This is a genomic window from Vibrio sp. NFR, from assembly GCF_027587095.1.
GTDB lineage: Bacteria > Pseudomonadota > Gammaproteobacteria > Enterobacterales > Vibrionaceae > Vibrio > Vibrio harveyi.
The window spans coordinates 1-52,959 of sequence record NZ_JAPPTN010000021.1; the positions used below are offsets into that span (position 1 = coordinate 1).

General features: G+C 45.2%; 47 protein-coding genes and 1 pseudogene. 36 read left to right on the top strand and 12 right to left on the bottom strand.

Going from position 1 to position 52,959, the window contains the following annotated elements; all coding sequences use genetic code 11:
• From OH463_RS24850 to OH463_RS24865, 4 genes and pseudogenes are all read left to right on the top strand, one after another.
• A pseudogene (locus tag OH463_RS24850) lies at positions 1 to 124 on the top strand (elongation factor Tu); the annotation flags it as partial.
• A gap of 336 nt (positions 125 to 460) precedes the next feature.
• Entirely contained in the window at positions 461 to 649 is a 189-nt protein-coding gene (locus tag OH463_RS24855; RefSeq protein WP_005451472.1) for a (2Fe-2S)-binding protein, read from the top strand.
• 74 nt (positions 650 to 723) lie between these two features.
• Positions 724 to 1,200: a bacterioferritin gene (gene bfr / locus OH463_RS24860; protein WP_005381359.1), complete on the top strand. Its 477-nt coding sequence runs from the start codon at positions 724 to 726 to the stop codon at positions 1,198 to 1,200.
• 209 nt (positions 1,201 to 1,409) lie between these two features.
• Positions 1,410 to 2,687, top strand: a complete 1,278-nt coding sequence (locus OH463_RS24865; protein WP_269992996.1) for a malic enzyme-like NAD(P)-binding protein — start codon at positions 1,410 to 1,412, stop codon at positions 2,685 to 2,687.
• 110 nt (positions 2,688 to 2,797) lie between these two features.
• On the opposite strand, the gene metJ is transcribed toward OH463_RS24865, so the two are convergent.
• Positions 2,798 to 3,118, bottom strand: a complete 321-nt coding sequence (gene metJ, locus OH463_RS24870; protein WP_005432736.1) for a met regulon transcriptional regulator MetJ — start codon at positions 3,116 to 3,118, stop codon at positions 2,798 to 2,800.
• A 229-nt stretch (positions 3,119 to 3,347) separates the two neighbouring features.
• On the opposite strand from metJ, the gene OH463_RS24875 reads away from it, so the two are divergent.
• The 3 genes from OH463_RS24875 to metF all read left to right on the top strand — a co-directional run bounded on the left by OH463_RS24875 (position 3,348) and on the right by metF (position 8,109).
• Positions 3,348 to 4,508 (top strand): O-succinylhomoserine (thiol)-lyase, encoded by a 1,161-nt coding sequence (locus OH463_RS24875; RefSeq protein ID WP_005451475.1) that lies wholly within the window; start codon positions 3,348 to 3,350, stop codon positions 4,506 to 4,508.
• A gap of 17 nt (positions 4,509 to 4,525) precedes the next feature.
• Positions 4,526 to 6,934 carry a bifunctional aspartate kinase/homoserine dehydrogenase II gene (locus OH463_RS24880; protein ID WP_017190926.1) on the top strand — a complete coding sequence of 803 codons (2,409 nt, stop codon included), beginning with the start codon at positions 4,526 to 4,528 and terminating at the stop codon, positions 6,932 to 6,934.
• 272 nt (positions 6,935 to 7,206) lie between these two features.
• The gene (gene metF / locus OH463_RS24885; protein WP_005432740.1) at positions 7,207 to 8,109 is read left to right on the top strand and encodes a methylenetetrahydrofolate reductase; all 903 of its coding nucleotides are present in this window, start codon (positions 7,207 to 7,209) and stop codon (positions 8,107 to 8,109) included.
• 70 nt (positions 8,110 to 8,179) lie between these two features.
• Here metF and OH463_RS24890 read toward each other — a convergent pair whose 3' ends face one another.
• The 3 genes from OH463_RS24890 to argE form a co-directional block, all read right to left on the bottom strand.
• Complete coding sequence (locus tag OH463_RS24890) at positions 8,180 to 8,719, bottom strand: PadR family transcriptional regulator (RefSeq protein WP_005451477.1); 540 nt, start codon at positions 8,717 to 8,719, stop codon at positions 8,180 to 8,182.
• Between the two features lie 438 nt (positions 8,720 to 9,157).
• Positions 9,158 to 11,791 (bottom strand): phosphoenolpyruvate carboxylase, encoded by a 2,634-nt coding sequence (ppc, locus tag OH463_RS24895; protein ID WP_005451479.1) that lies wholly within the window; start codon positions 11,789 to 11,791, stop codon positions 9,158 to 9,160.
• Positions 11,792 to 12,069: 278 nt separating this feature from the next.
• Entirely contained in the window at positions 12,070 to 13,206 is a 1,137-nt protein-coding gene (argE, locus tag OH463_RS24900) for an acetylornithine deacetylase (protein WP_050932883.1), read from the bottom strand.
• 144 nt (positions 13,207 to 13,350) lie between these two features.
• Here argE and argC point away from each other — a divergent pair, with 144 nt between their 5' ends.
• The 4 genes from argC (at position 13,351) to argH (ending at position 18,598) form a co-directional block, all read left to right on the top strand.
• Positions 13,351 to 14,355 (top strand): N-acetyl-gamma-glutamyl-phosphate reductase, encoded by a 1,005-nt coding sequence (gene argC, locus OH463_RS24905; RefSeq protein ID WP_009701791.1) that lies wholly within the window; start codon positions 13,351 to 13,353, stop codon positions 14,353 to 14,355.
• 21 nt (positions 14,356 to 14,376) lie between these two features.
• Positions 14,377 to 15,168 carry an acetylglutamate kinase gene (gene argB / locus OH463_RS24910; RefSeq protein ID WP_039842514.1) on the top strand — a complete coding sequence of 264 codons (792 nt, stop codon included), beginning with the start codon at positions 14,377 to 14,379 and terminating at the stop codon, positions 15,166 to 15,168.
• A 90-nt stretch (positions 15,169 to 15,258) separates the two neighbouring features.
• Positions 15,259 to 16,473, top strand: a complete 1,215-nt coding sequence (locus OH463_RS24915) for an argininosuccinate synthase (protein ID WP_005451488.1) — start codon at positions 15,259 to 15,261, stop codon at positions 16,471 to 16,473.
• Between the two features lie 250 nt (positions 16,474 to 16,723).
• A complete protein-coding gene (gene argH, locus OH463_RS24920) occupies positions 16,724 to 18,598 on the top strand; it encodes an argininosuccinate lyase (protein ID WP_005432701.1) in 1,875 nt (624 codons plus the stop codon).
• Between the two features lie 153 nt (positions 18,599 to 18,751).
• Here the strand turns inward: argH and OH463_RS24925 are convergent, their stop codons facing one another.
• The 3 genes from OH463_RS24925 to OH463_RS24935 form a co-directional block, all read right to left on the bottom strand.
• A complete protein-coding gene (locus tag OH463_RS24925) occupies positions 18,752 to 19,033 on the bottom strand; it encodes a DUF3624 domain-containing protein (protein WP_026000384.1) in 282 nt (93 codons plus the stop codon).
• 386 nt (positions 19,034 to 19,419) lie between these two features.
• Positions 19,420 to 20,892 carry a dihydrolipoyl dehydrogenase gene (locus tag OH463_RS24930; RefSeq protein ID WP_269993002.1) on the bottom strand — a complete coding sequence of 491 codons (1,473 nt, stop codon included), beginning with the start codon at positions 20,890 to 20,892 and terminating at the stop codon, positions 19,420 to 19,422.
• 216 nt (positions 20,893 to 21,108) lie between these two features.
• The gene (locus OH463_RS24935) at positions 21,109 to 21,837 is read right to left on the bottom strand and encodes a redoxin family protein (RefSeq protein WP_005451494.1); all 729 of its coding nucleotides are present in this window, start codon (positions 21,835 to 21,837) and stop codon (positions 21,109 to 21,111) included.
• Positions 21,838 to 22,011: 174 nt separating this feature from the next.
• Here OH463_RS24935 and oxyR point away from each other — a divergent pair, with 174 nt between their 5' ends.
• Positions 22,012 to 22,920 (top strand): DNA-binding transcriptional regulator OxyR, encoded by a 909-nt coding sequence (gene oxyR, locus OH463_RS24940; RefSeq protein WP_005451495.1) that lies wholly within the window; start codon positions 22,012 to 22,014, stop codon positions 22,918 to 22,920.
• Between the two features lie 66 nt (positions 22,921 to 22,986).
• Here oxyR and OH463_RS24945 read toward each other — a convergent pair whose 3' ends face one another.
• Complete coding sequence (locus OH463_RS24945; RefSeq protein ID WP_050935720.1) at positions 22,987 to 25,557, bottom strand: penicillin-binding protein 1A; 2,571 nt, start codon at positions 25,555 to 25,557, stop codon at positions 22,987 to 22,989.
• A 178-nt stretch (positions 25,558 to 25,735) separates the two neighbouring features.
• Between OH463_RS24945 and pilM the strand changes: the two genes are divergently transcribed.
• The 13 genes from pilM to rplI all read left to right on the top strand — a co-directional run bounded on the left by pilM (position 25,736) and on the right by rplI (position 36,903).
• Positions 25,736 to 26,752: a type IV pilus assembly protein PilM gene (pilM, locus tag OH463_RS24950; protein ID WP_269993007.1), complete on the top strand. Its 1,017-nt coding sequence runs from the start codon at positions 25,736 to 25,738 to the stop codon at positions 26,750 to 26,752.
• Complete coding sequence (locus OH463_RS24955; RefSeq protein ID WP_005451499.1) at positions 26,736 to 27,311, top strand: PilN domain-containing protein; 576 nt, start codon at positions 26,736 to 26,738, stop codon at positions 27,309 to 27,311. The genes pilM and OH463_RS24955 overlap by 17 nt, the downstream gene beginning before the upstream one ends.
• A complete protein-coding gene (locus OH463_RS24960) occupies positions 27,304 to 27,897 on the top strand; it encodes a type 4a pilus biogenesis protein PilO (protein ID WP_005451500.1) in 594 nt (197 codons plus the stop codon). Before OH463_RS24955 ends, OH463_RS24960 begins: the two co-directional genes overlap by 8 nt.
• Positions 27,887 to 28,402, top strand: coding sequence for a pilus assembly protein PilP (locus OH463_RS24965; protein WP_005451501.1), 516 nt, complete (start codon positions 27,887 to 27,889; stop codon positions 28,400 to 28,402). The genes OH463_RS24960 and OH463_RS24965 overlap by 11 nt, the downstream gene beginning before the upstream one ends.
• Positions 28,403 to 28,436: 34 nt before the next feature.
• Entirely contained in the window at positions 28,437 to 30,188 is a 1,752-nt protein-coding gene (locus OH463_RS24970) for a type IV pilus secretin PilQ (RefSeq protein WP_005451505.1), read from the top strand.
• Between the two features lie 189 nt (positions 30,189 to 30,377).
• Positions 30,378 to 30,896 (top strand): shikimate kinase AroK, encoded by a 519-nt coding sequence (gene aroK / locus OH463_RS24975; RefSeq protein ID WP_005451507.1) that lies wholly within the window; start codon positions 30,378 to 30,380, stop codon positions 30,894 to 30,896.
• A gap of 31 nt (positions 30,897 to 30,927) precedes the next feature.
• Positions 30,928 to 32,028: a 3-dehydroquinate synthase gene (gene aroB, locus OH463_RS24980; RefSeq protein ID WP_038898114.1), complete on the top strand. Its 1,101-nt coding sequence runs from the start codon at positions 30,928 to 30,930 to the stop codon at positions 32,026 to 32,028.
• Between the two features lie 53 nt (positions 32,029 to 32,081).
• Positions 32,082 to 33,584 (top strand): AAA family ATPase, encoded by a 1,503-nt coding sequence (locus OH463_RS24985; RefSeq protein WP_017819669.1) that lies wholly within the window; start codon positions 32,082 to 32,084, stop codon positions 33,582 to 33,584.
• A 69-nt stretch (positions 33,585 to 33,653) separates the two neighbouring features.
• On the top strand, positions 33,654 to 34,493 hold the full coding sequence (locus OH463_RS24990) for a Dam family site-specific DNA-(adenine-N6)-methyltransferase (protein WP_005451513.1): 840 nt from the start codon (positions 33,654 to 33,656) through the stop codon (positions 34,491 to 34,493).
• Between the two features lie 99 nt (positions 34,494 to 34,592).
• The gene (rpe, locus tag OH463_RS24995) at positions 34,593 to 35,264 is read left to right on the top strand and encodes a ribulose-phosphate 3-epimerase (RefSeq protein WP_005451514.1); all 672 of its coding nucleotides are present in this window, start codon (positions 34,593 to 34,595) and stop codon (positions 35,262 to 35,264) included.
• Positions 35,265 to 35,521: 257 nt separating this feature from the next.
• Positions 35,522 to 35,902: a 30S ribosomal protein S6 gene (gene rpsF / locus OH463_RS25000; protein WP_005451516.1), complete on the top strand. Its 381-nt coding sequence runs from the start codon at positions 35,522 to 35,524 to the stop codon at positions 35,900 to 35,902.
• 288 nt (positions 35,903 to 36,190) lie between these two features.
• Positions 36,191 to 36,418, top strand: a complete 228-nt coding sequence (gene rpsR, locus OH463_RS25005; RefSeq protein ID WP_000090472.1) for a 30S ribosomal protein S18 — start codon at positions 36,191 to 36,193, stop codon at positions 36,416 to 36,418.
• A gap of 32 nt (positions 36,419 to 36,450) precedes the next feature.
• Positions 36,451 to 36,903, top strand: coding sequence for a 50S ribosomal protein L9 (gene rplI, locus OH463_RS25010; protein ID WP_005451518.1), 453 nt, complete (start codon positions 36,451 to 36,453; stop codon positions 36,901 to 36,903).
• Positions 36,904 to 36,981: 78 nt separating this feature from the next.
• On the opposite strand, the gene OH463_RS25015 is transcribed toward rplI, so the two are convergent.
• Complete coding sequence (locus OH463_RS25015; protein WP_009697565.1) at positions 36,982 to 37,746, bottom strand: DUF481 domain-containing protein; 765 nt, start codon at positions 37,744 to 37,746, stop codon at positions 36,982 to 36,984.
• 320 nt (positions 37,747 to 38,066) lie between these two features.
• On the opposite strand from OH463_RS25015, the gene OH463_RS25020 reads away from it, so the two are divergent.
• The 3 genes from OH463_RS25020 to OH463_RS25030 are packed head-to-tail and all read left to right on the top strand — an operon-like array spanning position 38,067 to position 41,757.
• Entirely contained in the window at positions 38,067 to 39,467 is a 1,401-nt protein-coding gene (locus tag OH463_RS25020) for a replicative DNA helicase (protein WP_005451521.1), read from the top strand.
• A 13-nt stretch (positions 39,468 to 39,480) separates the two neighbouring features.
• The gene (gene alr / locus OH463_RS25025) at positions 39,481 to 40,557 is read left to right on the top strand and encodes an alanine racemase (RefSeq protein ID WP_269993018.1); all 1,077 of its coding nucleotides are present in this window, start codon (positions 39,481 to 39,483) and stop codon (positions 40,555 to 40,557) included.
• 3 nt (positions 40,558 to 40,560) lie between these two features.
• A complete protein-coding gene (locus OH463_RS25030) occupies positions 40,561 to 41,757 on the top strand; it encodes a BamA/TamA family outer membrane protein (RefSeq protein WP_005451523.1) in 1,197 nt (398 codons plus the stop codon).
• Between the two features lie 51 nt (positions 41,758 to 41,808).
• On the opposite strand, the gene OH463_RS25035 is transcribed toward OH463_RS25030, so the two are convergent.
• The gene (locus tag OH463_RS25035) at positions 41,809 to 42,228 is read right to left on the bottom strand and encodes a secondary thiamine-phosphate synthase enzyme YjbQ (RefSeq protein ID WP_005451524.1); all 420 of its coding nucleotides are present in this window, start codon (positions 42,226 to 42,228) and stop codon (positions 41,809 to 41,811) included.
• 306 nt (positions 42,229 to 42,534) lie between these two features.
• Between OH463_RS25035 and pgi the strand changes: the two genes are divergently transcribed.
• Positions 42,535 to 44,187: a glucose-6-phosphate isomerase gene (gene pgi, locus OH463_RS25040; RefSeq protein ID WP_017190915.1), complete on the top strand. Its 1,653-nt coding sequence runs from the start codon at positions 42,535 to 42,537 to the stop codon at positions 44,185 to 44,187.
• A gap of 100 nt (positions 44,188 to 44,287) precedes the next feature.
• Here pgi and OH463_RS25045 read toward each other — a convergent pair whose 3' ends face one another.
• Together OH463_RS25045 and zur are read right to left on the bottom strand one after the other, a co-directional pair.
• Complete coding sequence (locus OH463_RS25045) at positions 44,288 to 44,749, bottom strand: chemotaxis protein CheX (protein ID WP_005381269.1); 462 nt, start codon at positions 44,747 to 44,749, stop codon at positions 44,288 to 44,290.
• A gap of 18 nt (positions 44,750 to 44,767) precedes the next feature.
• Positions 44,768 to 45,223, bottom strand: a complete 456-nt coding sequence (gene zur, locus OH463_RS25050) for a zinc uptake transcriptional repressor Zur (protein WP_009697566.1) — start codon at positions 45,221 to 45,223, stop codon at positions 44,768 to 44,770.
• Positions 45,224 to 45,508: 285 nt separating this feature from the next.
• Between zur and dusA the strand changes: the two genes are divergently transcribed.
• The 7 genes from dusA (at position 45,509) to OH463_RS25085 (ending at position 52,515) form a co-directional block, all read left to right on the top strand.
• Complete coding sequence (dusA, locus tag OH463_RS25055; RefSeq protein WP_005451527.1) at positions 45,509 to 46,489, top strand: tRNA dihydrouridine(20/20a) synthase DusA; 981 nt, start codon at positions 45,509 to 45,511, stop codon at positions 46,487 to 46,489.
• Between the two features lie 163 nt (positions 46,490 to 46,652).
• Positions 46,653 to 46,868 carry an envelope stress response protein PspG gene (pspG, locus tag OH463_RS25060; RefSeq protein ID WP_005451528.1) on the top strand — a complete coding sequence of 72 codons (216 nt, stop codon included), beginning with the start codon at positions 46,653 to 46,655 and terminating at the stop codon, positions 46,866 to 46,868.
• Positions 46,869 to 46,968: 100 nt separating this feature from the next.
• Complete coding sequence (locus tag OH463_RS25065; RefSeq protein WP_009697568.1) at positions 46,969 to 47,634, top strand: TIGR04219 family outer membrane beta-barrel protein; 666 nt, start codon at positions 46,969 to 46,971, stop codon at positions 47,632 to 47,634.
• A gap of 150 nt (positions 47,635 to 47,784) precedes the next feature.
• Positions 47,785 to 48,015 (top strand): hypothetical protein, encoded by a 231-nt coding sequence (locus OH463_RS25070; RefSeq protein WP_005451530.1) that lies wholly within the window; start codon positions 47,785 to 47,787, stop codon positions 48,013 to 48,015.
• A gap of 117 nt (positions 48,016 to 48,132) precedes the next feature.
• On the top strand, positions 48,133 to 50,007 hold the full coding sequence (locus OH463_RS25075) for an assimilatory sulfite reductase (NADPH) flavoprotein subunit (protein WP_269993013.1): 1,875 nt from the start codon (positions 48,133 to 48,135) through the stop codon (positions 50,005 to 50,007).
• Positions 50,007 to 51,743, top strand: coding sequence for an assimilatory sulfite reductase (NADPH) hemoprotein subunit (gene cysI / locus OH463_RS25080; protein WP_017190913.1), 1,737 nt, complete (start codon positions 50,007 to 50,009; stop codon positions 51,741 to 51,743). The genes OH463_RS25075 and cysI overlap by 1 nt, the downstream gene beginning before the upstream one ends.
• Positions 51,736 to 52,515 (top strand): phosphoadenylyl-sulfate reductase, encoded by a 780-nt coding sequence (locus OH463_RS25085; protein WP_005451533.1) that lies wholly within the window; start codon positions 51,736 to 51,738, stop codon positions 52,513 to 52,515. The genes cysI and OH463_RS25085 overlap by 8 nt, the downstream gene beginning before the upstream one ends.
• The last annotated feature ends 444 nt before the right edge of the window (positions 52,516 to 52,959 follow it).

Consider the following 52,959-nt stretch of genomic DNA (forward strand, 5'->3'; position numbering starts at 1 on the left):
CGACAACATCCAAATGCAAGTTGAGCTAATCGCTCCAATCGCTATGGACGAAGGTCTACGTTTCGCTATCCGTGAAGGTGGCCGTACTGTAGGTGCTGGTGTTGTTGCTAAGATCTTCGACTAATTCTTACTGAATTAATCGTAATCTTGCACTCTTCTTCTTTTTGAAGAAAGCGCTAGAAATAGGGAAGCTGAGGCTTCCCTTTTTTATATCTACAATTCTTCTTTTCAATATGGTTATAAGCCCATCACTCTTAGTCATGCTTTTTGTTTTTTAAAAACATGATCTTAGTTCTGCTCGATTTTCTCTTCTTTTTAGCTATCCGCTAAGTCACTGAAAAATGCCAAAGCGGTCCAGACCGTTATAACAAAACGTTCTGTAATTCATCTTAATACAACTGGTAACAAGAACGATTCTTGTTTATATTTCATTTCAAAGTGAAATTTAAAGGTTTTGAATATGTACGTTTGTCTTTGCCATGGTGTCTCTGACAAGAAAATTAGGAAGTTGGCGATAGATGAAGGCGTAACAGACATAAAAGGAATTAAACGATGTACTGCTTTGGGCAGCCAATGTGGTAAGTGCATTAAACAAGCCAAAGAGATTTTAGCGGAAACAGAATACCTAACACTGAAACAAGCTAGCTAATTATTAGCTAAGCCTTTTTGACACCTTCTCATTTGCTTCTACATTTAAATGAAGCCAAAGAGGAGGGCTTTGTCATGAAAGGCGATCCAATCATAATCCAACATCTCAATAAAGTGCTCGGCAATGAGCTCGTCGCTATCAATCAATATTTTCTGCATGCTCGTATGTACAAGGACTGGGGCTTAAAACACCTCGCCGACAAGGAGTACCACGAGTCGATCGATGAAATGAAGCACGCTGATCATCTAATCGAACGTATCCTGTTTCTAGAAGGCTTACCTAATTTGCAAGATCTCGGTAAATTGATGATCGGGGAAGATACCAAAGAAATGCTTGAGTGCGATTTGAAGCTCGAAATGGCAGCAATCCCAGATCTAAAAGATGCGATCGCTTATGCGGAGGATATCCGTGATTATGTATCACGCGACCTCTTCCAAGATATTCTTGAAGACGAAGAAGAGCACGTCGATTGGCTTGAAACGCAGCTGGGCTTGATCGAAATGTCTGGTATCGAAAACTACCTACAAGCGCAATACGTTGATGAAGAATGAGATTATATTTCGCTGTTTTCTCGCTGAAAGAAAGTGATTAAAAGTGCACCTGATCTGTCTATCAGGTGCCAATCATAGATATCTGGTCTAATCTCTTACATTATTACCTTTTTTAAGGATATCGCTCGCAATCTTGCCTATGAAGATTGACTTCTATCCTTTAGAATTTATTCCCCCTTACCGAAAAAATAACAAAAGAGAAACGATCCATGTCTGAAGACAATCGCCAAGAAGTCACCCCAGAAGAAGAACGCCGCCAACAAGCACTGGACTACCATGCGTACCCAACCCCAGGCAAAATCGCAGTAGAGCTGACTAAGCCAGCTGAAACTGTTAACGATCTTGCTCTGGCATACAGCCCTGGTGTTGCAGAGCCTGTACGCGAAATCGCACAAAATGCCGACAACGTGTACAAGTACACGGCGAAAGGCAACATGGTTGCGGTTATCTCTAACGGCACGGCTATTCTTGGTCTTGGTAACCTTGGTCCGCTAGCTTCTAAACCAGTAATGGAAGGTAAAGCGCTGTTGTTCAAACGCTTTGCTGGTCTAGATTCAATTGATATCGAAGTGAAACACCGCACGATCGACGAATTTGTCGACACAGTAGCAAACATTGCAGATACTTTCGGTGGTATTAACCTAGAAGATATCAAAGCGCCTGATTGTTTTGAGATTGAAAAGCGCCTTATCGAACGCTGTGATGTACCTGTATTCCACGATGACCAACACGGCACTGCAATCGTAACGGCTGCGGGTATGCTGAACGCAATTGAGCTGCAAGGTAAGAAGCTAGAAGAATCAACCATCGTTTGTCTTGGTGCTGGTGCTGCGGCAGTGGCATGTATGGAGCTGTTGATCAAATGTGGCGCAATGCGTGAGAAGATCTACATGCTGGATCGTAAAGGGGTGATCCATACACGTCGTGACGACCTAAACGAATACAAACAGTTATTCGCAAACAACACAGATAAGCGTACGCTGGAAGACGTGATTGAAGGTGCGGATCTGTTCTTGGGTGTATCAGGTCCAAATTTACTACCTGCAGAAGCATTGAAGCTGATGGCAGATAAGCCTGTTGTGTTCGCATGTTCAAACCCAGATCCAGAAATCAAACCAGAATTGGCTCACGAAGTGCGTGATGACTTGATCATGGGCACTGGTCGTAGCGACTACCCGAACCAAGTAAACAACGTTCTGTGTTTCCCATTCATCTTCCGTGGTGCATTGGATGTTCGTGCGAGTGAAATTAATGATGAAATGAAGCTTGCGGCAGTCGATGCGATTCGTGAATTGGCAAAAGAGCCAGTACCAGAAGCTGTATTGAAGGCAGCTGGCGTAGACAAGCTAGAGTTTGGCTCTGATTACATCATTCCAAAACCAATGGATCCACGTCTACTACCACGCGTAGCAAAAGCGGTTGCTCAAGCTGCGGTTAATTCAGGTGTAGCGCGTATTGAGATGCCAGAAAACTACATGGCGGAGTAAGCCAAAGTCATTTCTGACAGCAAAGAAAAGGGACGCGATGGCGTCCCTTTTTAGTTTGGTTTGAAACTGTCCCCGGTGCAGCCTCATCGTGTTGACGAATTTGTAAGCAATTATTCTTCGTCAAACGCTTCGAATTCGATGCCCATTGCCGTCATCAGCGCTTTCGCTTCTGTAGGAATATCATCTGGGCGGTCTTTACGAAGGTCTTCATCAGTTGGCAGTGGTTGCCCTGTGTAAGCATGTAGGAATGCTTCACATAGTAGTTCACTGTTAGTCGCATGGCGTAAGTTGTTGATCTGGCGGCGAGTTCGCTCATCAGTCAGCACTTTTAAAACTTTTAGCGGGATAGAGACGGTAATTTTTTTTACTTGTTCGCTTTTTTTACCGTGCTCAGCATACGGGCTAATGTATTCGCCATTCCAGTCAGCCATTGCGCACCTTCATTAATGTAATAAGTTAGAAAAATAAATATAGGTGCTGATTTTAGCTGCATTTACCGCCATAAGCAAAGACATATAGACGTCTAGAAGTGTTGACGTCTTATTTTTAGACAAGTAAAGTGAGGTTAATAGTTAGGGAAGAGTGTTAATCAATTGAGCAATACAAGCTAGATATAGCGCATTCCCATTTAGATGTCACCACCCGTGAAAGGATACACCCATGAGCACCCGTAAGCCTGCGACCATTGCTGTACGCACTGGTATCGAGTCAGACAGTCAATATCACGCTGTTGTACCACCAATCTACCTTTCTACTAACTACGGCTTCCCCGCGTTTGGTGAAGTTCCACAATACGATTACACACGTTCTGGTAACCCAAACCGAGGCTTGTTAGAAAAAGCATTGTACGAACTTGAGTCAGGTAAAGGAGCGGTTGTCACTAACTGCGGCACATCGGCACTAAACCTTTGGGTATCGGCGTTTCTTGGACCTGATGACTTAATTGTTGCACCGCATGATTGCTACGGCGGTACGTATCGTCTGTTCAATACTCGCGCCAACAAAGGCGACTTTAAAGTGCAGTTTGTTGACCAGTCGGATCAGCAAGCGTTGGCTGCGGCGATTGCGAAAAAGCCAAAGCTTATCTTGTTAGAAACTCCGTCAAACCCACTCGTACGTGTTGTTGATATTGCGGCTGTGTGTGAGAAGGCAAAACAAGTTGGCGCTTTAGTTGCAGTGGACAATACCTTTTTGACACCTGTGTACCAAAAGCCTTTGGAGCTTGGTGCGGATTTTGTTATCCACTCAACAACGAAATACATTAATGGTCACTCTGACGTGATTGGTGGTGTGGTGATCACTAAGAGCGAAGAGCATGCTGAAGAGTTAGCATGGTGGGGTAACTGCATTGGTGCAACGGGTACGCCATTCGACAGTTACATGACTCTTCGAGGAATTCGTACGCTGGGTGCGCGAATGCGAGTTCATGAAGAAAGCTCTCAGCAAGTGTTGGCGTATTTGCAAACGCAATCTTTGGTAGCGAAGATTTATCATCCAAGTTTGCCAGAGCATCCAGGCCATGACATCGCGAAGAAGCAACAATCGGGTTTTGGTTCTATGCTGAGCTTTGAGTTTGCTGGCTCATTTGAGCAGCTAAAAGTGTTTGTTAAAGAACTTGAACTCTTCTCTCTTGCTGAGTCGCTAGGTGGTGTAGAAAGCTTGATTTGTCACCCTGCGTCAATGACGCATCGTGCGATGGGTGAAGAAGCTCTGGCTGAAGCTGGTGTTTCTCAACAGTTACTGCGCTTATCTGTTGGCTTAGAAGATGCCCAAGATCTGATTGCTGATCTTGAGCAAGCATTTGTGAAAGCTACACAGTAATTGGGAGAGGTAAGGTCATGACTGTACAACGTCAGCTGCATAAATTTGGTGGTAGCAGCTTAGCGAACCCAGAATGTTACCAACGTGTGGTGGGTATTCTTAAAGAGTATTCAGCAGAAAATGATTTGGTGGTGGTATCGGCTGCAGGGAAAACCACTAACCGCTTGATCGAGTTTTTAGAAGGGCTAGATAAAGACGGTCGCATCGCACACGAAGCGCTACAAAACTTGCGACTGTTCCAGACGGAGTTAGTTGAAGCTTTATTAGAAGGAGAAGCGCAAACGCAAGTGCTTGCTTCTCTTCAAGATGAATTCAGTACCTTAGCTGAGTTAACTGCGCCACTTACAGAAGCGCAAAAAGCAGCAGTGCTTGGGCATGGTGAAGTATGGTCGTCACGCTTACTGGCTGCACTGTTATCACAACAGGATCTTCCAGCGGTAGCGCAAGATTCTCGCGCCTTTTTACGCGCAGAAGCTGGAACGCAGCCAGAAGTCGACCGAGCTCGCTCTTATGCACTCATCAAAGAGGCGTTAACTCAACATAGCCACAAGCGTGTCATCATTACAGGCTTTATGGCGCAAAATGAAGTGGGTGAAACAGTACTGTTGGGGCGTAACGGCTCAGACTATTCAGCAACGGTGATTGGTGCATTGGCTGAGGTAAACACAGTGACCATCTGGAGTGATGTTGCTGGCGTTTACAGTGCAGACCCACGTTTAGTGTCGGATGCTTGCTTGTTGCCGCTGCTGCGTTTAGATGAGGCGAGTGAACTTGCGCGTTTGGCTGCGCCAGTGCTGCACAGTCGTACGCTACAGCCAGTTGCTCAAAGCACGATGGATTTGAACCTCAAATGCAGCTATCAACCTGAATCAGGCTCAACGCGTATTGAGCGCGTATTGGCTTCAGGTCGCGGTGCTAAAATCATTACGTCTCTTGATGAAGTGTTGTTGGTTCAACTGTCTTTTATCCATGGTCATGATTTTGAGCGAGCGCAGAAAGAAGTTCTGCAAGCTTTAAAGCGTGCTCAATTGGAACCATTAGCATTTGAAGCACAACAAGATCAGCAAACTTTGCGTTTGGCGTATACCGCAGAGATTGCTGGCGGTGCATTAACTTATCTACAAGAGTTAGCCGTTGAAGCAGAAATCAAGCTTAAAGAGGGTTACTCACTTTTAGCGGCTGTTGGTGCCGGTGTGACGAAAAATGCAAATCACTGTTTTGGCTTCTATCAACAACTTAAGCATGCGCCTGTTGAGTTTATTTCAGAGACGGAATCAGGTTTGAGCTTGGTAGCAGTACTACGCCGTGCAGAAGTCGAAGAGTTGGTACAATGCATTCATAGTCAGTTGTTTCAAGCCCAAAAGCGTGTAGCGGTTGCGTTGTGTGGTAAAGGTAACATTGGCTCAAGTTGGTTATCGCTGTTTGCAGAGCAAAAAGAAGAGCTCGAAAAACGCCATGGTATGAGCTTTGATTTAGTAGCGGTTGTTGATAGTCAAACGTATTGGTTTGATGAAAACGGGATTGATGCAGCAACAGTTGCTCAGCGCTTTGATGATGAAAGCATCGAGAATGATGGCAACTGGTTGACGAAGCTCGGCGCGATACAAAACTTCGATGAAGCAGTCGTACTTGATGTCACGGCGAGTAAAGAGTTGGCGACACGTTATGTGGAAATTGCGCAGCAAGGTATTCACTTGATTTCAGCGAACAAAGTGGCAGGCTCGGCGGACAGTCAATATTACCACCAAGTACAAGACGCCTTTGCTAAAATTGGTCGTCATTGGCTTTATAACGCTACGGTTGGTGCAGGGTTACCGATCAACCATACTGTTCGAGACTTGCGTGAAAGCGGTGATGATGTCGTCGCACTATCGGGTATTTTCTCCGGTACGCTATCTTGGTTATTCCAGCAGTTTGATGGCTCAGTGCCGTTTGCTGAACTGGTCGATTTGGCATGGCAACAAGGTTTGACAGAGCCTGACCCTCGCTCTGATTTAGATGGCTCTGACGTGATGCGTAAGTTGGTTATCTTGGCTCGTGAATCTGGTTTGAGTATTGAACCAGAGAGTGTGAAAGTGGAATCACTTGTACCAGAAGAGTTGCGAGAACTGAGTCTAGACGCATTCTTTGACCAAGGTGATATTCTAAGTGAGATTCTACAAGAGCGTCTAACCAAGGCTCAGAAAAATGACCAAGTGTTGCGTTATGTCGCGCGTTTAGAGCGTAATGGCAAAGCAACGGTGGGTGTTGAAGCATTATCACGTGAACATGCACTGGCAAACTTACTACCGTGTGACAATATCTTTGCTATTGAGAGTAAGTGGTACAAAGACAATCCATTGGTTATTCGAGGTCCAGGTGCTGGTCGTGAAGTCACGGCTGGTGCGATTCAATCTGACCTTAATCGCCTAGCTGGTTTGTTTTAAATTTCACCGAACCAATTTTTGCGAACGACAACAAAACCTCGGACTATCTCCGGGGTTTTTTATTATTTAGATAATGCCATACTGAATTGGGAAGTTCGGCTAGGGATTGGTCATAAAGGAACTTGAACTATCCTCATTATGAACTTGAGAAAAATTCATAATCACAAGGTTGACATTAAATCGCATTCAATACATTCTGTAGACATATAGACGTCTAAACGTCGATTTGAGGAATTTTGATTTCGTGGTGGAGTTACCATAGGGAGAGTAAGATGGGATACACGCATGCAGGGCACATCGATGCCTTAAACCAGAATATCGCTGAACTATCAGACAACATCAACGTCTCATTTGAGTTTTTTCCACCAAGCAGTGAGAAGATGGAAGAAACACTGTGGAACTCAGTGCATCGTCTTAAAACTCTTCAACCAAAATTCGTTTCTGTCACATACGGCGCAAACTCAGGCGAGCGTGACAGAACCCACTCGATCATTAAAGAAATCAAAGCGGCAACAGGTCTTGTGGCTGCGCCTCACCTAACGTGTATCGACGCAACTCGTGATGAATTGATCGACATTGCTGACGATTACTGGAATAACGGTATCAAAAACATCGTAGCGCTACGTGGTGATATTCCACCGGGTGGTGGTGCGCCAGATATGTACGCATCGGATTTGGTAGAACTGCTTAAAGCGCGTCACGATTTCGATATCTCAGTAGCGGCATTCCCAGAAGTTCACCCTGAAGCGAAAAGTGCTCAATCGGATCTGCTGAATCTAAAGCGTAAAGTTGACGCAGGTGCAAACCGCGCGATTACTCAGTTCTTCTTTGATGTTGAGTCTTACCTGCGCTTCCGTGACCGTTGTGTAGCGGCTGGTATTGATGTCGAAATTGTGCCGGGTATCTTGCCAGTATCGAACTTCAAACAAGCATCTCGCTTTGCGGCGCAGAATAATGTGAAAGTACCAGGTTGGATGAGCAAGCAGTTTGAAGGTTTGGATGATGATCCCGTGACGCGTCAGCTGGTTGGTGCAAGCCAAGCAATTGATATGGTTCGTGTATTAAGCCGTGAAGGTGTAAAAGATTTTCACTTCTACACATTGAACCGTGCAGAGATGACTTATGCACTTTGCCACACTCTAGGTGTTCGTCCACAAGTTGCAGTAGGGGCTTAATGCCCCTTCCCCAGATAAACAAAAGGCTTGCCCATCGGCAAGCCTTTTTCGTTTCATTTAAAGTGACGAATTAGCCGATCACTTCAAGTTCTGTTAGTACTTCTTCTGCCCAGTTAATCCAAGCTTCACGTAGCATTAGGTTACGACGAAGTGTTAGACGCTCTAGACGTGCTTGCTTGTCTAGTGTTGATGGCGTTGCGTAGTACGCTGCTTCGATTTCTTTGTAGTGAGAAACGAGCTTACGAGACTCTTCTACAAGTTCAGAAAGCTGGTCACGGTACGGTGCTGCTGGCTGCACGGCACAAGCCATTAGCTTAGCAGAGAATTCGTCACGTACAGTTGGGTGTGCAGTTGGTTGATCGAACCACTCGCCCAATGCGCTACGACCTGCGTCAGTGATTGAGTAAACCTTACGATCTGGTTTGCCTTCTTGAGGTTCTAGTACGCAAGTAACCAGCTCTTTCTCAGCCATCTTGTTAAGTTCACGATAAACTTGTTGATGGCTTGCTTTCCAGAAGTAACCGATACTAGCTGAGAATTCTTTAGTGATGTCGTAACCGGTAGCGTCGCGAGTGCTAAGTACAGTTAGAATTACGTGTGGTAATGACATGTCTTCAATCCAAATGGTCAATAAACTTGTAAACAAGCTAGCTACACTTTCATTTGCGTTCTTAATGACGCTTGAGTTTTTTATGTGTAGATAGCACCAACAATGTTGGTCCTGTCACCTTAAAGCCGTTTATCACCTAGAGTGATGGTGTTTCCACCGAGCTGGAGCCTATTTGATTGGACTTGTGAGCTTCCAGCAGGCAAGTAGTATATAAATAATAAGCATGAAGTGGAATAGTAGGACAAAATTACCCAAAAAAACTAATAAAATACTCAATAGTGTTTTTTGGTAGTGAAATATCTTGTTGTGTAGAGACTTTTTGTTTTCTATTTGGATTAATAATCTAGGTCGGTATTGTTCGAATAGTGGAAGTGATTAGTAAATAACAATAAAGGCTGAGATTTCGCTCAGCCTTTTAGTCAACTTTATGTAATCAGATTAACCTGTATTACGCATGCCTGCTGCAATACCTGCAATCGTCACCATCAATGCTTCTTCTAAATTGGCAGAAGCTTCTTCAGTTTGACGAGTTCGGTATAGCAACTCGGCTTGAAGCATGTTCAATGGCTCAACGTAGATGTTACGTAGGCGAATAGATTCTAGACCCCAAGGGTCGCTTTGCATTAGGTTCTCGTTGTTCTCTACGTTTAGTACCGACTTGATATCACGCTGGAGTTGCTCACGTAGTCGATCACCTAATGGTAGAAGTTGATTCTCCACTAGGCGTTGATCATAGTAGCGAGAGATTTCCATGTTGCACTTGGTGTACACCATCTCAAGCATGCCTAGACGAGTAGAGAAGAACGGCCATTCACGACACATCTCTTCCAGTAGCGCCTGGTGACCTTTGTCGACAGAGTACTGAATAGCCTCACCTGCGCCTAACCATGCTGGCAGAACCAAGCGGTTTTGGCTCCAAGAGAAGATCCATGGAATCGCACGCAAGCTTTCTACGCCACCGTTTGGATTACGTTTCGCTGGTCGTGAACCAAGTGGCAGCTTACCTAGCTCAAGCTCCGGTGTTGCTTGGCGGAAGTAAGGCACGAAATCTGGCTCGCCACGAACGACACTACGGTATGCTTCGCAGCTTACTTCTGACAAGACGTCCATTAGGTCACGCCACTCTTGCTTAGGCTCTGGTGGCGGCAGTAGGTTTGCTTCAAGGATTGCACTCGCGTACAGGTTGAAGCTATTGACTGCTACATCAGGTAGACCCAACTTAAAGCGGATCATTTCGCCTTGCTCTGTTACGCGCAGGCCGCCTTTCAGACTCTTAGGTGGCTGAGATAGTAGTGCAGCATGTGCTGGCGCACCACCACGACCAATTGTACCGCCACGACCGTGGAATAGTGTGAGTTCTACACCTTCTTCTTCTGCAACCTTAACCAGTGAGTCCATCGCATGGTATTGCGCCCAACCTGCTGACATTACGCCTGCGTCTTTTGCAGAGTCAGAGTAGCCGATCATCACCATTTGGTGGTTTTGGATAAAGCCGCGGTATAGGTCGATACCCATCAGCTGCTTGATTACCGCTTCTGCGTTGTTCAAATCGTCTAGCGTTTCGAACAGAGGACACACGTCCATGCGGTAAGGGCAACCTGCTTCTTGAAGTAGTAGGTGTACGGCAAGTACGTCAGAAGCGGTACGCGCCATTGAGATAACGTAAGCACCGAATGCTTCGCGAGGTTGTGCTGCAACAATCTTACAGGTATCCAAAACCTCTTTAACTGGTTCCGATGGTTCCCAGTCACGAGGCAGAAGAGGGCGCTTAGATGCGAGCTCGTTAGTTAGGAAAGCTACCTTATCTTGCTCGCTCCACTGTTCGTAGTCACCAATACCTAAGTAACGAGTCAGTTCAGATAGAACGTCGGCATGACGCGTACTTTCTTGACGGATATCGAGACGAACTAGGTGGATACCGAATGCTTTAACACGGCGTAGCGTATCCAGCAGTGAGCCGTTAGCAATCACGCCCATGCCACATTCGTTTAGTGATTGGTAACACGCGTAAAGTGGTTCCCAAAGCTGCTCTACTTTTTGTAGCGGCGCTTTGACTGCCAGTTTCTGACCGTGAACTTTTGCGTCGAGAATGTCTTTTGTTTCGTTCAGTAGCGAACGTAGCTGTTTAAGGATCGCACGGTATGGTTCGTGTTGATCTTCACCCGCAAGCTCTCGAACTTTGTCGTTACACACTGTCATTGACAGTTCGCTGATCAGTTCGTTGATGTCGTTGAGGTATAGGTCTGCCGCTTTCCAGCGAGACAGAAGCAGTACTTCACGAGTTACGCTGTGAGTTACAAATGGGTTACCGTCGCGGTCACCACCCATCCAAGATGAGAAGTGCACAGGGCGAGCATCAATCGGTAGACCTTCGCCAAGGTATGATTTTAGACGGTCGTTCATTTCACGTAAGAAGTCAGGTACGGCTTCCCATAGTGAGTTTTCTACTACAGCAAAGCCCCATTTGGCTTCATCAAGCGGTGTCGGGCGCTGTTGACGAATAACGTCAGAGTGCCAGCTTTGAACGATAAGTTGCTCAAGACGGCGTTCAGTTTTCTTACGCTCTTTGAAAGAGAGGTCGCTCAGCTCTAGCTTAGATAGACACTCGTTGATCTTTACAAGCTTGTTGATCATAGTGCGACGAGTGATTTCGGTTGGGTGCGCTGTCAGAACTAATTCAATATTTAGATCGCGAACCGCTTGTGCCGTGTCTAGCTTACTCACATCATTTTGCACTAGTTTTGAGAACAGCGAGTTAATTGCGTCAGGTTCGCAGATATGCTCCTCACAATGGCGTGAAATGGTGTGGTATTGCTCAGCAATATTGGTCAGGTTTAGAAATTGGTTGAACGCGCGGGTCACGGGCGTCAATTGCTCATCTGGTAAGCTTTTAATTTCTTCTATTAAGCTTTCTCTGTCAGCGTTATTTCCAGCTTGAGCCGATTTGGATAATTTACGAATGGTTTCCACTTTCTCGAAGATTTCTTCGCCATGAGCATCACGAATCGTGTTACCCAGAAGGTGGCCCAACATGCGCACATTGCTTTTAAGTGCGGCGTATTTCTCGTTCATTGTCATCCTGCCTCGTAAAAAAACTACATCCATTGTCCTTGTTAAGACTCCAATCTAGCGAAAATAACCAGTTCTAGTCAAATAAAGCAGAGTAAGTTTGCAATTATTCCGCTGCTGACCTGATTTAGAGCAAAATTAGGTCAGCTTATGCCACTCGAAGTGAAAATTAATTACAAAATTGCCGCTTAAAGAAGGATATAGCGTGCTAGAAGAATAGTGGCGAAGATAACAAAATGCAGCTCAATCGAGCTGCATTGTGAGGAAAGTACAGAATGCGACTAACAACAATATTTCACCATCGCACGTGATAACACGTCGATGGTTGGGTCGATAAAGTCGAAAGAGAGGAACTCATCTGGTTGATGAGCTTGATCAATTGAACCGGGACCTAGAACTAAGGTTGGACACAGTTGCTGCAGAAATGGCGCTTCAGTACAGTAGTTGACGGTTTCTGAGCTGGTTTGACAGATCTCTTCAACACCACCAATAAATGAGTGATCGTGTTGACATTCGTAACCCGGAATTGGCTCGTGCAAGGGAATAATTTCTAATCGCCCTGGCCATTTCGCCTCGACTTCTTTCAATGCTCCGCGCAGCATGTTCTCTAAACCATCAAGGCTAATACCAGGAAGAGGACGAACGTCATAATGCAGTTCACAGCAACCGCAAATACGGTTTGCGCTGTCACCACCATGGATATGACCAAGGTTTAGGGTAGGGCTTGGAATCGCAAAACCCGGATGGTGATACTCTTTAACCAATTTGTCGCGCAGTTGCATCATGGCAAACATGACTTCATGCATTATTTCAATTGCGTTGACGCCGAGCGCAGGATCAGACGAATGACCGGACTTGCCTGTTACGCGAATGGCATTTGCCACATGCCCTTTATGACCTCGAATTGGTACGAGGCTGGTGGGTTCGCCAATGATGCAGTAATCCGGCTTAAAAGGCGCATTCTCAGTGAAATGACGGGCACCTAGCATGGTGGTTTCTTCATCACAGGTCGCCAATACATAAAGCGGCTTGGTTTGCTTACTCCAGTCGATTTTCTTTACCGCTTCATAAATAAAGGCAAAGAAGCCTTTCATATCAGCAGTACCCAAACCGTAAAAGCGGTTGTCTTTTTCGGTCAGCTTATGTGGGTCAAAACTCCAACGTCCTTCATCAAATGGCACTGTGTCGCTGTGACCTGCGAGAAGTAGACCGCCTTCACCTTCACCCATACGTGCAATCATATTGTGTTTGCCTGGCTCCACTTCGATCACTTCAACACTGAAGCCAAGATCTTTAAACCAAGAAGCTAGCTTCTCGATCACTTTGGCATTGCCTTGATCCCAACTTGGATCGGTTGAGCTGATCGAAGAGGTACTGATCAGTCCTTCATAGACCTCTAGAAAACTTGGTAATTGCATGGATTCTTCAATTCTCCTATTGACAGACAGAGCACAAAAATGTAAAACACATATTAAATCATATTTAATGAATAAAAAATCAAAATAAAGCAAAAATTAAATATGAATAGTCATTTTGATCCTTAAGTATATGGATGTCATGTAATGCTAAAAACCACGATTATCGGAGCCAGCGGCTACACCGGCGCAGAGTTGGCTTTAATGGTCAACAAACACCCTGAACTCACGCTATCAGGTTTATACGTTTCCGCCAATAGCGTAGATGCAGGAAAGAATATTGCTCAATTGCACGGCAAGCTAGCGGGTGTGATTGATATGCCAGTTTCACCACTGACTGACCCTGAGCAAGTTGCTCAAGTGTCTGATGTGGTCTTTCTGGCAACGGCACATGAAGTGAGCCATGACTTAGCTCCTATCTTCTTAGAGGCGGGATGTCAGGTATTCGATTTATCTGGTGCATTTCGTGTGAAAAGCGAAGGCTTCTACGACACCTTTTATGGCTTCGAACATCAATATAACAACTGGCTAGATAAAGCAGCATACGGCTTAGCAGAGTGGAACCAAGAATCAATAAAAACCACTCCTTTGATTGCAGTGGCAGGTTGCTACCCAACCGCTTCACAGCTTGCAATCAAACCTTTATTAGAACACGCATTACTGGATACCAACCAATGGCCTGTGATTAATGCAACCAGTGGTGTATCAGGTGCAGGGCGTAAAGCTTCCATGGTTAACAGCTTCTGCGAAGTGAGCTTGCAACCTTACGGTGTCTTTAACCATCGTCATCAACCAGAGATTGCTCAGCATTTAGGTTGCGATGTGATTTTTACTCCACACCTAGGCAACTTCAAACGCGGCATTCTTGCCACTATCACGATGAAATTGGCACAAGGTGTGACGGAAGCACAAGTGGTACAAGCGTTTGAACAAGCTTACCAAGGCAAGCCAGCGGTTCGCCTTAAAGGTGACGGTATTCCACGTATTCAGGATGTCGAAAATACGCCTTTTTGTGATATCGGCTGGAAGGTACAAGGCGAACACATCATTGTGATTTCGGCGATCGACAACCTACTTAAAGGTGCATCGAGTCAAGCGATGCAATGTCTCAATATTCATTACGGTTACCCAGAACTGACAGCGTTGCTGTAGTCGTTGAAAGAGGGAAATGCGATGACGCAAACCAATCAAGCTCCTTTAGTCATTAAGCTCGGTGGTGCAGCCCTATCTTGCACTCAAACCTTAAGCCAACTGTTTGGTGCCATTGCGGCTTACCAAAAGTCGGCACAGCGACAAATCGCCATCGTTCATGGCGGTGGCTACCTAGTTGATGAATTGATGGCAAAGCTTCAGCTTGAAACCGTAAAGAAAAACGGTCTTCGCGTAACGCCTTATGAGCAAATTCCTGTGATTGCAGGCGCGCTTGCAGGCACAGCAAACAAATTGCTTCAAGGTCAAGCGATTGCGGATGGTCTGAATGCAGTGGGTCTTAGTCTCGCTGATGGTGGGTTATGTCATGTTGAAGAACTTGACCCAGAGCTAGGCGCTGTAGGCAAAGCATCACCGGGTGATTCAACCCTATTACAAGCGGTGCTAAACGCAGGTGCACTGCCGATCATCAGCTCAATTGGTCTGACTGAAAAAGGTCAGATGATGAATGTGAATGCTGACCAAGCTGCGGTTGCTGTGGCCGGAGCATTGGATGCGGAGTTAGTGCTTCTGTCTGATGTGAGCGGTGTACTCGATGGCAAAGGGCATTTGATCAAAACGCTATCTGAGCAAGAAGCCGATGCATTGATCAAAGGGCAAGTGATCACCGACGGCATGATCGTCAAAGTTAAAGCCGCTTTGGAGGCCGCCAATGATCTTGGTCGTCCTATCGAAGTCGCGACATGGCGTTACCCAGAGAAACTGACCCAGCTATTCGCGGGTGAAAGTATCGGAACGCAGTTTCTGCCGCAATAGAGCAGAAGCAAACCAGTTAAAGAATTGAACATTAGGAAGTGGTTGGCACTGACCGCCGAGAGCAGCGCCAGTTAAGTTTGGAGAAAAAACATGAGCAAAGTGAACGTAAATAAAGTGGTAGTCGCATACTCAGGCGGTCTAGATACTTCAGTAATCATCCCGTGGCTAAAAGAGAACTACGACTGTGAAGTAGTAGCTTTCGTTGCCGATGTTGGTCAAGGTGCAGAGGAGCTAGAAGGTATTGAAGCGAAAGCAAAAGCTTCTGGTGCTTCTGAATGTTACATCGCTGATCTGAAAGAAGAAATGGTAGCGGATTACATTTACCCTACGCTAAAAACCGGTGCTTACTACGAAGGTAAATACTTACTAGGTACATCAATGGCGCGTCCAATCATTGCCAAAGCGCAGGTTGAAGTTGCACGTAAAGTGGGCGCAGACGCTCTGTGCCATGGTTGTACAGGTAAAGGTAATGACCAAGTACGTTTTGAAGGTGCATTTGCAGCACTAGCACCAGATCTGCATGTTATTGCGCCTTGGCGTGAATGGGATCTCGTGAGCCGTGAAGAGTGCTTAGATTACCTAGCAGAGCGTAACATTCCTTGTTCAGCATCTCTTACTAAGATTTACTCGCGTGATGCGAACGCATGGCACATTTCTACTGAAGGTGGCGTTCTAGAAGATACATGGAACGCGCCAAATGAAGATTGCTGGGCTTGGACTGTAGACCCAGAGCAAGCACCGAATGAAGCAGAAACCGTGACGCTGAAAGTAGCGAAAGGTGAAGTTGTTGAGGTAGACGGTGAAGCGATGACACCATATAACGCGTTGGTTTACCTAAACGAAAAAGGTGCGAAGCACGGTGTTGGTCGTATCGATATCGTCGAAAACCGTCTAGTGGGAATGAAGTCTCGTGGTTGTTACGAAACTCCGGGGGGCACCATCATGATGGAAGCACTGCGTGCGGTAGAGCAACTGGTGCTGGATAAAGCGTCATTTGAATTCCGCGAGGAGCTTGGTCTGAAAGCATCACACCTTGTTTATGATGGTCGTTGGTTCACGCCGCTATGCAAGTCTATTCTTGCGGCTTCTGAAGAGCTCGCGCAAGACGTGAATGGCGAAGTGGTTGTGAAGCTTTACAAAGGTCACGCAACGGTAACGCAAAAACGTTCGGATAACAGTTTGTACTCTGAAGAGTTTGCTACTTTTGGTGAAGATGAAGTTTATGACCAAAGCCATGCTGAAGGCTTTATCCGTCTTTACTCACTATCAAGCCGTATCCGTGCGCTGAACAGCCAGAAAAAATAAGCCAATTTAACGTCTTATAAGATAAGAGACCTGCCACTATTGGCAGGTCTTTTTGGTTTTTGCTGACCTTATTGGCATAAAGATAAAACAGTTATGAATAAATATGTAGAAATATTGAATTTCTACTTTATTTTTGTCTACGATTATCGTAACGTTGAGGCATAAGAAAAAGTGAGCAAATGACCACCGATTTGGTCAACACTTAATGAATAACACGTTAGCGTAAGCAATAGTCATCAGGAGAGACGCAATGGCATTATGGGGCGGAAGATTTACCCAAGCGGCAGATACCAGATTTAAAGACTTCAACGATTCGTTGCGTTTCGATTACCGATTGGCTGAGCAAGACATCGTAGGCTCAATTGCGTGGTCTAAAGCATTGCTGTCTGTTGACGTGTTATCTGCAGATGAACAACAAAAGCTTGAGCTAGCACTAAATGAACTCAAGCTTGAAGTGATGGAAGACCCACATCAAATCTTACGGTCAGACGCTGAAGATATCCACTCTTGGGTCGAGCAGCAGCTGATCAATAAAGTTGGTGACCTAGGTAAAAAGCTACACACGGGACGTTCTCGTAACGACCAAGTTGCAACCGATCTCAAGCTTTGGTGTCGTCAGCAAGGTCAACAACTGTTGATTGCACTTGATCGCCTACAAACTCAAATGGTTGGCGTTGCTAAGCAGCATCAAGGTACTGTTCTTCCTGGTTATACGCACTTACAACGTGCTCAGCCTGTGACGTTTGCTCACTGGTGCTTGGCTTATGTTGAAATGTTTGAGCGTGATTACTCACGTCTGAACGATGCGCTAAAGCGTTTGGATACGTGTCCACTCGGCTCGGGTGCGCTTGCGGGGACCGCTTACCCTATCGACCGTGAAGAGCTGGCTCACAACCTTGGTTTCCACCGTGCGACACGTAACTCGCTAGACTCGGTTTCTGACCGTGACCATGTGATGGAACTGATGTCTGTGGCATCTATTTCAATGTTGCACCTATCTCGCTTGGCAGAAGACATGATCTTCTACAACTCGGGTGAGTCTAACTTTATTGAACTAGCCGATACCGTGACGTCAGGTTCTTCGTTGATGCCGCAAAAGAAAAACCCAGATGCATTAGAGCTTATTCGAGGCAAGACAGGTCGTGTATACGGCGCGCTTGCTGGCATGATGATGACGGTGAAAGCGCTGCCACTGGCTTACAACAAAGACATGCAAGAAGACAAAGAAGGTCTGTTCGATGCGCTTGATACATGGAATGACTGTATGGAAATGGCAGCATTGTGTTTCGATGGCATTAAAGTTAATGGCGAGCGTACGTTAGAAGCGGCGAAGCAAGGTTACGCAAACTCAACTGAGCTGGCGGATTACCTAGTGGCGAAAGGCATCCCATTCCGTGAAGCGCACCATATCGTCGGTGTTGCTGTGGTTGGTGCAATTGCCAAAGGCTGTGCGTTAGAAGAGTTGTCGATTGAAGAATTGAAATCTTTCTCTGAAGTGATTGAGGCGGATGTGTATGACATCTTGACCATCGATTCATGCCTTGAGAAACGTTGTGCGCTTGGTGGCGTGTCGCCGCAGCAAGTGGCTTATGCTGTCGACCAAGCAGACAAGCGTCTATCTCAACGTGACACTTCAGCAGTCAAAGTACGTCCAGCACGTCTGACAGATATTGAGACACTGGAAGGCATGGTGGCGTACTGGGCAAATATGGGTGAGAATCTACCACGCTCACGTAATGAGTTGGTACGTGACATTGGTTCTTTCGCGGTTGCAGAGCACCACGGAGAAGTCACTGGTTGTGCGTCTTTGTATGTCTATGACTCAGGCTTAGCAGAGATTCGCTCTTTAGGTATTGAAGCGGGTTGGCAAGGTCAAGGGCAGGGCAGTGCGATTGTGAACTATCTGGTTGAGAAGGCGCGCCAGATGGCTATTAAGAAAGTCTTTGTGCTGACACGTACGCCAGAGTTCTTTATGAAGCAAAGCTTCTTGCCAACGTCGAAGTCATTGCTGCCAGAGAAAGTACTGAAAGATTGCGATCAGTGCCCACGTCAGCATGCATGTGATGAAGTTGCACTGGAGATCAACTTGTTCGAACAATTGATCCAGAAAAGTAACGTAGCCTAGGTTAATGATTCTACTAGTATTTAAGAAAATACTAAAAAAATCAGAAAAAATTTGGAACCTTTGAGAGGAAGCCCGGTCTATTAAAGTACCACTGCTTTTTCTTAGAAGAATCTAAGAGAGCCCCAAGACCGGTATTGGTTTTGGGGCTTTTTTCTATCTGTCATCTGGATGATGATCATCTTTATTTTGTTTTCTATGGCGGCGCTGCCACGGCAGAATAACGAAGCGCATCCAGAGGTGTAAAAACAGCAGACCATTAAACGCAAAGCCCGCAAAGATCAGTGCGATCGACTCGATGCTTTGTGGATCATCTTTAAATGCAAACCACCATACGATCCAACATAAGACAGAGAGCACGGTAAGTTGATCCATGCATCGCTGGCAACGCCCGATTTTTTTCCAAAACCAATGCTCTTGGCAACTTCGACAAGTCATTGTTCTACCCAAACTATCTATTTGCTTCTGATTATAACCTCAACTCCTGCTTGGTAGTGTTTTTGCTTGGTTTCTTAGTCTCGCTTATCAAACCAAAAATGAAAAATTAGCTTGGTCAAAATTGTGTAGCACGTAATTGATGTATGGTGCGCTGTCAGCCTGACAATAGGAAAAATAATAATGTCGACAGAACTTAAAGTAGCACTTGGTTTAGCGGGTAGCTTTTTCACGATTGGATTAACAGCCATTGTGTTGGTGAGTCGCTATGCAATGATGACTGCATAACCACAGCTCTATTGATTCTTGAATTGATAAAGCTGAAAGAAGAAAGCCTCGTCTATGACGAGGCTTTTTGTTTATCGATGTTAAGGAAAATGAGGGCAGGATTAGCAACCAGGACCACAGTCTAGGCAGTGCTTGATTGTCTCTGGACCTAAGTGAAGTTTTGCATTCAAATCTCGCAGTGCGGTGCGAACGCCTTCTTCAATTACTGGGTGGTAAAACGGCATATCCAACATTGCTGAAACTGTCATTTTATTTTGATGTGCCCAAGCGAGCAGGTGGGCTAAGTGCTCGGCGTTTGGTCCCATCATTTCTGCGCCCAAGAAGCGTCCGGTGCCTTGTTCTCCGTACACATGCAATATGCCTTTATTGCGTAGCATCACTCGTGAGCGACCTTGGCTTTCAAACGAGACTTCTCCGGTTGCGAAACAGCCGCAGGTGCCTAAACGTGCTTCCAATTGCTTAAAGGTTTCACCAACCATGGCAAGTTGTGGATCAGAGAATACAGCAGAAATAGGCGAGCGGCGCAAACCTGCACGAATATCAGGAAAGCGGCCCGCGTTATCACCAGCAATACGACCTTGGTCTGCCGCTTCGTGAAGCAGTGGAATTTGGTTACTTGCATCGCCTGCGATGAAGATGCTCTCTACCGAAGTTTGCAATGTATAGTGATCCGCGGTTGGTACACCACGCTCATCCAGTGCGACACTGGTGTTTTCAATCGCGAGCTTATCCACATTCGGGCGACGACCTGTTGCTGCCAATACGTAATCGACAATAAAGGTTTCTAGTTCACCATCGTGGTTGATGAACTGAATTTCGACCTTATCTTCACCGTTATTTTCTGGCGAAGCAATACGTTTCATGCTTTCGACTTTTACATCGGCATCAAGGTAAAACTCTTCTTTGAATGCTTTATCGGCGTACGCCATCACTTCAGGGTCCGTCAATGGTCCTACTTGACCACCAAGACCAAATAGCTTCACATTTACTCCTAAACGATGCAGCGCTTGACCCAATTCAAGACCAATGACACCTGGACCAAATACTGCAACGGATTCTGGCAAGTCATCCCAATCGAATACATCATCGTTAATGACTAGGCGATCGCCGAGCTCATTCCATACCGCTGGGTATGCTGGACGTGAGCCTGTTGCGATCACAATGCGTTTTGCAGTGATCTGAGTGTGGTCATTAACGACTAGCGTATCGTCATCAATAAACTTGGCATAGCCTGAAACTTTATCTTCAGCAGGGATCTCATCGACGCCTTCCAACACAAAGCCAACAAAGCGGTCACGTTCACGCTTTACTCGATCCATTACTTCACTACCGTTAATGTAAATCTCGCCTTGTGGGTGCACGCCGAAACCTGGTGCTTTCTCGATTTGATGTACGCTTTCTGCTGCAGCGATCAAAAGTTTTGAAGGCATACAACCTACACGAGCACATGTTGTGCCGTAAGGACCACCTTCGATCATCACAACACTGTCTGTGTGTGCTTTTGCTGCGCGGTATGCACCAAGACCTGCTGTACCACCACCAATGATTGCTACGTCAACATTTAACTGTTTCATAATGGATTCTCGTTTTGTCCAAACTGAGTTGAGATGACTAAGTTTAGAAGAGTGAATTTGAGTTCATTAATCTTGATAGTCCGAAGAAGAGCAGTGATCAAGACTAAGCATAGGAAGTGATTGAGGGGGTAGTCTCCCGGGCGAGGGATGCTCCGGGAGACTGAGGGCTGAGTTCTGGACAGCTAAATTGCCAACCCAAGCCCATTAGGCAAATTATTAACCTAGGTAAGCTTCTAATTCTTCGCTACCACCGATGTGTTTACCACCGATGAACACTTGAGGAACCGTCGTACGACCCGAAATTGCACGTAGACTGACTGTTGTTGCGTCTTTACCCAAAATCACTTCTTCATATTGAAGACCGTGGTCAATCAGATTTTGTTTCGCTTTCATGCAGAAAGGGCAACCTGGTTTAGTGAACACAGTGATCGATTCTTGAGTTTTGTACTCAGGTGCTACGTAGTTCATCATTGTGTCTGCATCAGAAACTTTGAACGGGTCGCCTGGTTCGTTTGGTTCAATAAACATTTTCTCAACCACACCGTTTTTCACTAGCATGCTGTAACGCCATGAACGCTTGCCGAAGCCGATGTCGTTTTTGTCTACTAGCATACCCATGCCATCTGTGAACTCACCGTTACCATCTGGGATGAAAGTGATGTTTTCAGCTTCTTGGTCAGCTTTCCATGCATTCATTACAAACGTGTCGTTTACTGATACACATAGAATCTCATCCACACCATGCTCTTTAAATACTGAGAATAACTCGTTGTAACGAGGTAGGTGGCTTGACGAACAGGTTGGAGTAAACGCACCTGGCAAGCTGAATACGATAACCGTTCTGTCTTTAAACAGTTCATCCGTGGTTACGTTCACCCATGCGTCACCTTTACGAACAGGAAAAGTAACTTGTGGTACAGCTTGACCTTCTTTTGATGCAAACATGATGATTTCCTTTTTAAATTTATGAAATAATTCGTTTTCGAGCTTAGCGTTATTTGTCGCTCAGTTTCGTTTTGTTGAGCTCATTATTGAAAAAAAACTTTGATAGCTCTAATCGTTTAATGCTATGGTTTTGATAGATTATTTCTATCGCCAAACAAGAAGCGAATCGTACGTATGAATATCCGAGATTTTGAGTACTTGGTGGCGCTTGCGGAGCACAAGCATTTTCGAAAAGCAGCAGAAGCCTGTTTTGTTAGCCAACCAACTTTAAGTGGCCAGATTCGAAAACTAGAAGACGAACTTGGTACAGCCTTACTAGAAAGGAGCAGCCGTCGAGTGCTGTTTACTGATTCTGGTTTGCAATTGGTGGAGCAAGCAAAACGCATCTTAAGTGAAGTGAAAACTTTCAAAGATATGGCGAGCGGTCAAAGCGGTGCGATGACCGGTCCAATGCATATTGGCTTTATTCCAACCGTTGGTCCTTACCTATTGCCAAAAATCGTCCCTCGACTGAAAGAAGAGTTTCCTGAGTTAGAACTGTTTTTACATGAGGCTCAAACCCACCAACTGGTACGTCAGTTGGAAGAAGGTAAGCTTGATTGTCTTGTACTAGCGTCAGTTGATGAAACAGCTCCGTTTAAAGAGATTGAAGTCTATAACGAGCCGTTGAGTGTTGCTGTACCTTGCGATCACGAATGGGCTGGTTTAGACCATATAGACATGTTGGATCTTAATGGCCGAACCGTTTTAGCGCTAGGAGATGGTCACTGTCTACGCGACCAAGCGCTTGGTTTTTGCTTTGCTGCAGGAGCAAAAGATGACGAGCGCTTTAAAGCCACCAGCCTAGAAACATTACGTAATATGGTTGCGGCGGGCGCAGGTATCACGTTATTACCACAGTTATCTGTACCGCATGAGAAGAAGAAGGATGGTGTCTGTTATGTCCCTGCGATTAATCCAACGCCTTCTCGCAGCATTGTTTTAGTTTATCGTCCGGGCTCTCCACTGCGTGCTCGTTTCGAAACCTTGGCTGCAACGATTAAAGGGGTACTAGAGGCTCAGGAAGACTCTATTGCCGCTTAAGCGCAAGTTAATATAGGAAAAGGGAGCCCAATGGCTCCCTTTTTTGTTTTATCTGATGAGTGGTTGTTAGAATAACTCTTCTGAGCCGCTACCACCACCTGAATAGATACTGTCTTCTAAACTGTTACCGACGTACTCAGTTGGCTCAGTTCCTTTCTCAAAATATTCGAACATGGATGAACCATCGACTTTATGAGTCAGAAGACCGCTATCACGATCAATACGAACACGGACGATATCTTCTGGGATGTTTTTCGCTTTTTGAGGCGTACCTTCAAGTGCGACGCGCATGAAATCAATCCAAGCTGGCTCAGCTGTCTTCGCCCCCGATTCCGCACCAGAAATCTGCCCTTTACCAAGGTTGCTGTTCACAGTCGTTCGACCTAGAGTGCGGGAGTGATCGTCAAAGCCAACCCATGCAATAGCGACAATGCCCGGACCGTAACCGTTATACCATGTATCTTTTGAATCGTTGGTTGTACCGGTCTTACCGCCAATATCGCGGCGTTCGAGTTTCTGAGCGCGCCAACCTGTGCCGTTCCAACCAGTACCATCACGCCAGCTACCGCCGCCCCAAATGTTGCTGTACATCATCTCACGCATTAAGAATGCGTTTTGTGCTGAGATAACTTGCTTCGCATATTGTGGTGTATCGTCTTCTAATGCGTTGTCTGATGTTGGCTCATCCATTGCGATATCTTGCTCGCCAAACTCTGCGGCAAACTTATCTTCAACCGGCGCTTCTTGCTCCATTTGAGGGCAATCATGCTGACAGATAACTTTTGGATTGGCTTTAAATAGCACTTCACCGAAAGAGTCTTCAACGTGGTCAATGTAGAATGGTTCAACATAGTAACCACCGTTGGCAAAGACCGAGTAACCTTGTGCTACTTTCATCGGCGTTAAGCTACCCGCACCAAGCGCAATAGTCTCTGAACGCGGCACTTCATTGATATCAAAACCAAAGCGAGTCAGGTATTCGCGAGTCGCATCTAAGCCTACTTCACGCAAAGTGCGCACCGCCATTACGTTTTTCGATTGTGCTAAACCGATACGTAGACGAGTAGGACCAATGTATGTCGGTGGTGAGTTCTTCGGACGCCATGCCGAACCAGAACCTGCATCCCATTTGTTGATGGGAGCATCGTTAACTAATGATGCCAGCGTTAGACCTTTATTGATCGCAGCAGAGTAGATGAAAGGCTTAATACTTGAACCTACCTGACGGACCGACATGGTCGCACGGTTAAATTTGCTATGGACGAAGTTAAAACCACCAACGAGAGAAAGTACCGCACCATTTTCTGGGTTCATTGCGACAAACGCGGTGTTTGCATTTGGCACTTGGCTCAACTTCCAATTGTTGATGGTGTTGCCATCTTTGTCAGTTGTGCTGACTTCGCGAACCCAAACTTGCTGGCCTACTTCTAGGATCTCTTGCGCTGATTTTGGTGCTGCGCCTTGGCGTTCATCAGTCAGGAACTTACGAGCCCAGCTCATGCCTGTCCAAGCGAGAGTTTGTTCGTCGTTGTTTTTCACCCAAACTTGTGCCGTTTTACCGTCTACTTTGGTCACAACCGCTGGATAAAGTTGACCATATGTTGGCTGCTTCTTCAGATGCTTCTCAATCTGCTCTGTATCCCAAGCCGGTTCGCCTTGTTTCCACAGTACTTTCTCTGCTCCGCGATAGCCGTGACGTTCATCGTAAGCAAGGATATTGTTGATGGATGCTTTGTTTGCTGCGTCTTGAAGCTTTGAATCTACCGTCATGTAAATGTTCAAACCAGACGTATACGCTTTGTCTGCACCGTATTCTTTTACTGCCCAAGAACGTGCTAGTTCTGCGACGTATGGGGCAGACAGTTCGATTTCAGCGCTATGGTAGCGTGCCACAATTGGCTCTGCGCGTGCTTCATCGTATTGCGCTTGAGTGATGTATTTCTCATCCAGCATACGCATCAATACCACATTACGACGCTTTGTCGCTCGCTCTAGTGAGTAAAGTGGGTTCATGGTTGATGGCGCTTTTGGCATACCTGCTAACGTAGCAATCTCGCTGAGAGTCAGTTCATTCAAACTCTTACCGAAATAAACCTGAGCTGCTGCACCAAAACCGTAAGAGCGATAGCCAAGGAAAATCTTGTTAACGTATAGCTCCATGATCTCTTGTTTTGTCAACAACTGCTCAATGTGAATCGCAATGAAGATCTCTTTCACTTTACGCATGATTTTCTTCTCATTAGATAAGAAGAAGTTACGCGCTAGCTGTTGAGTGATGGTACTCGCACCTTGTTTTGCAGAACCAGATAACGCCACCACAACAGCAGCACGAGTAATACCGATTGGATCGATACCAGGGTGCTCATAAAAGCGGCTATCTTCGGTCGCAATCAGCGCGTGAATCAAATCTTGCGGAATTTCGTCGTAGGTAACAGGAATTCGGCGCTTCTCGCCAAACTGTGCGATCAGTTTCCCATCTTGACTAAAAACCTGCATAGGTGTTTGTAATTCAACATCTTTTAGGGTTGCAACATCTGGCAATTCAGGCTTCACGTACTGATAGAAGCCAAAAATTGTGGTGACTCCAAGAATTATGCAAATCAATGTTAAAAATAATAAACGCTTTATGAACTTCACCGGAGAATCCCTGATTGGTTGAGGCTGTGTAACGGCAAACCCTTGTACTCTTAGGTCAAAAATTTAGCACATAAGAGGTATTAACTCCTATTTGGGTGCTAATAACAACCTTTGCACGAAGAAAATTCTCTGTGCGCTAACTACATAAGCACGCAGGAATTTCGGAGCGAGAGTAGAGATGGATAAGCTATTAGTTACGGGCATAGATATTGGCCATAACAGCCTCAAAGCCGTGGTACTTAAACCCAATGGCAACAGTTACGCCTTATTGGGTTACAAAGAAATAATACTTAAGGAAGGTATTGTCGCTGAAAATAACACCATAAATCATCAAGAAATTGTAAAGACCCTTAAAGAGATAAGAAAAGAGCTGCCATTTTGGGCTCGACGGGTCGCAATTTCTGTTCCTGATAATGCCGTGATCAGCAAGAAGCTGCAAATTGAGCAGAACTTGGAGGAGAGTGAGAAAGAGTTTGCCGTGGTGCAAGCTTTCTCGCATCAATCCCCATTTCCTGTTGAAGAGCTCAGTCTTGATTTTGTAAAGCTTGATGCCGATGAGCAGATGCGTGGAACAGACAGTTATCAAGTATTCGCGACTCGCAAAGATGTCGTTGAAACTCGCGTCGATGCTCTGCAAAAGTCAGGCTTGAAAACCGTGCTGGTGGACGTGCATTCACAAAGTTTAGGGCATATGTGGAAGCTGGCTGTCGAGCGCTTCCCTGAAAAGAGCAAGTATTGCATGTTGGATATCAGTGCATTGAGCAGCTCTTTCACCATGTTTACAGAGCAGAGTGAATTGTTCCACAAGGAATTTTCTTACGGCACGCGCACTTCAAATGATCTATTTCAGCAAGACCCTCTTGCTGAAGACACGCAGGTTGCTACCGAGCAGTTTAATCGACAAATCGTTGATCGTGTAAAGCGCCAGATTCAGCTCTATACCTCGATTAATGGAAGTCAAGACATCAAAGGCATTTGGTTGTCTGGTGAAGGTGCAGCTACGCCAATGTTAGCAGAAGAACTTTCAAGTCAGTTGGCATTGGAGTGTGAGTTGCTTAATCCGCTCAGTCTATTCGAGATGAAAGTATCGAAACGCAAACGCCGTGCAGCAGATTGGCAGCATTTTACTGCGGCTGCGGGCTTAGCGGTTAGAGGTATTCAATGGCTAGGAGGCAAACATGCTGTATCACATTAACCTCCTTGCATGGCGTGAGAATCAACGTGAAGAACACCGCCGCCGCTTTCTCAGTTTGATCGTCTTGGGGGTGATTGTTGCGTTGGGCGTGCAATGGGGCATTGGTAAGTTCTATCAATATCAGCAGGATCAACAACAGCAGCGCCTTGATTATTTGGCGCACTATATCTCCCAGCTTGATAAACGAATCGAAGCGATGAAGATTGCTGAACAAGAGCACAGCAAGATCTTGGAGAGGTTAAAGATCGTTGAAGGTTTGCAAAATGGGCGTAATAAAACCACGGAGTTCATGAACCTGATGCCGTCGGTGATCCCTGAAGGAGTCTACGTCGATAAGATCAAAATGAATGATTATGAAATTGAAATCTCGGGTATCTCTGATAGTACACCTCGCTTGGCCACCATGCTCGACAACATGGAGCGTTCAGCCAAGCTGCTAGATGTCGACATGCATTCTATCGTTCATGGTAAAGCGCGTTTTGGGAAAGAGTTTCAGACTTTCAAAGTTTCCTTCATGTTCAAAGACGCCTCGGTGAAAGGAGGTAACCAACATGGTTAATTGGCAAGATCTAGAAATGGATGAGATCGCTGAGTGGCCATTGGTGCCTCAGATAGTAGTGATCTTGTTGTTAGTTGTGCTGATTCAAGGCCTTGGTTATTGGTTTTATTTAAAGCCAGAGCAAGAACAGCTGAATAACCTTATTCAAGAAGAACAAACCTTAAAAGTTGCGTTACGGATCAAAGCGAACAAAGTCGCTGCTTTGCCTCAATTGCAATCGCAACTTGATGAGCTTACTACTCGATACGAATTGCTACTGCAACAACTGCCTGCACAGAAAGAGCTGGCAACCATGTTGGCTTCGGTGAATGAACTCGGAATTGATAATAAGTTGACGTTCACCCGAATCGACTGGGGTGATAAGCAATCAGAACACTTCCTTTATCGTTTACCGCTCGACATTGAGTTGACAGGGGATTTTCATGATATCGGTCGTTTCTCCCAAGCGATTGCGACGTTGCCACGCATCATCACTTTTAAAGACGTGACTTGGCAGCGTGTCAGCCAAGAGAGTGAAACTCTGCACTTTCGTGTGAAAGCAAACACTTACCAGTTCAAACCAGAGGTGAAGAAAGATGAGAAGTAAATCTTTGCTGATGGTGTGTATTGCTGGCGTTTTGACTGCCTGCCAAGCCAATGATGAATCACTGACGGAATTTATTCGTGACGTGGAGAACCAAGCTCGCCGTGATGTCACCAAACTGCAGCCTGTTGAAGAGTATGTTGTCGTTAATTACGAACCCGAAATATTGCGTGCACCTTTCGAATTACCAAAAGAGGCAACGATTGCGACTCAACCTGTTGCAAGAAAAGACTGCTGGCAACCTCCTTCAAGAAAGCGAACTGGCAAATTGGAAAGGTTTCCTCTTGCGCAACTGCGCTTGAAGGGTGTGATGGGTATCGGCAGCAGTGTTTCTGGGTTGGTTCAGGCTCCGAATGGCACTGTTTACAAAGTAAAACCAGGTCAATACCTCGGACGCAACAATGGCAAGGTTACCCATGTATCCCACAACTATTTATTGATTAATGAAACCTTGCCAGACGGTTTGGGCTGTTGGCAAAAACGCAAAGTTAAGTTGGCTTTGAGATAGGCATAGCTGCATTTATTTTTGATATTGAGTAATGATGAAAATGAGACAAGGATTAACACTGACACCAAGGAAGCTAACAGGGCTCTTCTCTTTATGGTTGTTTCTACTTTTAGCCCCTTTAGTCGCAGCGGAAGAAGTAAAGTCTAACTCGCTTAAGAGCATCGACTTCCGTACTAATAAAGATAAAGACGCGGTTATCGTCGTAGAGCTTGCATCGCCAGCTGCTATTGTTGATATCAAGCGTGTGCAAGAAGGTTTAAGTATCGACTTGCTCAATACGTCAGTTAAAGACGATCAGCTTTATCTACTTGATGTAAAAGACTTCTCTACAGTGGTAGAGAGTGTTGAGGTTTTCCGCGATACCTCTACGACGCGTTTGGTCGCTTACATTGATGAAGATTATACCCATGACTATCGCCTCACAGGACGTTACCTTGAGGTGAAGGTTGGTAAGCTCAAAGCCAACGAAAAAGCACCAGACAAAAGTATTCTGGAAAAAGAAGGCAAGTTGATTTCGATTAACTTCCAAGATATTCCGGTGCGAAATGTGCTGCAGCTTATTGCCGATTACAACCAGTTTAACCTTGTGGTTTCAGACTCAGTTGAAGGGAACCTGACCTTGCGTTTGGACGGTGTACCTTGGCAACAAGTGCTGGATATCATCCTTCAAGTCAAAGGCTTGGATAAGCGTGTAGATGGTAACGTTATTTTGGTTGCTCCGAAGGATGAGCTCGATCTGCGCGAGAAGCAACAACTAGAAAAACAAAAGCTTGAACAAGAAATGGGTGAACTTTCTTCTGAAATTATCAAAGTGAATTTTGCGAAAGCATCGGATATTGCAGAGATGATTAACGGTGAAGGTAACATTAGTATGCTTTCTGATCGTGGCAGCATGACGATTGATGAGCGTACTAACTCATTATTGATCCGTGAGTTGCCGGAGAATATTCAAGTAATTCGTGAAATCATTGAATCATTAGATATTCCAGTAAAACAAGTTCAGATTGAAGCACGTATCGTGACTATCAATGAAGGTAACATGGATGAACTTGGCGTTCGCTGGGGCTTCACATCGATTAATGGTAGTCATACGGTTGGTGGATCGATCGAGAACAACCTTGCAACTATTGGTCTCTACGATGGCGGCGGTGGCGACGGCGATGGTGAAGACGGTGGCGGCAGTGTTGGTATTGATGACTTCCTGAACGTTAACCTTGCTGCAACCAGCCCGAATGCAACCAGTATTGCTTTCCAAGTTGCGAAACTAGGGTCTGATACTTTGTTGGATTTGGAGTTGTCTGCGTTGCAACAAGAATCAAAAGCAGAAATCATTTCTAGTCCGCGTTTAATTACTACCAATAAGAAGCCAGCTTATATTGAACAAGGTACTGAAATTCCTTACCTAGAATCCTCTTCCAGCGGTGCGACATCCGTAACGTTCAAAAAAGCGGTGCTGAGCTTAAAAGTGACACCGCAGATCACGCCTGATAACCGTTTGGTGCTGGATTTGAGTGTTACGCAAGATAGACCGGGTCAAGTGGTAAAAACTGGTACCGGTGAGGCAGTTGCGATTGATACTCAGCGTATTGGCACTCAAGTATTGGTGAATAATGGTGAGACGGTTGTGCTTGGTGGTATTTTCCAACACAGCATTACAAACTCCGTCGATAAGGTACCTTTATTAGGTGATTTACCGCTCTTAGGGGCACTTTTCCGTCGAAGTTACGAAAATGTCGGTAAAAGTGAGTTGCTGATTTTTGTTACGCCTAAAGTGGTGATTCAGTAAGACTCAGCGAGTAAAAAATCGATTAGATCAAAAATAAAGTTGCATTAGTGGCACCATGCTTGGATAATTTCGGGTCTTATCACGAATTATCTGTGAGGAATTGGTGCCACAAGCCTTGTAGAACAGCAGTTTGGCTGTGTGTTTCTTGTGGCGATCTTATTGAATTAACGTTGTAAATTATCGCTAAATATGGCTGAGAAACGTAATATTTTCCTTGTTGGCCCAATGGGTGCCGGCAAAAGTACAATTGGTAGACATCTAGCACAGCAACTGCATATGGAGTTCGTAGACTCTGATACAGTGATCGAAGAACGCACTGGTGCAGACATTGCTTGGGTTTTTGATGTAGAAGGCGAAGAAGGCTTCCGTAAGCGCGAAGAAGCGGTACTTGAAGACCTAACTCAAGAGCAAGGCATCGTGCTAGCAACAGGCGGTGGTTCTGTTAAGAGCAAAGAAAACCGTAACCGTCTTTCAGCACGTGGTGTTGTTGTTTACCTAGAAACAACTATTGAAAAGCAACTTGCGCGTACAAACCGCGACAAGAAGCGTCCTCTACTTCAAACTGAAAACCCTCGTGAAGTGTTGGAAAGTTTGGCAGGCGAACGTAACCCTCTATACGAAGAAGTAGCGGATTACACAGTTCGTACTGACGATCAGAGTGCAAAAGTGGTAGCCAACCAGATCGTAAAAATGCTAGAAGAGAGATAAGCATTTATCTTTTTCAAATTGGAGCACACCGATGGAACGGATTACGGTCAATCTAGCAGAGCGTAGCTACCCAATCTCAATTGGCGCCGGGTTATTTGAAGACCCGGCGTACCTTTCTCAAATTCTTTCAAGCAAAAACGCAAATCAGAAAGTGGTTGTGATAAGTAATGTTACGGTCGCGCCTCTGTATGCGGATAAAATTCTTAGCCAACTAAAACAGCTCGGTTGTGATGCCTCCCTGCTTGAATTGCCAGATGGCGAACAATACAAAAGCTTAGACGTATTTAATCAAGTCATGAACTTCCTGCTAGAGGGGAGTTATGCTCGTGATGTGGTGATTATTGCGTTAGGTGGTGGTGTTATTGGCGACTTGGTGGGTTTTGCTTCGGCGTGTTACCAACGTGGTGTTGATTTCATTCAAATCCCAACCACATTATTGTCTCAAGTGGATTCATCAGTAGGTGGTAAAACCGCAGTTAACCATCCGCTGGGCAAAAACATGATTGGTGCCTTCTACCAACCTAAAGCCGTTATCATCGATACTAACTGCCTATCGACACTGCCAGAACGCGAGTTTGCAGCGGGTATTGCAGAAGTGATCAAATACGGCATCATTTACGATGCTGCTTTTTTCGATTGGCTAGAAGAGAATCTAGAACGATTGTATGCACTTGACGAAGAGGCGCTAACTTACGCTATTGCACGTTGTTGTGAAATCAAAGCGGAAGTGGTTGCTCAAGATGAGAAAGAGTCGGGCATTCGAGCGCTGTTGAACCTGGGTCATACCTTTGGCCATGCCATTGAAGCTGAACTTGGCTATGGTAACTGGCTACACGGTGAAGCGGTATCTTCGGGTACGATTATGGCGGCGAAAACATCTCATTTGCGTGGATTAATTTCGCAAGAGCAGCTTGATCGCATCATTTCCATTATGCGCCGAGCAAAACTGCCAGTGCATACGCCAGATAGCATGACTTTTGATGACTTCATGACGCACATGATGCGCGACAAAAAAGTATTGTCTGGTCAATTACGCTTAGTTTTACCTACGGGTATTGGTAGTGCCGAAGTCATTGCTGATACGCCGCAAGACATAATCAAACAAGCTATCGACTTCGGTCGAGACATTTAACCTTGTAATGGCGCCTTGGGGCGTCATTCTTGTAGTTTATTAAGGTTATTTAGATGAGTTTCGCTCACGTTCTTGAATTGGATTCACAAACCGAGTTATTAGACCGATTAGGCTTATTAACTAACTTTGCGTCTAATCTGATCGCTGTTAATGGTCAAGCCGGGTACGGAAAATCTTGGTTGGCACAGCGATACCTTGAGCTCGGTGCCAGTAACAAAAATCAATGTTTGTTACTTTGTCATTCAAATCAAGATGATGTGCAGCGTCGCATGCTTATCTTGAGTCAGATCGTCTCGGATGCGTTGTTCAATCAGCAAGATACTTTGCTCGATAGCTTGGAGAGAATCTTAGGTGATGACACGTGCGATATTGCCATCGTGGTCGATGATGCGCATTTGTTGAGTGAAAACCTAGTTTCAGAGCTATGGATGCTAGTGCTTGCAGCGCAAGCCAATCCAAATTGGAAAATCAACGTCTTACTGTTCACGCAAACTGGGCGTTTAGAGTCAGTATTGTCGCGTATTAGCTACGGACAAGAGTACAAGCCAGTTGAACTCGATATTGATATGCTGTCAGAAGTTGAAGCTCGTCGCTTTTTTGAGTCGCTAGTGATTCGATATGTCGATGATGACTCTGAAAAACGCGTTCGAGATGCATTCAAGAAAGTTGACCCGGTACCGGGTGACATCATGGCTTTAGGAGAGATGAAAGTGGAAAAAAGGATCATTATCCGCTCAATTGTCGGTTCGCCCCTTAACATTGCACTCGTTGTGCTGGTATTACTTTTGTTGGCGGCTGGTGGATATTGGTGGATGTATAATCAACCAAGCCCTGATGATAAAGCGCAGCAAATCACTGGAGTCATTGAGCAAACTGCCATTCCAACTCTAAACGAGCCAGAGGCTCAAATCAGTCGTGCAGATTCATCGATGGATGATGACTCAGAGCCTTCGGATGATACTAACCTGACAGACGCTACGGATGATTCAGATGCTCTTCCTCCAGCGGTAACGAGTGAAGTAGCGAGTGTCGGCAGCGAAGATAAGCAGCAACGCGTTGTGATTGAGTCGGATGTCGTTGACGCACTTCTAGAAGGCAAGCCTGAAGCAGCCGATACCACTAACATTGAAACGGTTGTCGAAGAATCTATCCCTCAAGCGAAAAGCGCATCAAATTCCTCATTGATCAATGTGGTTCAAACCGGTCAGCAGCCTGAAGCAGAGAAAGCGACGTCTGGAAAACCGATAGTGAAGTTCTCTTTTGCTCGAGAAGAGCTGAAAGCTCTATCGCCTCGTGCTTACACTTTACAGTTGGGGGCAATGACGGCGATGGAGGATGTACAAGCGTTCCTTGATAAGTACGACTTAAATGGTCAGGTGAGAATTTATCCAACCGTTCGTAGCGGAACAGAGTGGTACATTATCACTTACCAAGATTACCCTACGATTCAGCTGGCGCGAGACGCTGTTGAAAGCTTGCCAGATGCACTTAAATCGGTGAGTCCATGGGCAAAATCACTGGGTCAAGTACATCGAGAAATTGATCGCGTGAAATAATCCTGAGCTTCGTTGAAAAATATGTTACATTCCGCAGCCTTAATTTTTGGTCGATAGATAGAGCAGTAGATGAAAAAGCAACGAGCCTTTCTTAAGTGGGCAGGAGGCAAATACGGTCTGGTTGAAGACATCCAACGTCATTTACCACCGGCTCGAAAGCTAGTTGAACCTTTTGTTGGTGCTGGCTCGGTTTTTCTAAATACCGACTATGACCACTATCTACTGGCGGATATCAACCCCGACCTGATTAATCTCTATAACTTACTAAAAGAGCGTCCTGAAGAGTACATCTCAGAAGCGAAGCGCTGGTTTGTTGCAGAGAACAATCGCAAAGAAGCGTACTTGAATATTCGCGCCGAGTTTAATAAAACGGATGACGTGATGTACCGCTCGTTGGCGTTCCTATACATGAACCGCTTTGGCTTTAATGGCTTATGTCGTTATAACAAAAAAGGCGGCTTTAATGTCCCGTTTGGTTCTTACAAAAAGCCTTATTTCCCAGAAGCGGAGCTAGAATTCTTTGCTGAAAAAGCAAAGAAAGCGACGTTCGTATGTGAAGGTTACCCAGAAACGTTCAGTCGAGCGCGTAAAGGCAGCGTGGTTTATTGCGATCCACCGTACGCACCGTTGTCGAACACGGCGAACTTTACCTCTTATGCTGGCAACGGCTTTACGCTGGATGATCAAGCTGCATTGGCTGATATTGCAGAGAAAGCCGCAACTGAACGTGGTATCCCTGTTCTGATCTCAAACCATGACACGACATTAACGCGTCGCCTTTATCATGGTGCGGAGCTTAATGTCGTAAAAGTGAAGCGAACCATCAGTCGTAATGGCAGTGGCCGTAATAAAGTTGACGAGTTGCTGGCGCTATTTCGTGCACCTGACGCGGACAAGTCTGACTCTTAATTCTCACACTATTGCATTGAAATAGTGGATCTCCCCACTGGCTTCGGTAGAATTGCGCGCAAATTGTTTGCTGTTTGCTCGCCACTACTGAGGTCAGGTATGAAAGATTTTCTAATTGCTCCATCCATTTTATCGGCTGATTTTGCTCGTCTCGGTGAAGACGTAGAGAAAGTTCTCGCAGCGGGTGCGGATGTGGTGCACTTCGACGTTATGGATAACCACTATGTACCAAACCTGACTTTTGGTGCTCCAGTGTGTAAAGCGCTACGTGATTACGGCATCACAGCTCCAATTGATGTACACCTAATGGTGAAGCCAGTCGATCGCATCATTCCTGATTTCGCGAAAGCAGGTGCATCAATGATTACTTTCCACGTTGAGGCATCTGAGCACGTAGACCGTACGCTTCAACTAATCAAAGAGCACGGCTGTAAAGCTGGCGTGGTTCTAAACCCTGCAACCCCACTTGCTCACCTTGAGTTCATTATGGATAAAGTTGACTTGATCCTACTGATGTCAGTTAACCCAGGTTTTGGTGGTCAATCATTCATTCCTCACACATTAGATAAACTGCGCGCAGTGCGTAAGATGATTGATGAGTCTGGTCGTGATATTCGCCTAGAAATCGATGGTGGTGTGAAGGTGGACAACATTCGTGAAATCGCAGAAGCGGGCGCAGATATGTTTGTTGCGGGCTCTGCGATTTTCAGTGAGCCAGATTACAAGCAAGTGATCGATAAAATGCGCGCTGAGCTTGCAGAAGCAAAATAAGCGCGGATAAACACGCTCTTAAACTAGCGCGTTAACGCTATGATTTGAAAGGCTGCCACCGTACCGGCAGCCTTTGTTGTTTCTAGTGCGAACCGAGAAAAAATATCCATCGCGGTGTGCAAATAATCACTTGCCTATTTTGCGTCCTTTCTGTACTATTCGTGCTCCTTAAAACTCAGTCAATTTTCTTTAGTTCCTTGCTTCCTCTGGACGACTGAGCCATTTGTGGAAGCTGAATAATCCGTAAGGAGCAACCAATGCGTCATTACGAAATCGTATTCATGGTGCACCCAGATCAAAGCGAGCAAGTTGCTGGCATGATCGAGCGTTACACTGGTTCAATCACTGAAGCTGGCGGTAAAATCCACCGTCTAGAAGACTGGGGTCGCCGTCAACTGGCTTACCCAATCAACAAGCTTCACAAAGCTCACTACGTTCTAATGAACGTTGAAGCTGACCAAGCTGTAATCGATGAGCTAGAAACTGCTTTCCGTTTCAACGATGCAGTTCTACGTAACATGATCATGCGTACTAAAGCGGCTATCACTGAGCAATCTATCATGCTTAAGCAGAAAGAAGAGCGTGCTCCTCGTCGCGAAGAGCGTGCTGAAGCTAAGCCAGAAGCAGCTGCTGAGTAATTTTTCTTTTGACCATCCGGATGGTGCTACTTGGCTTCATTGCCAAATTGCCCATTCGTAATTAAGCCTATTGATAATAAGACACTGTTGGTTTCGGATAGAGTTTTACTCTGCAGATTTAGACAGGTAGTCGTCACTGGGCTTAGGTCACAAGTATTCACTCAGATTTAGTACAAGGCAGTAGCATTAAGATAAGTGAGCTTATCACTTGTCACTCCAATCGAAAGATTTAGGAAGTTAGTGTTATCGCCGACAACATTACTCAAATTTAAGATCAGGAGATAGCCCATGGCTCGTTTCTTCCGTCGTCGTAAATTCTGCCGTTTCACTGCAGAAGGCGTACAAGAGATTGATTACAAAGACGTAGCAACTCTTAAAAACTACATCACTGAAGCTGGTAAAATCGTTCCTAGCCGTATCACTGGTACAAGCGCTAAATACCAACGTCAACTAGCTCGCGCTATCAAGCGTTCACGCTACCTAGCTCTACTACCGTACACTGATAAGCATCAGTAATCGGTCGTTTTATTAAGAAAGAGGATTAAGCAATGCAAGTTATTCTACTTGATAAAATCGGTAACCTAGGTGGTCTTGGCGACACAGTAAACGTTAAATCTGGCTACGCACGTAACTTCCTTATCCCTCAAGGTAAAGCAGTTATGGCGACTAAAGGCAACGTTGAAATGTTCGAAGCTCGTCGCGCTGAACTAGAAGCTAAAGTTGCTGAGCAACTAGCTGCTGCTGAAGCACGTGCTGAGAAAGTTAACGCTCTAGAAGCAGTTGTTCTTGCTTCTAAAGCTGGTGACGAAGGCAAACTATTCGGTTCTATCGGTACTCGTGACATCGCTGAAGCTATCACAGCTGCAGGCGTTGAAGTTGCTAAGAGCGAAGTTCGCCTTCCTGAAGGTGCTCTACGTAACACTGGTGAGTTCGAGATCAGCGTTCAACTTCACTCTGAAGTTTTCGCTACAATCAACCTACAAGTTGTTGCTGCTGAGTAATTCAGTACCAAGCGAAATAGTAAAAAGCACCTCCTCGGAGGTGCTTTTTTTATGTCTGAATATGATGAAAAGCGGGAGTTAGAAGGCAAACAAAAGGTTGACGGAAAATACACTATCCGCCTTGCTCAAGCCCTCTGGCACTTTATCGTGATATTGGCGAGAGTGCGCTAATTTAAGAGCAATGTCTTCGGTAATGTCATTGGTAACACTAAGATCACTGTCGACACGCGTGTTACTTCTACCACTCACTAACGTGATATCTGCAGAAAGGCTCAAGTTATCAAGTGCGTGCCACGTGGTATTGATGTTACCACGCAAGATCCCTTCTTGAACGATATCTGGAAAGACGATGTCATCATCATCAATCTCATCTAAATTTGGCTCTTGGTAGCGAAAACCAGGACCAATTTCTGCCTCAAGGGTGAAGTTTTCAGTATAAGCGAACTGGTAACCCAGACCGCCAGAAAGAGTGTAGTCTTTAAAGTAAGCACTGTAGCGTGAATCAACCCCTTTAAAACTGCCATACAAGTATGTCTTTGGACCTAACTTGTAGTCGGTTTGTGCGCTATAGGTCGAAGAGCGCTTGTCTTCTTCGCCATCTTTGTAAAGGTTGTAGTACTTCCATTCGCCATTAGAACGGTGGCGACCAGAAGTGTATTCAGCACTCAGACGCGCATTCAGGGAACGAGAGTCCGTGTTACCTGTGTGAGCTTGATAGCCGAACTCGACCTCAGTTTTTAGAGGATCGGGCACTTCAATTTCTTGCTCTGGCTTTACTGATTCTTCAGCGTACGATGCTCCCGTGCAAAGTAAGCTAAAGCCAAGTAACCAGTATCGGGACACAAAAACCTCGAACGTAAATAAAAAGGAGGGGCATGATACTGATACAGATGTTTTATTGGGTCAATGATAGGTTAATTTTTATTAGACCTAAGCGGTAGAACCTTGTTAGACACCTTTATGAAGGCGTTAAACTTTACAAACAATATGCTTCAGTACGGATTGATGAGATTCTATCGTAATCGAACAAATTCGCACTATAAAAAGCCACTTTTTAGTTCTTCACTTGTGGAATTCTTAACAAGTAATTGTCTCATGAGGGAAGCATCTTAGCTAAGTTTAAGGTTATAATCTTGGGTCATTAGTAGTTATCGAGCAAAGTCATGGCGGAAAACAGAAATCGCAAACCTTCAGACAGTCAGGTCGAAGCACTCAAGGTGCCACCTCACTCGCTAGAAGCTGAGCAATCAGTAATTGGCGGTCTATTACTAGACAATGAACGTTGGGACACCGTAGCCGAACGTGTTGTAAGTAGTGATTTCTATAGTCGTCCCCATCGCCTGATTTTTGAAGGGGTTAAAACCATTCTTGAAGATGGTAAGCCTCTCGACTTGATCACGTTATCTGAACACCTAGAGCGTCACGAACAATTGGAAGACGTGGGTGGTTTTGCCTACCTTGCTGATCTTGCCAAAAACACCCCAAGTGCGGCGAACATTAACGCATATGCTGATATTGTCGCGGAGCGCGCGATTGTACGTGGTTTGATTGGTGTCGCGAACGAAATCGCTGATGCTGGTTACGATCCTCAAGGTCGAAGCTCAGAAGACTTAATTGATATGGCGGAGAGTAAAGTTTTCGCCATTGCAGAATCACGCACTAGCGAGAATGAAGGTCCACAAAACGTGGATAACATTCTGGAGAAAACACTAGAGCGAATTGAGATTCTATATAAAACCCCGCAAGACGGTGTGACGGGGGTAACGACCGGCTTTAATGACCTCAACAAGAAAACGGCAGGTCTACAAGGTTCGGATTTGGTTATCGTGGCGGCGCGTCCATCGATGGGTAAAACTACCTTTGCGATGAACTTGTGTGAAAACGCGGCGATGAGCCAAGACAAACCTGTACTTATCTTCTCGTTAGAGATGCCTGCTGAACAGCTGATGATGCGTATGTTGGCGTCCTTATCTCGTGTTGACCAAACGAAGATTCGTACTGGTCAGCTAGATGATGAAGATTGGGCGCGAATTTCTTCTACCATGGGCATTCTTATGGACAAGAAGAACATGTACATTGATGACAGTTCGGGTCTAACGCCAACCGAAGTGCGATCTCGTGCTCGTCGTATCGCTCGTGAGCATGGTGGTTTGTCCATGATCATGGTCGACTACCTTCAGCTAATGCGTGTGCCTGCTCTTTCGGATAACCGTACCTTGGAAATCGCGGAAATCTCGCGCTCACTTAAAGCATTGGCGAAAGAGTTGAATGTGCCTGTCGTTGCGCTATCTCAGCTAAACCGTTCCCTAGAGCAACGCGCAGATAAACGTCCGGTTAACTCAGACTTGCGTGAATCGGGCTCTATCGAGCAGGATGCCGACTTGATCATGTTTATTTACCGTGACGAGGTTTACCATCCTGACAGCCCATACAAAGGCACGGCAGAAATCATTATTGGTAAGCAACGTAACGGTCCTATCGGTTCGGTTCGCTTAACATTCCAAGGTCAACACTCGCGCTTTGATAACTACGCGGGTCCAGCATTTGATATTGATGATGAGTAATGCAATGAGCTACATGAAAGCCGCGATGGCATGCATTGACTTGTCAGCACTGCAGCACAACTTACAGCGAGTAAAAGAACAAGCACCAGACAGCAAAGTGATGGCCGTGGTGAAGGCGAATGGCTACGGTCATGGTCTTCGTCATGTAGCTAAACACGCTACTCATGCGGATGCTTTTGGTGTTGCTCGTATCGAAGAAGCCCTTCAGTTACGCGCTTGTGGCGTAGTAAAGCCGATTCTTTTACTTGAAGGTTTTTATTCGCCAGGTGATTTGCCTGTATTGGTGACGAACAACATTCAAACGGTCGTTCACTGTGAAGAGCAATTGACGGCGCTGGATCAAGCAGAGCTTGAAACGCCAGTTGTCGTTTGGCTCAAAATCGATAGTGGCATGCACCGACTTGGTGTGCGTCCAGAACAGTACGATGAATTCATCACACGCCTTAAAGAGTGTCCAAACGTGGCGAAACCGCTACGTTACATGAGTCATTTTGGCTGTGCCGATGAGCTAGGTAATAGTATTACGACAGAGCAGATCGACTTATTTATGTCGCTTACCGCAGGCTGTCAAGGAGAGCGCTCTTTAGCGGCGTCAGCAGGCTTACTTGCTTGGCCGCAAAGCCAGTTAGACTGGGTTCGTCCTGGAATCATCATGTACGGCGTGTCTCCATTTGATGATAAAACGGCACAAGACATGGGCTATAAACCCGTCATGACACTGAAATCGCACTTAATCGCGGTACGTGAAGTGAAGAAAGGTGAAAGTGTCGGCTATGGTGGCATGTGGACCAGTGAGCGAGATACTAAAGTCGGTGTCATTGCTGTTGGGTACGGAGATGGTTATCCACGAACAGCACCGAATGGTACGCCAGTTCTTGTTAACGGACGCAAAGTACCAATTGCAGGTCGCGTTTCTATGGATATGCTGACGGTCGATTTAGGTCCAGACGCGACTGATAAAGTAAGCGACGAAGCTATTTTGTGGGGTATGGATTTACCAGTAGAAGAAGTGGCGAGTCACATCGGCACTATCGCTTATGAATTGGTGACTAAACTGACTTCTCGCGTCGAAATGGAATATTCGAAGTAACCCATGAAGAAAAGATTATTCTCAGTGCTGGCATTCTCTGCCAGCCTTTTTTTATCCCCGCAGATAGTCGCGAAAGAGAAAGACTCAGCATTTGTTCCGTTCTATTTCAGTACGGATACCATGGGTAGCACGATCGGTTTAGCTGGTGTGGCAAAAGGTGTTGGTCAACCTCAAGCTGCATTGTTTGGTATGGGGCTGTATTCTGAGAAAGATAGCTATGTCGGTTTTCTTTCTGCCTTCAACTACGCTTTGTCATCAAATCTTTTGTTTAGCACGCAAATGTATCAAGCGCGCTTTAACGACAACCCATATTACTTAGACAATCAAGGTTCAAACAACTCTTCAACGGAAGACAAAACGATAACCAATGGGGATGAGGAGAACTATAAACTCGAGTTCAAGTACTTGCTTCCTTGGGGTAACGTTCGTGAACATGGGTTACTTGGTGCATTCCAACCTATTCGCGATGTAAGTTTTGCTTCTCCGGTCGATTCTGGTGTCAGCTCAATTATCTTCACGCCGTTTTATTCTTCTCGTGAATTAGACATCTACAACGATAAGAAAGAAGAAGCGACAGGGTTTAGCCTGACATTTGACTGGGACAACCGCGACAGTGTGCGTAATACCACGCGAGGTTCCCATACCTCGTTTGATTTAACCACAGGAGCAGACAGCTTACAGTCGGAAGACTTATGGCTAAAGTGGGAGTTCCAAAACAGTCAGTACTATTCCCTAGGTCCGTTAGGTGATTGGTTTGATCAGCAAGTTCTGGCATTCGATTTCTATACTGCAGATACACCGACATGGAATCAGTGCGATGGCGCAGTATGTAGTCGTCCTCCAGAGCAGGAGCAAGTTCGCTTGGGTGGCTTGTATCGCTTGCGTGGTTATACTGCGGGTCGTTACCATGGACGCAGCGCGATTCACTATTCTGCGGAATACCGCGTATTGCCAGACTGGCAGCCGCTTGATGATATTCCTCTGATCAACTATTACGACTTACCTTGGTGGCAATGGGTTGCGTTTGTTGAAGTGGGGCGAGTCGCGGACGATTATGACCTCAAGACATTACATGAAGACATGAAATGGAACGTCGGTGGCGCAGTACGCTTCCAAGTGGAAGGGATTGTTGTTCGTGCCGAGATGGCAAAAGGTGCCGATGAAGGTACTTTCCGAGTCATGATAAACCAACCGTTTTAACTCGATATAAAACAAAGGCTAACCCTGAGGTTAGCCTTTGTTGTCTCTAAGCTATTCGCCGTTGATGGTGGCGATAATGCGTCGGCTGCCACCGTAGTCTCGATGCTCGCCTAAGTAAATGCCCTGCCATGTTCCCAACGCTAATTGACCGCTTTGAATAGGAATTGTCACACTGCTGCCAAGTAAAGACGCTTTTATATGAGCTGGCATGTCATCATCACCTTCATAAGTGTGTTGGTAGTAAGGGGCGCGCTCAGGCACAAACTTATTGAAGTGGGCTTCCATATCCATGCGTACTGTTGGGTCGGCATTTTCATTTAAAGTCAAACTGGCAGACGTATGCTGAATGAATAAATGTAACAAACCTACTGAAAGCGATTGGATTTGTGGTAATTGTTGTTCAATTTCATCAGTGACCAGATGAAAGCCTCGGCTACGTGCTTTTAATTGCAGAGTTTTTTGTGCCCACATATGCGTTCCTTTGGAAAAATTTGGTTTGGCGTCTATCCTAATCCAATTAGAGCCTGTCATTAGTAAATGATATGATTCCCAACGTCATAAATGAATTGTTTAAATTCGAAACAGGGAACGTGACCTAACTCAATGTGAGTGTAAGGGCACTCAGTCATAATTGGCGACTGAAAAAAAATTACAAAGACTTGTTTTGTGGCAATTCGCCCAAACATCTCATTTATATTCTATTTGCTAAATCGGGGATTCCGCAGTTTTCGCTAGACTGTAAGGAATGGAACCTACTGTAACATCGGGATAAAGACCATGTTGAAAAATATCAATCCAACGCAAACACAAGCTTGGAAAGCGCTAACTGCGCATTTCGAATCTGCACAAGATATGGATCTGAAAGAGCTATTTGCTCAAGACGCTGCGCGTTTCGACAAATACTCAGCACGCTTCGGCTCAGACATCCTAGTCGATTACTCAAAGAACCTAATCAACGAGGAAACTCTGAAGCACCTGTTCGCTCTTGCTAACGAGACTGAGCTTAAGTCAGCAATTGAAGCGATGTTCAGTGGTGAAGCGATCAACAAAACAGAAGATCGCGCTGTTCTTCACACTGCACTGCGTAACCGCTCGAACAAACCTGTAATGGTTGGCGGCGAAGACGTAATGCCAGCGGTAAACGCGGTTCTAGAAAAAATTAAATCCTTCACTGAGCGTGTAATCGGTGGTGAGTGGAAAGGTTACACAGGTAAAGCAATCACAGATATCGTAAACATCGGTATCGGCGGCTCAGACCTTGGTCCTTACATGGTGACAGAAGCATTGGCACCATACAAAAACCACCTGAACCTACACTTCGTTTCTAACGTTGATGGTACTCACATCGTTGAGACTTTGAAGAAAGTAGACCCAGAGACAACACTATTCTTGATCGCGTCTAAGACGTTCACGACTCAAGAAACCATGACAAACGCGCACTCTGCTCGTGATTGGTTCCTAGAAACTGCTGGCGATCAAGCACACGTTGCTAAGCACTTCGCAGCGCTATCTACTAATGCTCCTGCGGTATCTGAGTTTGGTATCGACACAGACAACATGTTTGAGTTCTGGGACTGGGTTGGTGGTCGTTACTCACTATGGTCTGCAATTGGTCTTTCAATTGCATTGGCTGTAGGTTACGACAACTTTATCGAGCTTCTAGACGGTGCTCACGAGATGGATAACCATTTCGTATCGACAGATCTAGAAAGCAACATCCCTGTGATTCTTGCTCTGATCGGTATTTGGTACAACAACTTCCACGGAGCTGAGTCTGAAGCAATCCTACCTTACGATCAGTACATGCACCGTTTCGCGGCGTACTTCCAGCAAGGTAACATGGAATCTAACGGTAAGTACGTTGACCGTGAAGGTAACGCAGTGACTTACCAAACTGGTCCTATCATCTGGGGTGAACCAGGAACTAACGGTCAGCACGCGTTCTACCAGCTGATTCACCAAGGCACTAAGCTGATCCCATGTGACTTCATTGCACCAGCAATCAGCCACAACCCAGCAAGCGATCACCACCAAAAACTGATGTCTAACTTCTTTGCACAAACAGAAGCATTGGCATTTGGTAAGTCAGCAGAAACAGTAAAAGCAGAATTTGCGAAAGCAGGTAAGAGCGAAGAAGAAATGGCGTCTCTAGTACCGTTCAAAGTATTTGAAGGTAACCGCCCAACGAACTCTATCCTAGTTAAGCAAATCACACCTCGCACGCTAGGTAACCTGATCGCAATGTACGAGCACAAAATCTTCGTTCAAGGCGTTATCTGGAACATCTTCAGCTTCGACCAATGGGGTGTTGAGCTAGGCAAACAACTAGCGAACCAAATCCTACCTGAGCTAGCTGATGAGTCTGAAATCAACTCACACGATAGCTCGACAAACGGTCTAATCAATGCATTTAAAGCGTTTAAAGCTTAATGTTTGAATAGAAAAAGAAAAGGTCAGCAAATGCTGACCTTTTTTATTGTCTGGGGCAGAAACAAAATAGGTTGGTACGGACCAACCTATTTTTTCTCTATTATTCGAAACAAATCTCGATGAAGGCATTTCCCCACTGTGAAGAGAAAGGCATGATGATGATTGAGCCTTCACACTTGTGGCGAATGGTGTGACCTCGACCAGATACTACAACTGGTGTTGCCATATCAAAGTCAAACCCACTTTCCGCTAGAATGCGTTTCGCACCGCCTGTCACCATATTAGTGATCTCACCAACCATATCCGTCACTTCTTCGTTCAGTCCATTTGGACGTTCACCAAGCATGTTCTGCATGATTTCCAGTGCTAACGCTTCATCAAAGGTAATCGACATTGAGCCACGAGTTTGTGGACCAACCATACCGATAAGACCAGAAACGTCACCTCGTGCGATCTCATCTTTCTTGATTCGCGGTTTTTGTGGCTTCAGTTCAAGCGAAGCCATAGTTTTTAGAACATTCATTAAAGAAGCTAAAAACGGGTTTACAAATTCAGCGCGCATAACGTTCTTCTATCTTTCTTATTTCGTCTCCGAGGAACATGCCTGGCATTCGCCATGGGTTTCGATAACTTGATTCGTCAGTTTGAATCCATGTTTCTCGGCGTTATTGGCTAATAAGGATATCAGCGTCTCGTCTTCAAGTTCAACGACATCGCCACATTTATCGCAAATTAGCAGTTGGAAAAAGTGCTGTTGAGTGTTGAACGAACAGCAAGTGATAAAGCTGTTGTTAGATTCCACTCGATGAATAAAGCCTTGTTCTAGAAGAAAATCTAATGCTCGGTATACCGTCGGTGGTTTCGCTTGTGGTTCACTCTCTTTCAGTTGCTCCAATAGCTCATACGCACTAGAGGCGCGGCGATTAGAACAAATGAGCTCAAAAACGCGTCGGCGTTGCGGCGTCAACCTTACTCCGCGCTCAGCGCAGATATGTTCAATTTGTTCAAGGATTGTTGGGTCCAAATCTTTCACCATAACTATCGGACGTGCTTTATGATAAACCATTTCTATACGAAGTTCGTTTAGAAAGGCTTCATTTTACCTACTATCAGAACGAAAATCATGAATTAAAGCAAGCCAGTGTATATCAGAGAGAGTAACCGATATCACAGAACGAGATCCCAATGCCGAAATATGTCTATTGGTAAGTAAGCTCACAACACTCGCATCCACTGCACAGTGGGTATACAATACCCGACTTCATTTTTTGAGCGCACCGTCGCGCTCTATCTTGGCAACGTAAAAACGGGTGTTTATATCATGACTCATTCTTGCAGGCTCTCTGTAGCACCAATGTTGGATTGGACGGATCGTCATTGTCGCTACTTCCATCGCTTAATGACCAAAGAAACCCTGCTGTACACCGAAATGGTGACTACAGGCGCGATCATTCATGGAAAAGGGGATTTCCTGGCTTATAACGAGGAAGAGCATCCGTTAGCCCTTCAGCTTGGTGGCTCAAACCCAACAGATTTGGCAACGTGTGCCAAGCTTGCGCAAGAGCGTGGCTACGATGAGATTAACCTAAACGTTGGTTGTCCATCGGATCGCGTTCAAAATGGTCGATTTGGTGCATGCCTAATGGCAGAGCCGCAGTTGGTCGCAGACTGCGTAGCCGCGATGAAAGATGTGGTAGACGTGCCTGTTACTGTGAAAACACGTATCGGCATCGATGACCAAGATTCTTATGAATTCCTAACGGATTTCGTGTCTATTGTTTCTGAGAAGGGCGGCTGTGAGCAGTTCACTATCCACGCACGTAAAGCATGGTTAAGTGGTCTAAGCCCGAAAGAGAACCGTGAGATCCCACCATTGGATTACCCACGCGCTTACCAATTGAAGAAGGACTTCTCACACCTAACGATTGCGATTAACGGTGGCGTGAAATCTTTAGAAGAAGCGAAAGAGCATCTACAACACCTAGATGGTGTGATGATTGGTCGTGAGGCTTACCAAAGCCCTTACTTGCTAGCATCTGTTGACCAAGAGCTGTTTGGTTCAAATGCACCAGTGAAAAAGCGCAGCGAAATCGTTGAAGAGATGTTCCCGTATATTGAAGCGCAATTGGCAAAAGGTGCTTACCTTGGTCATATCTCGCGTCATATGTTGGGTCTGTTCCAAAACATGCCTGGTGCTCGTCAATGGCGTCGTCACATCAGTGAAAACGCGCACAAACCGGGTTCAGGTCTAGAAGTGCTGCAAGATGCACTGGCGAAGATTCCAAAAGAATTGAACGTGTAAATTTCACCAGTGGTTGGTGAAATTTACCAACTGATAAATAACAAAGCCAGAGTGTAGAAATGCCTCTGGCTTTATTTTTACTTATAGATCATGGTATTAGATATATATTTATAAGTTGGTATGGAACCTGCTCTAGTAAAACTAAAACAAAGGAGAAGTGATTATGTTGGAGCTGATCTTTATTTTAGTTTTCACAGCAACCCTATTAGTAACCGGTATTACTATGGTAACGGTATTTGCCGCAACAGGTATCGCATTGGTTGTGATGTTCTTATTGGGTATGGTAGGCGCTGTACTAAAACTATTGCCTTGGTTGATAGTCATTGCACTAGGTATATGGTTTTTTAAAAACTTCGTTGCCCAGCCTCGTTATAAGTAACGGATAGTAGAGATTTAGTTGATGGTGGGCTGTGAGAGTATGTTAGTATTTCTCACATGCCCCTCAATGTTGAAATCAGCTATCTCGGAGTAAAAATTACATGACATATAAAGCGACCATCGCTTTAGCGACACTATCGTTGGCTGCGTCTTACCCTTGTTTCGCAGAACAAGAGTCTTCTTTCACTACGACGGTTGGTGGGGAAGTTTGGGTAGCGGATACCAAAGTGAATGAAGTAAGAAGAGATAGCGACACAACGGGGTCTTTCTACGCTGCGATTGAGCATGACGTGAAATACGTACCTAATGCGCGCCTTCGTTACTCAAGTGTTGATGCGGATTACATGGGTTTTGACAAGCTCGACCTTACTCTTTACTACCAAATTCTTGAACACGACCTGATGCACTTCGATGCGGGTCTTACTTTTAGTAACTTGAGTGATACAAAATATGTAGACGCAGGCACTAATGCTCGTACGGAAGATTTTGATGAGCTGATTTGGGCTTGGTATGGCTACGCAGAAATCACTGTGCCAAATACAAACTTTGATGTAATTGGTGAGATGAACTTCGGTGATAACAAAGGTATTAAGAGTACTGATCTAATGGCTGGTGTTCAGTACCGAATTCCTTTTCAAGAGTCTCAACTCACTTTCCGTGGTGGTTACCGTGTGATTGATTTAGAGTCAGAGGAGTTTTTATCGAGCCTAGGTAAAGAGTTTATCTTTGCAGACGGCTTCTTCGTTGGTGCTCAATACTCTTTCTAACTACATAACCTCAAATCCTTTAAAACGTCGCTTTATAAGCGGCGTTTTTTTATATCACTTCATTATATTAAATCGAATTTCTCGCCCAAGTTTCACTCTTCTACCATGCTTATCTAGGAGCAATGTATAAAAGTTGGAGCAGGGATTGCGATGACAATAAACGAATTACGACATCTATTTCGTGACAACCAGCTAGTCGAAGCCATTATAGAGCCTTCAATTCAAGAGGGAGGATGGGTTGTCGAGTTTCGCCATGCCCGTGGTGGGTTTGTTTGCCTCACAGACAGTCATGGGGAAGAGTGCCTATATGATGATCTTGATACGGCATCAAAATCGGCGTTGGCGGTTGGCTTTCAACAAGTTCGTATTGAGGATCGTTGAGCACTAAGCTCAGCGTTCTTACTTCCAAAAAGTTATAAAACATTCTCTTCTATTCTTTCTTGTTATTAGAGAGAGTGGTTAATCTATCGTCACGCAATGAATAGGGATGTCGTGACAATGTCTTTTCAACAGAATGAATATTCTCACAAGAAAGTGTCGGAAGATAATAATGGGCAGGGTGCTAATCCACCAATCGCAAGCCCACTAAATGACCAGCAATTTAACTCACTCCAGCAAACTGTCTCAGAGTTGTCTTCACAGCAACTGGCATGGGTCAGCGGTTACTTCTGGGGACTCGCTCAAAACCAACCAAGCGCGGCGGCTGCAACACCAATCGCACAAGCGGCTGCTGCAGTAGCTGCAAAACCAGCAGGCAAACTGAGCATCATTTTTGCTTCTCAAACCGGTAATGCGAAAGGCGTTGCTGAAGCACTAGAGCAAGAAGCCAAAGCAGAAGGCATTGCTGTAGAGCTGTTTGATGCCAGCGATTACAAAGGCAAGAACTTAGCAAAAGAGACTCACGTGATCATCGTGGCGTCGACCAATGGTGAAGGCGAAGCGCCAGATAATGCCATTGAACTGCATGAGTTCCTTCAATCTAAGAAAGCACCAAAATTACCAAACCTGCAATACGCCGTGATTGCGCTGGGTGATTCTAGTTACGAGTTCTTCTGCCAAACGGGCAAAGACTTCGATACTTACTTGTCTAAGTTAGGCGCAACTGCCTTCATCGATCGCATTGATTGTGATGTGGATTATGAAGCGCCGGCCGCTGAATGGCGTAAGCAAGCGCTTGAACAAGTAAAAGAAGCCCTTTCTTCAGGCAATGAAGCAGAAGTAGTCCAACTGCCTGTTGGTCAAGCTGCTCCAGGACATTCTGCTTATAACAAGCAAAATCCATATACCGCAACGTTACTAACAAGCCAAAAAATCACAGGTCGTGATTCGGGTAAAGATGTTCGCCACGTAGAGATTGACCTTGAAGAATCAGGTTTAACTTATCAAGCCGGCGATGCTCTGGGTGTGTGGTTCGATAATAGTTCAGAGTTAGCCAACGCTATCTTAGCTAAGGCTGGTCTATCCGGTGTAGAAAGTGTTGAAGTCGATGGCGAAAGCCTTTCTATTCATAGTGCATTGGTTAGCAAGTACGAAATCACCGCATCAAACCCTCAGTTTGTCACTAAATTCGCAGAGCTATCTGGTAGCAAGAAACTACAAAAGCTAGTGGAAGATAAAGACAAGCTTCGTGAGTACGCTGCAAATACCCAAGTTGTAGATGTACTTGCAGAGAAGAAGACCAAGTTAAGTGCAGAAGAATTAGTTGGTTTACTTCGTCGATTGACACCTCGTCTATATTCTATCGCTTCGAGTCAAACGGAAGTCGATGAAGAAGTTCACCTTACCGTAGGCTTGGTTGAATACGACAAAGGTGATGAAAAGCGCTATGGCGGAGCATCAAGTTTCCTCGCTCAACGTCTAGAAGAAGGCGGTGAAGTGAAAGTGTTTGTTGAGCACAACAATAACTTCAAACTGCCACAAGATGACAACACACCAATCATCATGGTTGGTCCTGGTACTGGTATTGCACCTTTCCGCAGCTTTATTCAGGAGCGTGATAACCGTAACGCGGAAGGCAAGAACTGGTTGTTCTTTGGTGACCGTACCTTTACTCAAGATTTCCTTTACCAAGTTGAATGGCAGAAGTACCTCAAGTCAGGTTTGCTGACTCGCCTTGATGTTGCGTTTAGTCGTGACCAAGCAGAGAAGGTTTATGTTCAACATCGCATCTTAGAAAACGCTGAACAAGTGTGGCAATGGATTCAAGATGGAGCCTACATCTATGTATGTGGTGATGCCACTCGTATGGCAAAAGATGTTCACGATGCGCTGGTATTTGTAGCCGAGCAACAAGGCAAGCTATCTCGTGAAGAAGCCGAAGCATTTATCAACGATCTACGTAAAGCGAAACGTTACCAAAGGGATGTGTACTAATGAGCGCGAATCAACAATCAAACAGCCAAGAAGTATTAGGTGAGGTGCTTGGTCCACTCTCGGATAACGAGCGCCTTAAAAGAGAAAGTAATTTACTGCGTGGAACGATTGAACAAGATCTGCAAGACCGCATTACTGGTGGCTTTACTGCAGACAACTTCCAATTGATTCGTTTTCACGGAATGTACCAGCAAGATGACCGCGATATCCGTAACGAGCGTGCTAAACAAAAGTTGGAGCCGCTGCATAACGTCATGCTTCGTGCTCGTATGCCGGGTGGCATCATTACACCAAAGCAATGGCTAGCGATCGACAAGTTTGCAACCGAGCACTCTTTATATGGAAGTATTCGTCTTACTACTCGTCAAACGTTCCAGTTCCATGGCGTGCTAAAACCAAATATCAAGTTGATGCACCAAACGCTAAACAGCATTGGTATTGATTCGATTGCAACTGCGGGTGACGTTAACCGTAACGTGTTGTGTACCACTAACCCAGTGGAGTCGGAGCTACACCAAGAAGCTTACGAATGGGCGAAGAAGATCAGCGAGCATCTATTACCAAAGACGCGCGCTTATGCAGAGATTTGGTTGGACGGTGAAAAAGTAGAAAGCACGGAAGAAGACGAACCGATTCTAGGTAAGAACTACTTACCACGTAAGTTTAAAACCACAGTGGTTATCCCACCGCAAAATGACGTAGACGTACACGCTAACGATCTTAACTTCGTAGCGATTGCAGGTAACGGCAAGCTAGTTGGTTTTAACGTGCTTGTTGGTGGTGGTCTAGCGATGACACATGGCGATACATCAACTTATCCACGTAGAGCGGATGACTTTGGTTTTATCCCACTAGAGAAAACACTTGATGTTGCCGCTGCTGTAGTAACAACTCAACGTGATTGGGGTAATCGTTCTAACCGTAAGAATGCAAAAACCAAATACACATTAGATCGTGTCGGTAGTGATGTGTTTAAAGCGGAAGTAGAAAAACGTGCCGGTGTTAAGTTTGAGCAAAGCCGTCCTTACGAATTCACGGAACGTGGTGACCGTATCGGATGGGTTGAAGGTATCGATGGTAAGCATCACCTAGCACTCTTCATTGAAAATGGTCGTCTATTAGATTTCCCAGGTAAACCACTTAAAACGGGTGTTGCTGAAATTGCCAAAATCCATAAAGGCGATTTTCGTATGACTGCAAACCAAAACCTGATTGTTGCTGGTGTACCAAAAAGCCAAAAAGCGAAGATCGAGAAGATTGCTCGTGAACATGGTTTGATGGATGACGGCGTAAGTGAACAACGTAAGAACTCGATGGCGTGTGTGGCGTTTCCAACGTGTCCATTAGCCATGGCAGAAGCAGAGCGCTTCCTTCCTCAATTTGTAACCGATGTAGAAGATATTCTAGAAAAGCATGGTCTGCCTGAAGAAGACAATATCATTCTTCGTGTAACAGGGTGTCCAAATGGTTGTGGGCGAGCAATGCTGGCAGAAATCGGCTTAGTTGGTAAAGCGCCAGGTCGATACAACTTACATCTAGGTGGTAACCGAGGCGGTACTCGTGTACCGAAGATGTATAAAGAGAACATTACGGATAAGCAAATCTTAGAAGAGATTGATCTGCTGGTGGCTCGTTGGGCTGCTGAACGTGAAGAAGGCGAGGCATTTGGCGATTTCACGATTCGAGCTGGCATTATCCAAGAAGTATTCGTATCAAAGAGGGACTTCCATGCTTGATTCTGTAGCGTCCAAACCGGAGCTAACAGAGTTACTGACATTAACTAAGACGGAGCAAATCCTCCGTCTTGCTCAAATCAATGTCGAGCTCGAACAGCTTTCGGCACAAGATAGAGTAAAGTGGGCATTGGAGAATTTGGAAGGGGAGTTCGCTGTCTCGTCCAGTTTCGGTATCCAAGCCGCAGTGATGCTCCATCTTGTGACACAACAAAAACCGGACATTCCAATTATCCTAACGGATACCGGCTATCTATTTGCAGAGACATATCAATTCATCGATCAGTTGAAAGCGCAACTGAACCTTAACCTTAAAGTGTATCAAGCTAAAGAAAGTGCGAATTGGCAAGAAGCACGTTATGGAAAACTTTGGGAACAAGGTATAGAGGGAATTGAAAAGTACAACAAGATAAACAAAGTCGAGCCAATGCGACGAGCTCTACGTGAGCAAAACGTCGGTACTTGGTTTTCAGGTTTGCGTCGAGAGCAAAGTCAGTCTCGTGCAGGTCTACCAATCTTGTCGATTCAAAATGGCGTATTTAAATTCTTACCAGTGATCGACTGGACTAATAAGGATGTGCACTACTACCTAGAAGAGCATGGTTTGAGTTATCACCCTCTATGGGATCAAGGTTACCTTTCTGTCGGTGACACTCATACTACTAGAAAGTGGGAACCGGGCATGTCGGAAGAAGAAACTCGTTTCTTTGGTTTAAAGCGTGAATGTGGATTGCATGAAGACGATGGTAGTGAGCAGGATGGCTCAGGTATTTAGATGCTAATCTGGCAAAAGCCGTGTTTAGGGTAAATAAAGAAAGCTGCTGTAAAGCAGCTTTCTTTATATATAGTGAAAGAAAAAGGAGCATAAAAAGGATAACTCTGTGGATAAGTTGTATGCAGTCTTGGGGTAAAGTTGGATAAATAAGGCTTTGATCGAAAAGTCGTCGTTTAACTATTATTTTTGCAATTTTTGCAAAATAACGCTTGCCAATGTGAGCGCGATCTCTATAATGCCTCCTTGTCGACAGGGCAGAGCTCACAAGGGTTCGAAGCTAAGTCGGCAAGGTCAGAAAGAAAAGCGAAATAATTAATTGCCTTTACTTTTAAAAAGTAAAATAAATAGCAAAAAGTGTTTGACACAGAAAATTATCTCGCTAGAATGACCGCCTCTTCCGAAGTGATGTAAATCACAAAGAAGAGTAGCTCTTTAAAAATAAGA

Bases quoted from the DNA above. Each gene is read 5' to 3' on its own strand.
- rplI (WP_005451518.1), top strand. From the start codon at position 36,451: ATGCAAGTTATTCTACTTGATAAAATCGGTAACCTAGGTGGTCTTGGC.
- OH463_RS24925 (WP_026000384.1), bottom strand. From the start codon at position 19,033: ATGACTTGTCGAAGTTGCCAAGAGCATTGGTTTTGGAAAAAAATCGGG.
- OH463_RS24915 (WP_005451488.1), top strand. From the start codon at position 15,259: ATGAGCAAAGTGAACGTAAATAAAGTGGTAGTCGCATACTCAGGCGGT.
- bfr (WP_005381359.1), top strand. From the start codon at position 724: ATGAAAGGCGATCCAATCATAATCCAACATCTCAATAAAGTGCTCGGC.
- OH463_RS24965 (WP_005451501.1), top strand. From the start codon at position 27,887: ATGAGAAGTAAATCTTTGCTGATGGTGTGTATTGCTGGCGTTTTGACT.
- OH463_RS25020 (WP_005451521.1), top strand. From the start codon at position 38,067: ATGGCGGAAAACAGAAATCGCAAACCTTCAGACAGTCAGGTCGAAGCA.
- cysI (WP_017190913.1), top strand. From the start codon at position 50,007: ATGAGCGCGAATCAACAATCAAACAGCCAAGAAGTATTAGGTGAGGTG.
- OH463_RS24960 (WP_005451500.1), top strand. From the start codon at position 27,304: ATGGTTAATTGGCAAGATCTAGAAATGGATGAGATCGCTGAGTGGCCA.
- metJ (WP_005432736.1), bottom strand. From the start codon at position 3,118: ATGGCTGACTGGAATGGCGAATACATTAGCCCGTATGCTGAGCACGGT.
- OH463_RS24875 (WP_005451475.1), top strand. From the start codon at position 3,348: ATGAGCACCCGTAAGCCTGCGACCATTGCTGTACGCACTGGTATCGAG.
- OH463_RS24955 (WP_005451499.1), top strand. From the start codon at position 26,736: ATGCTGTATCACATTAACCTCCTTGCATGGCGTGAGAATCAACGTGAA.
- OH463_RS24855 (WP_005451472.1), top strand. From the start codon at position 461: ATGTACGTTTGTCTTTGCCATGGTGTCTCTGACAAGAAAATTAGGAAG.
- OH463_RS24890 (WP_005451477.1), bottom strand. From the start codon at position 8,719: ATGTCATTACCACACGTAATTCTAACTGTACTTAGCACTCGCGACGCT.
- OH463_RS25065 (WP_009697568.1), top strand. From the start codon at position 46,969: ATGACATATAAAGCGACCATCGCTTTAGCGACACTATCGTTGGCTGCG.
- pspG (WP_005451528.1), top strand. From the start codon at position 46,653: ATGTTGGAGCTGATCTTTATTTTAGTTTTCACAGCAACCCTATTAGTA.
- rpsF (WP_005451516.1), top strand. From the start codon at position 35,522: ATGCGTCATTACGAAATCGTATTCATGGTGCACCCAGATCAAAGCGAG.
- OH463_RS24985 (WP_017819669.1), top strand. From the start codon at position 32,082: ATGAGTTTCGCTCACGTTCTTGAATTGGATTCACAAACCGAGTTATTA.
- OH463_RS25085 (WP_005451533.1), top strand. From the start codon at position 51,736: ATGCTTGATTCTGTAGCGTCCAAACCGGAGCTAACAGAGTTACTGACA.
- OH463_RS24935 (WP_005451494.1), bottom strand. From the start codon at position 21,837: ATGTTTGCATCAAAAGAAGGTCAAGCTGTACCACAAGTTACTTTTCCT.
- pgi (WP_017190915.1), top strand. From the start codon at position 42,535: ATGTTGAAAAATATCAATCCAACGCAAACACAAGCTTGGAAAGCGCTA.
- rpsR (WP_000090472.1), top strand. From the start codon at position 36,191: ATGGCTCGTTTCTTCCGTCGTCGTAAATTCTGCCGTTTCACTGCAGAA.
- alr (WP_269993018.1), top strand. From the start codon at position 39,481: ATGAAAGCCGCGATGGCATGCATTGACTTGTCAGCACTGCAGCACAAC.
- OH463_RS25035 (WP_005451524.1), bottom strand. From the start codon at position 42,228: ATGTGGGCACAAAAAACTCTGCAATTAAAAGCACGTAGCCGAGGCTTT.
- aroB (WP_038898114.1), top strand. From the start codon at position 30,928: ATGGAACGGATTACGGTCAATCTAGCAGAGCGTAGCTACCCAATCTCA.
- aroK (WP_005451507.1), top strand. From the start codon at position 30,378: ATGGCTGAGAAACGTAATATTTTCCTTGTTGGCCCAATGGGTGCCGGC.
- OH463_RS24865 (WP_269992996.1), top strand. From the start codon at position 1,410: ATGTCTGAAGACAATCGCCAAGAAGTCACCCCAGAAGAAGAACGCCGC.
- OH463_RS24970 (WP_005451505.1), top strand. From the start codon at position 28,437: ATGAAAATGAGACAAGGATTAACACTGACACCAAGGAAGCTAACAGGG.
- rpe (WP_005451514.1), top strand. From the start codon at position 34,593: ATGAAAGATTTTCTAATTGCTCCATCCATTTTATCGGCTGATTTTGCT.
- OH463_RS25030 (WP_005451523.1), top strand. From the start codon at position 40,561: ATGAAGAAAAGATTATTCTCAGTGCTGGCATTCTCTGCCAGCCTTTTT.
- oxyR (WP_005451495.1), top strand. From the start codon at position 22,012: ATGAATATCCGAGATTTTGAGTACTTGGTGGCGCTTGCGGAGCACAAG.
- OH463_RS24930 (WP_269993002.1), bottom strand. From the start codon at position 20,892: ATGAAACAGTTAAATGTTGACGTAGCAATCATTGGTGGTGGTACAGCA.
- ppc (WP_005451479.1), bottom strand. From the start codon at position 11,791: ATGAACGAGAAATACGCCGCACTTAAAAGCAATGTGCGCATGTTGGGC.
- OH463_RS25075 (WP_269993013.1), top strand. From the start codon at position 48,133: ATGTCTTTTCAACAGAATGAATATTCTCACAAGAAAGTGTCGGAAGAT.
- OH463_RS25070 (WP_005451530.1), top strand. From the start codon at position 47,785: ATGACAATAAACGAATTACGACATCTATTTCGTGACAACCAGCTAGTC.
- OH463_RS24990 (WP_005451513.1), top strand. From the start codon at position 33,654: ATGAAAAAGCAACGAGCCTTTCTTAAGTGGGCAGGAGGCAAATACGGT.
- pilM (WP_269993007.1), top strand. From the start codon at position 25,736: ATGGATAAGCTATTAGTTACGGGCATAGATATTGGCCATAACAGCCTC.
- argC (WP_009701791.1), top strand. From the start codon at position 13,351: ATGCTAAAAACCACGATTATCGGAGCCAGCGGCTACACCGGCGCAGAG.
- argB (WP_039842514.1), top strand. From the start codon at position 14,377: ATGACGCAAACCAATCAAGCTCCTTTAGTCATTAAGCTCGGTGGTGCA.
- OH463_RS25045 (WP_005381269.1), bottom strand. From the start codon at position 44,749: ATGCGCGCTGAATTTGTAAACCCGTTTTTAGCTTCTTTAATGAATGTT.
- zur (WP_009697566.1), bottom strand. From the start codon at position 45,223: ATGGTGAAAGATTTGGACCCAACAATCCTTGAACAAATTGAACATATC.
- metF (WP_005432740.1), top strand. From the start codon at position 7,207: ATGGGATACACGCATGCAGGGCACATCGATGCCTTAAACCAGAATATC.
- argH (WP_005432701.1), top strand. From the start codon at position 16,724: ATGGCATTATGGGGCGGAAGATTTACCCAAGCGGCAGATACCAGATTT.
- dusA (WP_005451527.1), top strand. From the start codon at position 45,509: ATGACTCATTCTTGCAGGCTCTCTGTAGCACCAATGTTGGATTGGACG.
- OH463_RS24880 (WP_017190926.1), top strand. From the start codon at position 4,526: ATGACTGTACAACGTCAGCTGCATAAATTTGGTGGTAGCAGCTTAGCG.
- argE (WP_050932883.1), bottom strand. From the start codon at position 13,206: ATGCAATTACCAAGTTTTCTAGAGGTCTATGAAGGACTGATCAGTACC.